This window comes from Nocardia sp. 852002-51101_SCH5132738, from assembly GCF_001665695.1.
GTDB lineage: Bacteria > Actinomycetota > Actinomycetes > Mycobacteriales > Mycobacteriaceae > Nocardia > Nocardia nova.
This window is the reverse complement of the sequence record NZ_LZML01000004.1, coordinates 115,343-172,788: the sequence shown is the minus strand read 5'-3', so window position 1 is coordinate 172,788 and position 57,446 is coordinate 115,343. Positions and strand designations below refer to the sequence as shown.

The 57,446-nt window shown below is 69.1% G+C and carries 50 protein-coding genes and 2 pseudogenes (2 of these 52 running past the window's edge); 23 read left to right on the top strand and 29 right to left on the bottom strand.

Annotated features, from left to right (window positions below):
• Positions 1–380 carry the 3' portion of a VOC family protein gene (locus A5789_RS00920; protein ID WP_064902061.1) on the top strand. Its footprint begins 46 nt before the window's first position, so only the last 380 of its 426 coding nucleotides appear in the window; the start codon falls outside the window, past its left edge; its stop codon occupies positions 378–380.
• A gap of 48 nt (positions 381–428) precedes the next feature.
• On the opposite strand, the gene A5789_RS00915 is transcribed toward A5789_RS00920, so the two are convergent.
• Together A5789_RS00915 and A5789_RS00910 are read right to left on the bottom strand one after the other, a co-directional pair.
• Positions 429–854: a tautomerase family protein gene (locus A5789_RS00915; protein ID WP_063019032.1), complete on the bottom strand. Its 426-nt coding sequence runs from the start codon at positions 852–854 to the stop codon at positions 429–431.
• 38 nt (positions 855–892) lie between these two features.
• Positions 893–1,594, bottom strand: coding sequence for an SDR family oxidoreductase (locus tag A5789_RS00910; RefSeq protein ID WP_064902045.1), 702 nt, complete (start codon positions 1,592–1,594; stop codon positions 893–895).
• A gap of 119 nt (positions 1,595–1,713) precedes the next feature.
• On the opposite strand from A5789_RS00910, the gene A5789_RS00905 reads away from it, so the two are divergent.
• Positions 1,714–2,217 carry a helix-turn-helix domain-containing protein gene (locus A5789_RS00905; RefSeq protein WP_063019044.1) on the top strand — a complete coding sequence of 168 codons (504 nt, stop codon included), beginning with the start codon at positions 1,714–1,716 and terminating at the stop codon, positions 2,215–2,217.
• Here the strand turns inward: A5789_RS00905 and A5789_RS00900 are convergent.
• Complete coding sequence (locus tag A5789_RS00900; protein WP_227462694.1) at positions 2,184–3,449, bottom strand: S1C family serine protease; 1,266 nt, start codon at positions 3,447–3,449, stop codon at positions 2,184–2,186. The two genes, A5789_RS00905 and A5789_RS00900, sit on opposite strands and share 34 nt — an antisense overlap.
• Before the next feature lie 214 nt (positions 3,450–3,663).
• Between A5789_RS00900 and A5789_RS00895 the strand changes: the two genes are divergently transcribed.
• Positions 3,664–5,373, top strand: a complete 1,710-nt coding sequence (locus A5789_RS00895) for a molybdopterin-dependent oxidoreductase (RefSeq protein WP_064902046.1) — start codon at positions 3,664–3,666, stop codon at positions 5,371–5,373.
• Between the two features lie 156 nt (positions 5,374–5,529).
• Here A5789_RS00895 and A5789_RS00890 read toward each other — a convergent pair whose 3' ends face one another.
• The 8 genes from A5789_RS00890 to A5789_RS00855 form a co-directional block, all read right to left on the bottom strand.
• On the bottom strand, positions 5,530–7,020 hold the full coding sequence (locus A5789_RS00890) for a DHA2 family efflux MFS transporter permease subunit (RefSeq protein WP_064902047.1): 1,491 nt from the start codon (positions 7,018–7,020) through the stop codon (positions 5,530–5,532).
• A 93-nt stretch (positions 7,021–7,113) separates the two neighbouring features.
• The gene (locus A5789_RS37570) at positions 7,114–7,338 is read right to left on the bottom strand and encodes a hypothetical protein (protein ID WP_227462693.1); all 225 of its coding nucleotides are present in this window, start codon (positions 7,336–7,338) and stop codon (positions 7,114–7,116) included.
• Positions 7,332–7,811: a PadR family transcriptional regulator gene (locus tag A5789_RS00880; protein ID WP_064902049.1), complete on the bottom strand. Its 480-nt coding sequence runs from the start codon at positions 7,809–7,811 to the stop codon at positions 7,332–7,334. The genes A5789_RS37570 and A5789_RS00880 overlap by 7 nt, the downstream gene beginning before the upstream one ends.
• Before the next feature lie 250 nt (positions 7,812–8,061).
• Positions 8,062–11,919, bottom strand: a complete 3,858-nt coding sequence (locus tag A5789_RS00875) for a multifunctional oxoglutarate decarboxylase/oxoglutarate dehydrogenase thiamine pyrophosphate-binding subunit/dihydrolipoyllysine-residue succinyltransferase subunit (RefSeq protein WP_197516525.1) — start codon at positions 11,917–11,919, stop codon at positions 8,062–8,064.
• A gap of 150 nt (positions 11,920–12,069) precedes the next feature.
• Entirely contained in the window at positions 12,070–15,813 is a 3,744-nt protein-coding gene (locus A5789_RS00870; RefSeq protein ID WP_064901723.1) for an ABC transporter ATP-binding protein, read from the bottom strand.
• An 84-nt stretch (positions 15,814–15,897) separates the two neighbouring features.
• On the bottom strand, positions 15,898–16,692 hold the full coding sequence (locus tag A5789_RS00865; protein WP_082940376.1) for a hypothetical protein: 795 nt from the start codon (positions 16,690–16,692) through the stop codon (positions 15,898–15,900).
• The gene (locus A5789_RS00860; RefSeq protein ID WP_030514945.1) at positions 16,689–17,618 is read right to left on the bottom strand and encodes an ABC transporter ATP-binding protein; all 930 of its coding nucleotides are present in this window, start codon (positions 17,616–17,618) and stop codon (positions 16,689–16,691) included. Before A5789_RS00860 ends, A5789_RS00865 begins: the two co-directional genes overlap by 4 nt.
• Complete coding sequence (locus tag A5789_RS00855; protein ID WP_063019543.1) at positions 17,615–18,361, bottom strand: hypothetical protein; 747 nt, start codon at positions 18,359–18,361, stop codon at positions 17,615–17,617. Before A5789_RS00855 ends, A5789_RS00860 begins: the two co-directional genes overlap by 4 nt.
• Positions 18,362–18,523: 162 nt before the next feature.
• Between A5789_RS00855 and A5789_RS00850 the strand changes: the two genes are divergently transcribed.
• Entirely contained in the window at positions 18,524–19,459 is a 936-nt protein-coding gene (locus A5789_RS00850; protein ID WP_082940385.1) for an AraC family transcriptional regulator, read from the top strand.
• The gene (locus A5789_RS00845; protein ID WP_063019541.1) at positions 19,380–19,808 is read left to right on the top strand and encodes a VOC family protein; all 429 of its coding nucleotides are present in this window, start codon (positions 19,380–19,382) and stop codon (positions 19,806–19,808) included. Before A5789_RS00850 ends, A5789_RS00845 begins: the two co-directional genes overlap by 80 nt.
• A gap of 59 nt (positions 19,809–19,867) precedes the next feature.
• Here A5789_RS00845 and A5789_RS00840 read toward each other — a convergent pair whose 3' ends face one another.
• Positions 19,868–20,905 (bottom strand): glutathione S-transferase family protein, encoded by a 1,038-nt coding sequence (locus A5789_RS00840; RefSeq protein WP_369817460.1) that lies wholly within the window; start codon positions 20,903–20,905, stop codon positions 19,868–19,870.
• 65 nt (positions 20,906–20,970) lie between these two features.
• Between A5789_RS00840 and A5789_RS00835 the strand changes: the two genes are divergently transcribed.
• Both A5789_RS00835 and A5789_RS00830 read left to right on the top strand, forming a co-directional pair.
• The gene (locus tag A5789_RS00835) at positions 20,971–21,765 is read left to right on the top strand and encodes an enoyl-CoA hydratase/isomerase family protein (protein ID WP_063019539.1); all 795 of its coding nucleotides are present in this window, start codon (positions 20,971–20,973) and stop codon (positions 21,763–21,765) included.
• A gap of 94 nt (positions 21,766–21,859) precedes the next feature.
• Positions 21,860–23,116 (top strand): class I adenylate-forming enzyme family protein, encoded by a 1,257-nt coding sequence (locus A5789_RS00830; protein WP_064901721.1) that lies wholly within the window; start codon positions 21,860–21,862, stop codon positions 23,114–23,116.
• Between the two features lie 24 nt (positions 23,117–23,140).
• Here A5789_RS00830 and A5789_RS00825 read toward each other — a convergent pair whose 3' ends face one another.
• Positions 23,141–23,932, bottom strand: coding sequence for a tyrosine-protein phosphatase (locus A5789_RS00825; protein WP_064901720.1), 792 nt, complete (start codon positions 23,930–23,932; stop codon positions 23,141–23,143).
• Positions 23,933–24,304: 372 nt separating this feature from the next.
• Here A5789_RS00825 and A5789_RS00820 point away from each other — a divergent pair, with 372 nt between their 5' ends.
• Complete coding sequence (locus A5789_RS00820; RefSeq protein ID WP_227462692.1) at positions 24,305–24,781, top strand: TetR family transcriptional regulator; 477 nt, start codon at positions 24,305–24,307, stop codon at positions 24,779–24,781.
• A 53-nt stretch (positions 24,782–24,834) separates the two neighbouring features.
• Positions 24,835–26,013: an amino acid deaminase/aldolase gene (locus A5789_RS00815; RefSeq protein WP_063016957.1), complete on the top strand. Its 1,179-nt coding sequence runs from the start codon at positions 24,835–24,837 to the stop codon at positions 26,011–26,013.
• On the opposite strand, the gene A5789_RS00810 is transcribed toward A5789_RS00815, so the two are convergent.
• Positions 26,010–29,348, bottom strand: a complete 3,339-nt coding sequence (locus tag A5789_RS00810; RefSeq protein WP_227462691.1) for a bifunctional RecB family nuclease/DEAD/DEAH box helicase — start codon at positions 29,346–29,348, stop codon at positions 26,010–26,012. The genes A5789_RS00815 and A5789_RS00810 overlap by 4 nt on opposite strands.
• A 204-nt stretch (positions 29,349–29,552) precedes the next feature.
• On the opposite strand from A5789_RS00810, the gene A5789_RS00805 reads away from it, so the two are divergent.
• The 5 genes and pseudogenes from A5789_RS00805 to A5789_RS35185 all read left to right on the top strand — a co-directional run.
• Positions 29,553–30,197, top strand: a complete 645-nt coding sequence (locus A5789_RS00805; RefSeq protein ID WP_063016933.1) for an alpha/beta hydrolase — start codon at positions 29,553–29,555, stop codon at positions 30,195–30,197.
• A 15-nt stretch (positions 30,198–30,212) separates the two neighbouring features.
• Positions 30,213–30,647 (top strand): hypothetical protein, encoded by a 435-nt coding sequence (locus A5789_RS00800; RefSeq protein ID WP_063016931.1) that lies wholly within the window; start codon positions 30,213–30,215, stop codon positions 30,645–30,647.
• Entirely contained in the window at positions 30,640–32,010 is a 1,371-nt protein-coding gene (locus A5789_RS00795) for a WXG100 family type VII secretion target (RefSeq protein WP_064901718.1), read from the top strand. Before A5789_RS00800 ends, A5789_RS00795 begins: the two co-directional genes overlap by 8 nt.
• Positions 32,011–32,049: 39 nt before the next feature.
• Positions 32,050–32,805, top strand: a complete 756-nt coding sequence (locus A5789_RS00790; RefSeq protein WP_063016928.1) for an ESX secretion-associated protein EspG — start codon at positions 32,050–32,052, stop codon at positions 32,803–32,805.
• A 6-nt stretch (positions 32,806–32,811) separates the two neighbouring features.
• Positions 32,812–33,276: pseudogene (locus tag A5789_RS35185) on the top strand (gamma carbonic anhydrase family protein); the annotation flags it as partial.
• A gap of 12 nt (positions 33,277–33,288) precedes the next feature.
• Here the strand turns inward: A5789_RS35185 and A5789_RS35180 are convergent.
• Positions 33,289–33,906: pseudogene (locus A5789_RS35180) on the bottom strand (phosphoribosyltransferase); the annotation flags it as partial.
• Positions 33,907–33,919: 13 nt separating this feature from the next.
• Positions 33,920–34,711 (bottom strand): carbon-nitrogen hydrolase family protein, encoded by a 792-nt coding sequence (locus A5789_RS00780; RefSeq protein WP_063016956.1) that lies wholly within the window; start codon positions 34,709–34,711, stop codon positions 33,920–33,922.
• A 379-nt stretch (positions 34,712–35,090) separates the two neighbouring features.
• Between A5789_RS00780 and A5789_RS00775 the strand changes: the two genes are divergently transcribed.
• On the top strand, positions 35,091–36,956 hold the full coding sequence (locus A5789_RS00775; RefSeq protein ID WP_082940375.1) for a DEAD/DEAH box helicase: 1,866 nt from the start codon (positions 35,091–35,093) through the stop codon (positions 36,954–36,956).
• Here the strand turns inward: A5789_RS00775 and A5789_RS00770 are convergent.
• Positions 36,953–37,603 (bottom strand): bifunctional 2-polyprenyl-6-hydroxyphenol methylase/3-demethylubiquinol 3-O-methyltransferase UbiG, encoded by a 651-nt coding sequence (locus A5789_RS00770; protein ID WP_064901716.1) that lies wholly within the window; start codon positions 37,601–37,603, stop codon positions 36,953–36,955. The genes A5789_RS00775 and A5789_RS00770 overlap by 4 nt on opposite strands.
• A 384-nt stretch (positions 37,604–37,987) precedes the next feature.
• Between A5789_RS00770 and A5789_RS00765 the strand changes: the two genes are divergently transcribed.
• A complete protein-coding gene (locus A5789_RS00765) occupies positions 37,988–39,160 on the top strand; it encodes an acyl-CoA dehydrogenase family protein (protein WP_030514965.1) in 1,173 nt (390 codons plus the stop codon).
• A 9-nt stretch (positions 39,161–39,169) separates the two neighbouring features.
• Positions 39,170–40,303, top strand: coding sequence for an acyl-CoA dehydrogenase family protein (locus tag A5789_RS00760; protein ID WP_064901715.1), 1,134 nt, complete (start codon positions 39,170–39,172; stop codon positions 40,301–40,303).
• Between the two features lie 75 nt (positions 40,304–40,378).
• Here A5789_RS00760 and A5789_RS00755 read toward each other — a convergent pair whose 3' ends face one another.
• Positions 40,379–40,924, bottom strand: a complete 546-nt coding sequence (locus tag A5789_RS00755) for a hypothetical protein (protein ID WP_063016918.1) — start codon at positions 40,922–40,924, stop codon at positions 40,379–40,381.
• A 284-nt stretch (positions 40,925–41,208) separates the two neighbouring features.
• Here A5789_RS00755 and A5789_RS00750 point away from each other — a divergent pair, with 284 nt between their 5' ends.
• Complete coding sequence (locus tag A5789_RS00750; protein WP_146098635.1) at positions 41,209–41,460, top strand: hypothetical protein; 252 nt, start codon at positions 41,209–41,211, stop codon at positions 41,458–41,460.
• Positions 41,461–41,522: 62 nt separating this feature from the next.
• The gene (locus A5789_RS00745; RefSeq protein ID WP_064901714.1) at positions 41,523–42,347 is read left to right on the top strand and encodes a GNAT family N-acetyltransferase; all 825 of its coding nucleotides are present in this window, start codon (positions 41,523–41,525) and stop codon (positions 42,345–42,347) included.
• Between the two features lie 6 nt (positions 42,348–42,353).
• Here A5789_RS00745 and A5789_RS00740 read toward each other — a convergent pair whose 3' ends face one another.
• Together A5789_RS00740 and A5789_RS00735 are read right to left on the bottom strand one after the other, a co-directional pair.
• Positions 42,354–42,788, bottom strand: a complete 435-nt coding sequence (locus A5789_RS00740) for an SgcJ/EcaC family oxidoreductase (protein ID WP_064901713.1) — start codon at positions 42,786–42,788, stop codon at positions 42,354–42,356.
• 64 nt (positions 42,789–42,852) lie between these two features.
• Positions 42,853–44,421: an FAD-dependent monooxygenase gene (locus A5789_RS00735; RefSeq protein WP_064901712.1), complete on the bottom strand. Its 1,569-nt coding sequence runs from the start codon at positions 44,419–44,421 to the stop codon at positions 42,853–42,855.
• A 48-nt stretch (positions 44,422–44,469) separates the two neighbouring features.
• Here A5789_RS00735 and A5789_RS00730 point away from each other — a divergent pair, with 48 nt between their 5' ends.
• Positions 44,470–45,219, top strand: coding sequence for a TetR/AcrR family transcriptional regulator (locus A5789_RS00730; protein WP_227462690.1), 750 nt, complete (start codon positions 44,470–44,472; stop codon positions 45,217–45,219).
• Between the two features lie 12 nt (positions 45,220–45,231).
• On the opposite strand, the gene A5789_RS00725 is transcribed toward A5789_RS00730, so the two are convergent.
• From A5789_RS00725 to A5789_RS00705, 5 genes are all read right to left on the bottom strand, one after another.
• Entirely contained in the window at positions 45,232–46,173 is a 942-nt protein-coding gene (locus tag A5789_RS00725; RefSeq protein WP_064901711.1) for a hydroxymethylglutaryl-CoA lyase, read from the bottom strand.
• Positions 46,173–46,388: a hypothetical protein gene (locus A5789_RS00720; protein WP_064901710.1), complete on the bottom strand. Its 216-nt coding sequence runs from the start codon at positions 46,386–46,388 to the stop codon at positions 46,173–46,175. The genes A5789_RS00725 and A5789_RS00720 overlap by 1 nt, the downstream gene beginning before the upstream one ends.
• Complete coding sequence (locus tag A5789_RS00715; RefSeq protein ID WP_064901709.1) at positions 46,388–47,596, bottom strand: CaiB/BaiF CoA-transferase family protein; 1,209 nt, start codon at positions 47,594–47,596, stop codon at positions 46,388–46,390. Before A5789_RS00715 ends, A5789_RS00720 begins: the two co-directional genes overlap by 1 nt.
• 33 nt (positions 47,597–47,629) lie before the next feature.
• Positions 47,630–48,559 carry a TauD/TfdA family dioxygenase gene (locus A5789_RS00710; RefSeq protein WP_063016904.1) on the bottom strand — a complete coding sequence of 310 codons (930 nt, stop codon included), beginning with the start codon at positions 48,557–48,559 and terminating at the stop codon, positions 47,630–47,632.
• A 121-nt stretch (positions 48,560–48,680) separates the two neighbouring features.
• Positions 48,681–49,451 (bottom strand): deoxyribonuclease IV, encoded by a 771-nt coding sequence (locus tag A5789_RS00705; RefSeq protein WP_063016902.1) that lies wholly within the window; start codon positions 49,449–49,451, stop codon positions 48,681–48,683.
• Positions 49,452–49,602: 151 nt separating this feature from the next.
• Here A5789_RS00705 and A5789_RS00700 point away from each other — a divergent pair, with 151 nt between their 5' ends.
• Positions 49,603–50,844, top strand: coding sequence for a serine/threonine-protein kinase (locus A5789_RS00700; protein WP_082940374.1), 1,242 nt, complete (start codon positions 49,603–49,605; stop codon positions 50,842–50,844).
• Here A5789_RS00700 and A5789_RS00695 read toward each other — a convergent pair.
• A complete protein-coding gene (locus A5789_RS00695) occupies positions 50,780–51,538 on the bottom strand; it encodes a phosphatase PAP2 family protein (protein WP_064901708.1) in 759 nt (252 codons plus the stop codon). The two genes, A5789_RS00700 and A5789_RS00695, sit on opposite strands and share 65 nt — an antisense overlap.
• Before the next feature lie 127 nt (positions 51,539–51,665).
• On the opposite strand from A5789_RS00695, the gene A5789_RS00690 reads away from it, so the two are divergent.
• Together A5789_RS00690 and A5789_RS00685 are read left to right on the top strand one after the other, a co-directional pair.
• Complete coding sequence (locus tag A5789_RS00690; RefSeq protein ID WP_064901707.1) at positions 51,666–52,430, top strand: ABC transporter ATP-binding protein; 765 nt, start codon at positions 51,666–51,668, stop codon at positions 52,428–52,430.
• A 4-nt stretch (positions 52,431–52,434) separates the two neighbouring features.
• Positions 52,435–54,954 (top strand): ABC transporter permease, encoded by a 2,520-nt coding sequence (locus A5789_RS00685; RefSeq protein ID WP_064901706.1) that lies wholly within the window; start codon positions 52,435–52,437, stop codon positions 54,952–54,954.
• Between the two features lie 55 nt (positions 54,955–55,009).
• Here A5789_RS00685 and A5789_RS00680 read toward each other — a convergent pair whose 3' ends face one another.
• The 3 genes from A5789_RS00680 to A5789_RS00670 all read right to left on the bottom strand — a co-directional run.
• Positions 55,010–55,552, bottom strand: coding sequence for a hypothetical protein (locus A5789_RS00680; protein ID WP_063016952.1), 543 nt, complete (start codon positions 55,550–55,552; stop codon positions 55,010–55,012).
• Between the two features lie 246 nt (positions 55,553–55,798).
• Positions 55,799–56,968 (bottom strand): VWA domain-containing protein, encoded by a 1,170-nt coding sequence (locus A5789_RS00675; protein ID WP_064901705.1) that lies wholly within the window; start codon positions 56,966–56,968, stop codon positions 55,799–55,801.
• Between the two features lie 22 nt (positions 56,969–56,990).
• A protein-coding gene (locus A5789_RS00670; protein ID WP_082940382.1) for a DUF5682 family protein crosses the window boundary here: on the bottom strand, positions 56,991–57,446 show its 3' portion. The gene runs 1,935 nt beyond the window's last position; 456 of the gene's 2,391 nt are visible here — the last part of the coding sequence; the start codon falls outside the window, past its right edge — the gene reads right to left on this strand; it ends in the stop codon at positions 56,991–56,993.

Here is a 57,446-nt window from a genome sequence, read left to right as displayed (position 1 = left end):
AGGCATTCACCTTCTATCAGTCGGTCCTGGGCGGGGAACTGCAGATGGTTCGCTACCGCGACATGGGTGACGGCGGTGGCGGGAACCTGCCCGAAGAGGTGGGCAAGCGAATCGCCAACGCCGCGTTGACCTGGCGGGAGGATCAGCTGCTGATGGGGTCGGACTGTCCGCCCGATCAGCAGATCAACCACGACAACGTGCCGTTCAGCGTCTGCCTGGATATGGACGACGAGGCCGAGGCCGGACGGATCTTCACCGGGCTGTCCGCGGGCGGACAGGTCACCATGCCACTGGGCAAAACCGAGTGGGCGAAGCAGTTCGGTATGGTCACCGACAAATTCTCGGTGCCGTGGATGATCAATCTGTACGGCGGCGAATAGATTTCGACCGCACGCCGTGACCCGCCGGGCGGCGTCGGTTGTGGGGAGCTAGCTGTAGGGAATGGGCTCGTTGGCGCGCGCCCACGCCTTTTCTGCCTCGCTGCCGGCGTCCGGTGGGAACAGTCCGTCGATCATCCACAGATCGCGCGGGGATTCGTAAGTGTGGAATTCCCAGTGCAATCCACGCGCGCCGGTGTAGGGCTCCATGATCGAGTTGAGCCGCTGCGTCGATCGCTTGCGCATCTGCGGGTCGTCCAGATGGCGGGCGAGATGTTCCACGACGATTCGCACCGTGTTGTTCGACGGCTTCCCGCCGACGAAGAAGGACGTCTCCTCGATCTCCTGGAACAGCACGACGACGTAGAACTCCGGCAAGCCGAAGGAGGCGTACAGCGCGGTGATGTCCCGGGCGAAATCCTGTTTGTCGGCGTCGGAATAGGTGTCGGCGGGGTGGTGCACATGCCACAGTGGCATCGGTGGTTCCTTTCGAAAGATGATGTGCGGTAACGGGTTCAGCGGGAGATGGTCAGTGCGAGGCCCTCGACGGGGCCGGACAGTGCCGCCTTCACGCCGCGCGTGACGTCGTCGACCAGCACTTCGGTATCGCCGCGCAGTACGCCGTCGAAGACAGCCTCGGCCACCACGCTCGGCGCGAGCTTGTCGCCGGGAAGGCGCCGCACCATCTCGGTATCGGCGAATCCCAGATGGACGCCGACCACCTGCGTGCGCTGTGCGGCCAGCTCCAGCCGCAGCGAATTGGTCAGCGACCACAGCGCCGCCTTCGACGCACCGTAGGCCGCCGCGCCCGCGGCCCACGACAGCACCGAATGGATATCGATGAGTACGCCGCCGCCGTTGTCCGCCAGAATCGGCGCGAATGCCTGGACTACCCGCAGCGGGCCGAAGACGTTGGTGTCGAACGTGGTGACGATATCGGCCATATCGGCGCTCAGCAGCGGTGCGGGAAGGAGTACGCCGGCATTGTTCACCACGATCTCGACGTCGCGGGCCCGCAATGCCGCGGCGGCGACCGAATCGGCGTCGGTGACGTCCAGGGCGAGCGGCTCGGCGCGGGGGTCGTCGGCGGCCTTCGGGGCGCGGGCGGTGGTGTAGACCTTGGCGGCGCCGCGCCTGAGCAGCTCGTCGGTGAAGGCTCTGCCGAGCCCCCGCTGCCCGCCCGTCACCAGTGCGACCGCGCCTTCGATTCCGGCCATCTCTCGTCCTTTCGGATCGTTCGGGGCGACTGCCCACCCTCTGGATAACGATCTCGTTAGTTAGATGACAGCACAGCTCGCTGGGTAACGCAAGCGTTAGGTAGTATGGTCTCGTGTCGATGATGTTCGAGCCGCGACTGAGCGACCGGGACGCCTGGTCGATCGGTGACCGATGTTCGGCCGGACGGGTGCTCGAGTTGCTCAGCACGCGGACGGTTTTCCTCGTCGTGCGCGAATGTTTCTACGGGACAACCCGATTCGAGGACTTCACGACCCGGATCGGAACGTCGGCGCCGGCGGTGTCGCGTGCGCTCAAACAGCTCGAATCGGCGGGCGTCGTGGAACGGGTGCCGTATCGCGAACCCGGCCGGCGCGAACGCGCGGAATACCGCCTGACCGCGGCCGGTGAGGATCTGCTGCCGATATTCCTGTCGCTGATGCAGTGGGGCGACAAATATCTGCAGGATGGAAAGCCGCCGCTGTCGTTCGTCGACCGGGAATCCGGGGCGGTGGTGGGGGTGCGGGTCACGGCTGAGCCCGTACCGGACACGAAGGCCGACGAGATCGAGATTCGGCTGAACTCGTCGCGTCAGCCCACGGGACCCTGGGCGAGCGACGCCTGACCGGACTCGCTCTGTCCCGAGCGGTCCACCCAGGTGAGTGTGACCGTATCGCCCGGGTGATGCTGATCCATCGTGTTGGTCATGGTGGTCGCCGAATCGATGCCGTGACCGTCCAGCCCGGTGATCACATCGCCCGCGGCCAGGCCCGCGGCCTGTGCCGGACCGCCACTCACGATATTGCGCACCAACGCACCGGAGCCGTTGGCATCGCTCATCGTGATACCGAGGAACGCGGAATCGCCGATGTGCACGCGGTCCGAACTCTTCCCCGCCTGGATCTGCGCGGCGATCGTCTTCGCCTTGTTCATGGGAATCGCGAAGCCCTGACCACCGCTCGCGCCGAGCTGGAAGCCCTGGGACGCGGCGGTATTCACGCCGACCACCTGGCCGGAGCTGTTGATGAGCGGACCGCCGGAATCACCCGGCTGAATGTTCGCGGCCACCTGGATGAGACCGGTCAGCTGCTCGGCGGCGCCGGCCGATTCGTCGCTGGCGGTGATGGAGCGGTCCAGTGCGGTGACGCGTCCGCCCGCCGCGGTCGGGGAGCCGGTGCCGCCCGCGTTGCCGACACCCACGATGGCGTCGCCGACCTTCACCTGGTCCGAATCGCCGAGCGGCGCCGTCTGCAGTCCGGAGGCGCCCTGAAACTTCACCACGGCCAGATCGTCCTGACGGTCGAATCCGATGACGCTGCCGCTGTAGGTGCGGCCGTTGCCGAGATCGGTGGCCGAGATGTCGGTGGCGCCCTCCACGACGTGGTTGTTGGTGAGGATGGTGCCGTCCGATCCGAGCACGATGCCGGTTCCGGCGCCCGCGCCGTTCTGCATCCCGAGTTCGGTGTTGATCACGACGATGCCCGGCACCACCGCGTTCGCCGCCTGTTCCAGCGCCGCGGACTGCGGTTGCGAATCGACCGGCTGCACCACCGAACCCTGGCCGTGGCCGAACGGGGCCGCCTGGCCGGGGCCGTGGGCGTCGATGCGGGAGCCGACCAGAGCGATGGCGAGCGCCACCACCGCGACCAGGGCCGCCAGCATTCCGAAGGTCATGCCGTGCCGTGGCGCGCGTCCTCGCGGCGGATACTGCTGCGGGTAGGGGTACTGCCCCGGGTAGGGCGGCTGACCCGGATACCCGTGCGGACCGTACGCCCCCGATCGTGGTTCGTACGGTCCGGGCTGGTGCGGCCGATTGCCCTCGTTCGGATACACGCTCATCACGTCCTGTTCGGTCATATCCTGTGTGTCGGCTCGGACCCGGGCCCCGACGCATTCGGATCCTCTATCAATTAAGCGCGCGATTCCTGAGAAGGGGCTGGGTGCTTGCCGTGGAACCGCCGACATGGGCCGGATCACGTCCGGCTTCGAGTTCTGACGAATCTGTGACGCTGTGGTCGATGCGCTCGTTCGGGCGGGTTCACCGGGGGGAATCCGCAGTACGCTCGCCGTTATGGCCGGATCGGGACTGCGCGCGGCCTGCGGAATCGTGTCCGCGGGGCTGGCGCTGGGCGTCGCGGAGTTGGTGTCGGTGCCGGTGGGGGCGGGAAGCGCGCCGTTGGCGGCGATCGGGGCGACGGTGGTCGACCACACGCCCGACGGGGTGCGGGAATGGGCGATCGACACCTTCGGCACCGACGACAAAATGATGCTGTATCTGCTGATGGGCGTGGTGGCGCTGATCGTCGCGGCGCTCGTCGGGGTGGTCGAGCGAACCGCGCGGCCGATCGGATCGGTGGTGCTCGGCGTCTTCGGCATCGGGGCGGCGTGGGCTGCGCTCGAACGCCCGGCCGCCAACTGGACTTGGGCGCTGCCGTCGGTCGTGGGGGTGGCGCTGGCAATCGTGTCGCTGCGGTGGTTGATTCGGCGATACGAGGCGTTCGGTGCGCCGGCGATGGTGCGGGGTGGTGGCGGTGCGGTGCCCGATCCGGCGAAAGCCACTGCGGCGCAAGAGGACCGGGCTCACGCGCCAGAGATTCCGATCGAGCGTGGAGCAGCCGAGGCGGGCTCGGGTGGCGGTGCGCCCTTCGAGGGAGAAGACGCCCGCCTGAGTGCGCGCGGAGCCGCCTGGCCGCGCGTGGTGAAACCCGATGTGGCGCGGGTCGATCGACGGCAGGTGATGCGGGGGATCGTCGGGGTGGGAGTACTGGCGGTGGCGGCCGGAATCGCCGGGCGCGTACTTGGGGCGAGCGCCCGCAGTGTGGCGGGGGAACGGGCGGCGGTGCGGTTGCCGCCGCCGAATGTGCCTGTGCCTCCGGTGGATCCGGCCGCGGATCTGCGAGTACCGGGACTGGCGTCGTATCTCACCCCCAATTCCGACTTCTACCGGATCGACACCGCGCTGACCGTTCCGCAGGTCAGCAAGGAGACGTGGTCACTGCGGATCCACGGCATGGTGGACCGCGAAATCCGGCTCGACTACGCCGATCTGGCGCGCCGGCCGTCGGTGGAACGCTTGGTGACGCTGACCTGCGTCTCGAATCCGGTCGGCGGCGATCTGATCGGCAACGCGAGCTGGCTGGGTTATCGGCTCGACGCGTTGATCGCCGAGGCCGGGCCGCATCCGGACGCCGATATGGTGTTGTCGCGCAGTGCCGACGGCTTCACCGCCGGAAGTCCGCTCGCCGCGCTCACCGACGGTCGCGACGCCCTGCTCGCGGTCGGCATGAACGGCGAGCCGTTGCCCGTGGAACACGGATATCCGGCCCGGTTGGTCGTGCCCGGACTCTACGGTTACGTCTCGGCCACCAAGTGGGTCACCGAACTCGAGATCACGAGATTCGATCGCGCCCAGGCCTATTGGACGCGGCGCGGCTGGTCCGAACGCGGGCCCAACAAGACCGGCACCCGTATCGACACCCCGCGCGGTGCCGTCCGGGCCGGGAAGGTGACCATCGCCGGTGTGGCCTGGGCGCAACATCGCGGTATCGACGCCGTCGAGGTCCAGATCGACAACGGCCCGTGGCAACCCGCCCGCCTGGCCGCCGAACCGTCCGTCGACACGTGGCGGCAATGGAGTTACGACTGGGACGCCTCCGCGGGAACGCATACGGTCCGCGCCCGCGCCACCGACGGCACTGGAACGGTTCAGACCGCGGAGGTCGCCGACGTCATCCCGGACGGGGCGAGCGGCTACCCCTCGCGGACGATCCGAGTCGGGTAGACGCGCGACCTCCGCCGGCGCGGCCGAGGGGGAAATGCGGCCCGGCGCCGATCGGCTACGCGCACCGCGCCGAACACGGCGAGGTCCGCGTGGCAGCACTGCCACGCGGACCTCGTATCGCGCTGTCGCGCACCCTGTTCGGCGCGCCGACCGGGCTCAGCCGGGGATGCCTGCCTTCTCCGGCTCGGTACCCGCCTCGGCCTCCTCCTGCTGGTTCTTCGCCGAGTTGCCGACGAACAGGGCCGAAGCCACCACACCGATCAGCAGAATCGCGCCGGGCAGGATCATCGCCTGGCCCAGGGCTGTGCTGAATTTGTCGAGGATCTGCTCGGGGATGTGGCCCATCCCGGTGCCGCCACCCTCGCCGAACTGGCCGCTGCCCAGCCCCTGTGCGGACATGCGGGCCGAGATCAGCGCGCTGATCGCGGCGCTACCGAGCACCGAACCGACCTGACGGGTGGTGTTGTAGACACCCGCACCGGCGCCCGCCTGATGAATCGGCAGGTTGCGGGTGGCGGTGGAGGCCAGCGGAGCCCAGATGCAGGAGTTCGACAGACCGGCGACGGCCGCGACCACCAGGAATACCGCGATGGAGCTGTCCGGCTTCATCAGCGCCGCGAAGCCGAAGACGGTCAGGGCGAACACCAGGAATCCGATGGTGGGCAGGATGCGCGGCGGCATCCGGTCGGAGATCGTGCCGATGAACGGCGCGGTCAGGCCGGTGACGATCGCCATCGGCGCGAAGACCAGCGCGGCCCGGGTCGGGGTGTACTCGCGCACCGCCTCCAGGTAGAAGTACGCCGGCACCATCAGCGAGGTGACCGCGGCGCCCATCGCGGCGATCGCGACGCTCGACATCGAGAAGTTGCGGTCGCGGAACAGGCTCAGCGGCACCAGTGGCTCGTCCTTGTTGCGCGCCTGGTTCACCACGAACAGCCCCAGCACCACCAGGCCCGCGATGATCATCGCCCAGATCCAGGCGTCCCAATCCCGGGTATTGCCCTCCTGGATGCCGAAGACCAGCAGGAACATGCCGATACCGCTGAGCACCACGCCCACGAAATCGAACTTGTGCTGGTGGGTTTCCAGATTCGGAACCAGCCACACCGCCAGCGCGAACGCCACCACGCCGATCGGCACGTTGATGTAGAAGATCCAGTTCCAGCCCTGCCAGTCGACCAGCACGCCGCCGAGGATCGGGCCGACCAGTGTCGCGAGGCCGGCGATGCCGCCCCACAGCCCCATCGCCGCACCGCGCTTGTCCGGCGGGAAGGTGCGGGTGATGACGGCCATGGTCTGCGGCGTCATCAACGCCGCGCCCAGGCCCTGCACCGCGCGGGCCGCGATCAGTATCTCCACATTGGCCGAGACCGCGCACCACAGCGAGGCCAGCGTGAAGACCGCCAGACCGGCCAGGTAGATGTTCTTCGGTCCGAAGCGGTCGCCGAGGCGGCCGGTGACCAGCAGCGGCACCGCGTAGGTGAGCAGATAGGCGCTGGTCACCCAGATGACTTTGTTGATGTCGGTATGCAGATCCTGCATGATCGCCGGATTGGCCACCGCGACGATGGTCATATCCAGCAGGATCATGAAGAATCCGACGACCAGCGCGGTCAGCGCCAGCCACGGATTTCTTTGCGATGTCATAGATTTCGTTCCTGTTCCCGGCACCGATCGACGACGACGACCGATGGGTGGTTCGTATGAAGGTCTCGGGGCCCGCCGCGTACCTGCGCCCGATCAGTGCTCGGCAGCGGTCGCACCACCTTTCCGCAGCTCGGCGAGTACGTCGTCGGTCAGGGCCGCACCCCAGTCGTGACCGAGGTCACCGGTTCTGTTGGGGCAACGGGTTCCGCCCTCGTCGAATTCCAGCCACGGCAGCGAGCCGTCACGTAACTCCTCGGTGAGACCGCGCAGCCACGTGACCTCGTGTTGTGCGACACCTCGCAGATAGTCGATCACCATCCAGTACCGGCGGGGTACCTCGCGGGAGCGCGCCATTCGCGAATGGCGTCGAGTTCGGTGATGTCGTTGTCCAGCCAGCCGATCCGCTCGGTGATCAGGGCGATCACCTCCTCGACCGGAAGATTGTGTGCCTCCGCCAAGCCGATGGGAAAGATCGGATACTCACGAGTCGGCTGCCGGACGATATCGGCGATCCGGGTACGCAGCGCCGCGGTACCCGCTTCGGTGATGCAGTAGGTGGTGCGTTCCGGCCGGTTACCCGAACGCTCGGTACCCTCCGCCTGGACCAGTCCTTGTTCGGCCAGCCGGGTCACCGTGTGATAGAGCGAGCCGGGGCGAATCTTGAGCAGATTGTCCTTCCGGCGCTTGAGCAGCAGTTGGTACATCTCGTACGGATGCATGCGGTCTTCTTCCAGCAGCGCCAGTACCGAGATCGCCAACGGCGTCAACGTGGCACCCGGCTGCTTGGACATCGGTCTCGACTCCCTTCGTCGCTGCCGCCGCACACTACGCGGGCGGACCGACATGTTCCGGCTCAAATATTCCACGCCGGATATACGACGCGGAAGTGGGGCGGCACAAGACTGTTTCACTCATTACGACGATCGAGGACTCCCGAATATGACGCGGCCGGATGTACGGCGCCGCTCGGCCCCGGATACGACGAACGCCGGGCCGGACCGCTCGGCAGAGCGATCCGACCCGGCGTCCGGGCGATACGACCTAGTCGGTGGGGGCGAACGCCTCGTCGACGATCTCCTGCTGCTCCACCGCGTGCACCTTCGACGAACCCGAGGACGGGGCCGACATGGCGCGGCGAGAGATGCGGCGCAGCTTGTTGAACCGGTCCGGCAGGATCTCCGGCAGGTTCAGCCCGAAGAACGGCCAGGCGCCCTGGTTGGCCGGCTCCTCCTGCACCCACGCCAGATCCGTGGCGTTCGGGTAGGTCGCGAGCTTCTCGTTGAGCCGGTAGGACGGGATCGGGTACAGCTGTTCGATGCGCACGATCGCGACATCGTCACGGTTCTTCTTGGCCTTCTCGGCGACCAGCTCGTAGTAGAGCTTGCCGCTGGTCAGCAGGATCCGCTTGACCTTCGACCGGTCGCCGTCGCCGCTCTCGTAGGTCGGCTCCTCGAGCACCGAGCGGAACTTCGCGTCGGTGAAGTCCTCGACGTTGGAGACCACGGCCTTGTTGCGCAGCATCGACTTCGGGGTGAAGACGATCAGCGGGCGGCGGATGCCGTCGAGCGCGTGCCGGCGCAGCAGGTGGAAGTAGTTCGACGGAGTGGAGGGGACCGCCACCGTCATCGAACCCTCGGCGCACAGCTGCAGGAACCGCTCGATGCGGCCGGAGGTGTGGTCGGGACCCTGACCCTCGTGACCGTGCGGCAGCAGCAGCACGACCTCCGACAGCTGACCCCACTTGGCCTCACCGGAGGAGATGAACTCGTCGATGATCGACTGCGCGCCGTTGACGAAGTCGCCGAACTGCGCCTCCCACAGGACCAGCGCGTCCGGGTTGCCCAGCGAGTAGCCGTATTCGAAACCGACGGCCGCGAATTCGCTCAGCGCCGAGTCGTGCACCGCGAACCAGCCCGGATTCTCGCTGCCGATGTTGTGCAGCGGGGTGTACTCCGCACCGGACTTGCGGTCGATGATCACCGAATGCCGCTGGGTGAAGGTGCCGCGCCGGGAGTCCTGACCGGTCAAGCGCACCGCGCGGCCCTCGTCGATCAGCGTGCCGAAGGCGAGCAACTCGGCGAAGGCCCAGTCGATCTTGCCCTCGTAGGCCATCTCCCGGCGGCGCTCCAGCACCGGCTTGACGCGCGGATGCACGTTGAAGCCGTCCGGCACGCCGAGGAAGGCGTCGCCGATGCGCTGCAGCACCGACTTGTCCACGGCGGTGACGACGGTGCCCGGAACGGTCTGCTCCTGCTCGACCGATTCACTCGGCTCCGGCGGGTACTTCTCCAGCTCGCGGACCTCGTTGAACACCCGCTCCAGCTGCCCCTGGTAGTCCCGCAGGGCGTCCTCGGCCTCTTTCATCGAGATGTCACCGCGGCCGATCAGGGCCTCGGTGTAGGACTTGCGGACGCTGCGCTTGGTGTCGATGACGTCGTACATGTACGGCTGGGTCATCGACGGGTCGTCGCCCTCGTTGTGGCCGCGACGGCGGTAGCAGATGAGGTCGATGACCACGTCCTTGTGGAACTTCTCGCGGAAGTCGGTCGCCAGGCGCGCCACCCAGGTGCAGGCCTCGGGATCGTCGCCGTTGACGTGGAAGATCGGCGCGCCGATCGACTTGGCGATATCGGTCGAGTACTCGGTGGAGCGGCTGTTCTCCGGTGCGGTGGTGAAACCGATCTGGTTGTTCACCACGATGTGCACCGTGCCGCCGACGCGGTAGCCGCGCAGGCCCGACATGTTCAGCGTCTCGGCGACCACACCCTGGCCGGCGAAGGCCGCGTCACCGTGCAGCATCAGCGGCACGACCGAGAAGGTGCGAGCCTCCTCGCCCTTGGTGACCAGGTCTTCCTTGGTGAGCAGATCCTGCTTCGCGCGGACCAGACCCTCCAGTACCGGGTCGACGGCCTCGAGGTGCGACGGGTTGGCCGTCAGCGAGACCTCGATGTCGTTGTCGCCGAACATCTGGATGTAGGTGCCGTGCGCGCCGAGGTGGTACTTCACATCGCCCGAGCCGTGGGTGGCGGCCGGGTTCATGTTGCCCTCGAACTCGGTGAAGATCTGCGAGTACGGCTTGCCGACGATATTGGCCAGTACGTTCAGGCGACCGCGGTGCGGCATGCCGATGACGACCTCGTCGAGCCCGTGCTCGGCGCACTGGTCGATGACGGCGTCCATCATCGGGATGGTCGACTCGGCGCCCTCCAGTGAGAAGCGCTTCTGGCCGACGTACTTGGTCTGCAGGAAGGTCTCGAACGCCTCGGCCGCGTTCAGCCGCGACAGGATGTACTTCTGCTGGGCGACGGTCGGCTTCTCGTGCTTCTGCTCGACCCGCTGCTGAATCCATTGCAGCTGTTCGGTTTCCAGGATGTGGGTGTACTCCACACCGACGTGGCGGCAGTACGCGTCGCGCAGCACCGACAGCACGTCGCGCAGCTTCATCCGCTCCTGGCCGTGGAAGCCCGCGACGTTGAATTCACGGTCGAGGTCCCACAGGGTCAGGCCGTGCTGGGTGACGTCGAGGTCGGGATGGCTGCGGAACTTGTCCTTCACCAGCCGCAGCGGATCGGTGTCGGCCATCAGGTGGCCGCGACTGCGATACGCCGCGATCAGCTCCTGGACGCGCACGCTCTTGTCGACACCGCGCTCTTTGATGTCCTTGCGCCAGCGGACCGGCTCGTAGGGCACACCCATGCCGTGGAAGATCTCGTCGAAGAATTCGTCGGAGATCAGCAGGTTGTGGATGGTGCGCAGGAAATCGCCCGACTCCGCGCCCTGGATGATGCGGTGGTCGTAGGTGGAGGTCAGCGTCATCAGCTTGCCGATACCGATCTCGGCGAGCTGCTGGTCGCTCATGCCCTGGAATTCGGCCGGGTACTCCATGGCGCCCGCACCGATGATCGCGCCCTGACCGGGCATCAGCCGCGGCACCGAGTGGTTGGTGCCGATGGTGCCCGGGTTGGTCAGCGAGATGGTGACGCCGGTGAAGTCCTCGGTGGTGAGCTTGCCGTCGCGCGCGCGGCGCACGATGTCCTCGTAGGCGCTGTGAAACTGCGCGAACGACATCGTCTCGGTGTTCTTGATCGCCGCGACGACGAGAGTGCGGCTGCCGTCCTTGCCCGGCAGGTCGATCGCCAGGCCGAGGTTGGTGTGCGCGGGGGTGACCGCGTTCGGCTTACCGTCGACCTCGGCGAAGTGGCGGTTCATGTTCGGGAACGCCTTGACCGCCTGGACGATCGCGTAGCCGAGCAGGTGGGTGAACGAGATCTTGCCGCCGCGGGTGCGGGCGAGGTGGTTGTTGATGACCAGCCGGTTGTCGATCATCAGCTTCGCCGGGATGGCGCGCACGCTGGTTGCGGTCGGGATGGTCAGCGACGACGACATGTTCTTGACGATCGCCGCGGCCGGTCCGCGCAGCACCTTCGACTCGTCGGCGGCCGGTTCGGCCGGGGAGGTCTTGGTGGGAGCGGCGTTGGAGGTCGGCGCCGGGGTGGTGCTGGCCTGTGGCTTGCTGCCGCGGGCCTGCGGCGGCGCGGCGGCGGCCGAGACGGCGGCGGTGGCCTTGGGCGCGGCCGGAGCGGCGGCCGCCGGGGCGGCGGGCGCCGGCGGCGGAGCGGGCGCCGGGGTGGGGGCGGTCTTCGGCGCGGCGTTGTTGACGTTCGCGGGGGCCGGAGCCGGAGTGGCCGGCGCGCTGGGGGCGGCGGTCGGCGCGGAGGCGGCGGGAGTGCTGTTGGCTATCTCACCCGGCGATTCCGGTGTGTAGTCGGCGAGAAACTCGTGCCAGCTCTCATCGACCGACGACGGATCTTGCTTGTACTTCTGGTACATCTCGTCGACGAGCCACTGGTTCTGTCCGAACTGGGATGTTGAGCTGCTCACAGCAGGTGTTCGCCTCATTTCGTTCTTCGCGCTGCGACGTTTGTGACGTGCCCGGCACGGGTCGATCGGCACGATGTGCGCCGATGCGCCCTTTCTGAGGATAGGCCCAGCCGTGACAGCGTGCCCCAGCGCGGCCATGCGTAGGCGCACCGCCGCGCCACTGTCCGGTTAACCACCCCCGGACAGACCCAGCCTCATAGGTGACGACTCGTCCCCGGTCGAGAATATTCCTTCGTCGGAATCGGCTGCCTCCCAGAGTCGGTTATAGATTCCGCGCTCCGCCAGTAACTGCTCGTGCGCGCCGAATTCCACGATCCGGCCGTGCGCGACAACCGCGATCCGATCGGCGCGCGCGGCGGTCGCCAAGCGGTGCGCCACGATCACCGTGGTGCGCCCGCGAGCCAGCGATCTGCTCGCTACCAGCACCTTTTCCTCATTGGCCGGATCCAGCACCGCGGTGGCCTCGTCGAGCAGCAGCAGATCCGGGTCCACCAGCTCCGCGCGGGCCAGCGCGATCAGCTGGCGTTGCCCCGCCGACAGCCCGCGTCCGCCCTCGCCGATCGGCTGGGCCATACCGCGCGGCAGTGTCTCGATCATCTCGAGTGCGCCGACCGCCGCGGCGGCCCGGGCGATGTCGGCCGATGTGGCACAAGGTTTCCCGAATGCAATGTTGCTAGCGACGTCGCCGGTGAACAAGTGAGCTTCCTGAGGGACCACGCCGAGCCGGGCACGGAACCGGTCGAGCCGGTAGTCACGGATATCGATCTCGTCGACGCGAATGGATCCGGAGTGTGCGCCGGCCCCGTCTCCGCCGGGATGCGAACGGGGAAGGTCGTAGAGGCGCGCCAGCAGTTTGACCACCGTCGATTTGCCGGCCCCGGTCTCTCCGACCAGCGCGAGGGTCGAGCCGGCCGGGATGTGCAGCGAAACATCTTCCAGCGCAGGCGTTCTGGCGTCGGGGTAGCGGAAGGTCACGCGGTCGAAGCGCACGTCGCCGCGCAGTCCGTCCTCGATGTCGACCGCATCGGCCGGATCGGGAGCGATCGAGGACGGCGTGTGCAGCAGCGTTTCGATGCGGCGCAACCCCACCCGGGCCTGCTGGTAGCCGTCGAAGACCTGGGAGAGCTGGGTGATGGGCCCGAACAACAGGCTCAGGTAGAGCACGAAGGCCACCAGCGTGCCGGCCGTCGTGGTGCCGTGCGCGACCTCGCGAGCGCCCAGATACACCACCGCCGCCTGCGCCAGATCCGCCCACGCCAGCACGAACGCGAAATACAGCGCGATGGCGCGCTGGGCCCGCAACCGGGCTCGGCGGTATCGATCGGAATAGTCGGTGAACCGGCGGGCGGCCTCGGCCTCGTGGCGGTAGGCCTGGGTCGCGCGCAGGCCCGCGACGTTCTCCTGGAAGTCGGCGTTGACCGTGGCCACCCGTTCCCGCGAGGCCGAATAGGCCGAGGCCGAGACGCGGCGGAAGAACACTGTCGCCACGATCAACGGCGGCAGCGCCACGAACACCACGACGGCCAGCGCGGCGTCGATCACCAGCAGTGCGATCACGATGCCCACGACCGTGACGAGGCTGATCAGGGCGGTGCCCAGCCCGGTTTGGAGGAAGGTCGACAGCGCGTCGATATCGGTCGTCATCCGCGTCATGATCCGGCCGGACAGCTCGCGCTCGTAGTAGTCCAGGCCGAGTCGCTGCAGGTGGGCGTAGCTGCGCACCCGCAGCCCGTACAGCACCCGCTCGCCGCCGCGCGCCGAGAGCCGGGTGTTGAGAGCCTCGGCCATCCAGCTCAGGACCACCAGCACCACCCCGGCGACGGCCGCTACCGCCAGTACGGCGCTGCGATGCTGTCCGACGCCGTCGTCGAGTGCGAATCGGGTGAGCGCCGGGAACGCCACCGAGATGGCCGCGTCCACGGCCAGCAGTGCGACCACGGCCGCCAGCAGCCGGCGCACCGGCCGCAGCAACCGCACCAGCCGGAATTTCGGATCCGGCTGTTCCAGCTCGCGATCGTCGAGCTCCGGTTGTTCGGTCGCCGGAGCCAGGCTCGCCAGCGCGGCCCGCATCTCCGGCGGCGCATCCGGTTCCGAACTCGAATCCTCGGCAGCCGCAACGAGTTCGGTATCCGGGAATCCATCCGGGCCCGGCTCCGCGATACTGCCGCCCGGTCCCGGCAGGCGGATCACCCGATCCGCGTGTGCCAGGGTCGATTCGCGGTGCGCGAGGATCAGCGTGGTGCGGCCGTGGGCGGGGAGGGCGTCGAAGATCGCGGTCTCGGTGACGGCGTCCACCGCGGAGGTGGCGTCGTCGAGGACGAGGATGCGTGGGTCGGCGAGCAGGGCGCGCGCCAGGGCCAGGCGTTGCCGCTGCCCTCCGGAGAGCGTGAGGCCGCGCTCGCCGACGACGGTGTCGTAACCGTCCGGCAGGGCGCGGATGAATTCGTCGGCCGCGGCCATCCGGGCGGCCGCGCGGATCTCCTCGGAACCGGCATCCGGTGCCCCGAGCGCGATATTGGCGGAGATGGTGTCGGAGAACAGGAACGGCTCGTCGAAGACGACGCCGATCGCCTCGCGCAGATCGGCGGCCCGCACCCGCCCGATATCGATCCCGGCGGTCTCCGGATCCTGGTCCGCCCCGAAGAGGCTGATCCGTCCCGACTCGGGCGCGTGGAATCGCGGCAGCAGCAGTGTCAGCGTCGATTTTCCGGAGCCGGCCGGTCCGATCACCGCCACCGTCTCGCCGGGGCGCACGGTGAGATCGAAATCGTGCAGCACCGGGCGTCCCGGGTCGAATCCGAAGGTGAGGCCTCGGATGTGCAGCCCGAGCGGCCCCTCCGGCAGCGGTTGCGGATCGGGCGGGTCGATGGTCTCCGGAGCCTCGTCGATGACCTGATAGACGCGTTCGGCCGCCGCCCGGGTCAGCTGCGCCATGACCAGGACGTTGGCCAGGATCCGGGTGCTCGAAGCCATCATGGTCACGTAGGTCGCGAAGGCCAGGAAGGTGCCGACGCCGATCACCGAACGCAGCGCCAGCGTGCCGCCGAGGGCGATCACGATCACCAGCCCGGCCTGTGGAATCGCCGACACCGTCGGCGCGAACCGGGAATCGATGCGCGCCGCGCGCATCCGGTGCGCGTAGAGCCGCCGCCCGTGCTCCTCCAGAATCCGCACCATCCGCGATTCCTGGCCGAAACCCTTCACCACCCGCACGCCGGTGACGGTTTCCTCGACGTGCTGGGCCAGATCGGCCGCCCGCTGCTGCGCCGACCAGGTGGCCGCGTGCAGCCGCGGCCGCACCAGGTACACCACCAGCGCCAGCACCGGCACGGTCAGCAACGACACCAGGGCCAGCGGCGGCGAGAGCACCAGCATGGCCACCGCGGCGAAGACGAAGATCAGCAGCGAGGCGGCCGAGAGCGGCGCCATCGCGAGCAGCCCCTGCACCAACTGCAGATCGCTGATCGAGCGCGACACCACCTGGCCGGTGCGCAACCGGTCCTGTCGCGGTCCGTCGTAGCGGTGCAGCGCGGTGAGCAGGTCCACCCGCACCTCGTGCTGGACGTCGAGCGCCAGCCGTGCCGCGAGCCAGCGCCGCCCGTAGGTCGCCGCGAAGCGGGCTATGGCCAGGGCGACCAATATCGCGGCGATCGGAGCGAGTGCCCCGACCTCGCCGGCCCGGGCCCGGTCCAACGCGGCCTTCGCGGCCAGGGGTGCCGCGGCCTCCGCGCCGGCTCCCGCGACCACGGCCAGAACGACGCCGGCGAGCACCCGCGGATGACCGGCGCAGGCAGTCCAGAGCCGTCGCAACCAGCCGCCGCGGCCCGCATCGGGCGCGCGGCGGGAGGGTGCCGCCGCGGCCGAGCCGGCGTCGCGGCGGGATCCGGGGTCGAGGGTTTCGGTGTCGTTCATGTCGATTCGACGGTACCGACGCGCCCCGACACCCGGCGTCTCCCGCACCCCGTGCGGGAAATTCCACCCGGATCGGCTGTCGAATCAGATGTCGCGCGTGCGCAGATACCACCAACCGGCCGCCCCGGCGGCGATCGCCCAGACCACCAGCACCACGGCCGAGGCCGCATTCGGCGGCAGGAACGGACTCTCGGGGAACGAACCGACCGCGACCGAGCCGATGGTGGCCGAACCCGGCAGCAGCACCACCACCCCCGCGATGCCCGCGCCCTTGGCGACCAGCCAGATCAGCGGTTCCAGGATGAACAGCCATCCCGCCATCGCGATCACGGCCAGATTGGGTGAACGCACCAGCAATCCCAGGCCCACGCCGATCACGCCCCAGCACACCGCCGCGAGCAGGCCGCCGCCGAACACCCCCACCAGTCGCCAGCCGAATTCGACGGTGTGCCGCCCGAAGGCCAGCAGGCCCAGCGCCGCGCCGATCTCCGCGCACGCCGCGAGAATCAGCGAATAGGCCGCGGCCACACCGGCTTTCGCGCCGAAGAGCACGTTGCGGCCGGGCGTGAACAGCGCGGTGAGTTCCATGCCGCGGTAGCGGTATTCGTCGCCGGCCGCGACCGCGCCGCCGATCGCCGCCGCACCCACCGCCACCGCGATCGCCAGATACAACCCGACTGTCGCGGTCCCGGTGACCAGCGCCTCGCGCGGTTGCGGACCCGACCCGCGCAACGCGGAGGCCGAGGCGACGACGAAGCCCACGGCCGCGAGCACCGGGGGCAGCATCCAGCCGGAGCGCACCGCGGTGATCTTGCGCAGTTCGGCGGTCGCCGCCCGGTTCACCTCGGCGGGAACGGTGGGCAGGGTCGGCAGCATCATCGCGTTCCGTACATGGTCGCAGGGGCGGGGGCGGGATAGGCCGGCGGCGCGGACGATTTGGTGAGGATGGCCAGCACCCGATCCGGGTGGACGGGTTCGGCCACCACCTCGCCGAGATGGACCCGGGCCAGCGCCGCGGCGGCCTCGATCTCGGCGCGAGAAGCCTCGGCGACGGCAAGTCGGCCGTCACTGCGCATCACCGCGTCGGTGAAGCCCTGCGCGGCCAGCGTGGTGGCCAGCGCGATCGGGCTCGACGCCGCGACCACCAGCCGATCCGGATGGTTGCGCCGCAGCCGCCGCGGACTGCCCTGATAGGCCACCGAACCGGCCGAGAGCACGATCACCTGATCGCAGACCGGCACGGCCGCGGCCAGGCTCTGCGAGGTGAACAGGGTGGTGCCACCGCGCCGGGCATGAGCCCGTAGATAGTCGAAAAGCCATGCCCGCTCGGGCGATTCGAGACCTTCGAACGGGTCGTCGAGCACCAGCAGGCGCGGCTGTGCGAGCAGTGCCTGCGCCACCGCGAGCCGCGTGCGCAGGCCGTCGGGAACATCCCGCACCCGCGTGGCGGCGGCCTCGTCGAGGCGCAGCATCGCGAGCAGGGCGTCGACCCGCTCGTCGTCGACACCCGCGGCGGCCGCGTACACCCGCAACTGGGCGCGCACGGTCCGGGCCGGGTGCAGTCCGCGCGGCTGCAGCACCGCGCCGATCCCGCCGCCGTCGAAGGTCTCGGCGACGCCGGAATCGGCTCGCAGCAGTCCGAGCAGAATGTGGATCAGCGTGGATTTTCCGGATCCGGGCGGGCCGACGAGGGCCGCGGTGGTGCCGGCCGGAACCGAGAACCCGACATCGCGTAAGGCGACCACACCCTCGAACTGCTTGTGCAGTCCGCTGATCGAGACGGCGAGCGAGCGGGCCGCGCTCATCGCTGCTCGGCCGTCGAACCGGAGGCGGTGCCGTCCGGATTACCCAGTGCCGGAAGCGGATCGGCGTCGATCACGGTACCGCGTGCGGTACGGCCGGACCACCGCATCGGTGCGGGGCCGAATGCCTTGTGCGCGTTGCCGATCACATTCTTTCCCAGGGCGCGGTTGCCGAATCCGCCGACGGCCGCGCCGATTCCGGCCGGCAGGATCTTGCCGAACATGAGCATGCTGCGCTTGGTGACGAACTGGACGACGAATCGCTTCATCAGCGATTCGTTCATGCCCTTGATGCCCGGGATCCGCTCCGCCAGCAGCGTGCCCCAGTTCTTGGCCGAATGGCCCACGCTCTGCTGCACGATCTCCATACCACTCTCGCCGAGCACCACCGCCAGCACCAGCGCACGCCGGCGTTCCTTGTCCTCGGGGGCGACGCCGTGGACGGCGGCGACGGCCAGGGTGAAGACGGCCGAGGCCTCGAGGAAGAAGGTGGTTTCCGCGCTCATCGCCGCGAGCGAGGTCAGGGTGCCCACCCCGGGCACGGCGGCCGTGGCGCCCACCGCGGTGCCGCTGCCGGTCACGGTCGTGAGATAGATCTTCTCCAGCCGATCGAGGATCTGAGCCGGACTCTCGTCCGGATGTGCCCGGCGGAACCGGTCGACGTACTTCGCGACCGCGGGAGCCTGCACTTGTGCCCCGTTGTCCAGCAGTGACCGCACGGCCTTTTCCACGCCGCTGTCGAACATCGGTAACGCACCCCTCTCGTCCGGTCGGCACAAACTCTAGTGGTGCCGATCCGACGGCCGCGGACGAAGTCGGCGACGGTGGCCGATACGGCCGTCGTCCGTGCAACGAACCGCGCCCGGGTCCGGTTCCACCGCGGCTCCGCGCCGCCTACCGTGGAGAGGGTGAGTGGTGTCTCCGCGGGAGCGCGCCGGTTGCCCGCCCCGTCGTTGCGGCCCTATCTCGGCCGCTACGACGGCTATCTGCTGCGCGGATTCGATCCGGGCGTGCACGTCGGCATGCCGAGTACCTCGATCACGGTGATCCTCACCATCGACGAACCGATCGACGTGCCGGTGTCCTCCCATCCCGACCAGGCCGGAGGCCGCTGGGACGCGCTGGCCGGCGGGCTGACGCTGCGGCCGACACTGATCGCGCACAACGGCTACCAGCACGGAATCCAGCTGGCGGTGACACCGCAGGCCGCGCGGGCGCTGTTCGGCATACCCGCCGGTGAGCTGGGGGAGTGGATCGTCGATCTGTCGGATCTGCTGGGGCCCGAGGCCGAACGGGTGCGGGAGCGGATCGCCGCGATCTCCGACTGGCGGGCGCGGTTCGCCGTGCTGGACGAGGTCTTCTGCGCGCGGGTCGCCGCGATCGATTCGCGCCGGCTCGAGATGGACGCCAATCTCCGCCGGGCCTGGCGGCTGTTGACCGACCCCGCCGGCGCACCCGCGGTCGATCGGGTGGCGCACGAGATCGGCTGGAGCAGAAGGCATCTGGCCGCGCGATTCGCCGGCGAGTTCGGCATCACGCCGAAGGAGGCCGCGCGGCTGACCCGCTTCGAGGTCTCGCATCGCATGGTGCGCCGCCCCGAGGTGAGCATCGCCGAGGTGGCCGCCGCGACCGGCTATTACGACCAGGCCCATATGGCCCGCGAGTGGCGCGAACTGGCCGGTTGCCCGCCGTCGGCGTGGCGTGCGCGCGAGGTGTTCCCATTCGTCCAAGACGACGGGGACCCGGGCGAGAAAGGCTGGGTGCATGACCGAAACAACCGATACCGCAACGACCCGTACCGCGACGACGACCGCCCCGCTGTGGCCGACGTTCATCTACCGTGACGCCCCGGCGGCGATCGACTTCCTGCAGCGTGCCTTCGGCTTCGTAGAAGTCGCCCGCTACGGCACCGCCGACGTGGTCCAGCACGCCGAACTCGGCTGGCCCGGCGGCGGCGGGATCATGCTGGGTTCGCAGCGCGACGATTCCGCGCTCTGCGAGCAGCCGCCGGGGACCGGCTCGGTGTACATCGTCGTCGACGACCCGGACGGACTCTACGAACGCGCCCGCGCCGCCGGTGCGACCATCGTGCGCGGGCTCCGCGACGAGGACTACGGCTCGCGCGGATTCACCTGCCGCGATCCCGAAGGCGTGTTCTGGAGCTTCGGCACCTACGCGGGAACCTCCGCCTGACGAAACGACGCACGAGCGGATCCGGTGCGGAGGCGGGGACAGCCTCCGCCCGGTGACGCTCAGACCCAGTCGGCGGCCGGAACCCGCTCCCCCGGCAGGGGCGGCGGAGGCGGGGTGCCGTCCCCGAAGGGCTTGCCGCCCAGTGCTTCTCGGCCGTGTGGTGTCAGCCAGCCCGACAGTTCCGGCCCCTTCGGCACGATCCCGGTCGGATTGATATCGCTGTGCACGATGTAGTAGTGCCGCTTGATCTGCGTGAAATCGATGGTGTCGCCGAAGCCCGGGGTCTGGAACAGGTCGCGCGCGTAGGCCCACAGCACGGGCTGTTCGGTCAGCTTGTTCCGATTGCATTTGAAATGGCCGTGATACACCGGGTCGAACCGCACCAGCGTGGTGAACAGCCGCACATCGGCCTCGGTGATGGTGTCGCCGACCAGGTAACGCTGTTCGCTCAATCGTTCCGACAACCAGTCCAGCGCGGTGAACAGCCGATCGTAGGCGGCGTCGTAGGCATCCTGGCTGCCGGCGAAGCCGCAGCGGTAGACACCGTTGTTGACCTCGGTGTAGACGCGCCGGTTCACCTGATCGATCTCGGCGCGCAGCGGTTCGGGATACAGCTGCGGCGCGCCCGGCCGGTGGAACTGCGTCCACTCGGTGGAGAAGTCGAGCGTGATCTGCGGGTAGTCGTTGGTGACCACCTGTCCGGTCGGCACGTCCACCACCGCCGGGACCGTGATGCCGCGCGGATACTCCGGGTCGCGCGCGAGGTAGGCGTCGCGCAGGAAGTGGATGCCCAGCACCGGGTCCACCTCGTCCGGATCGAGGTCGAAGGTCCAGCTGCGTTTGTCGTGGGTCGGCCCGCACAACCCCAGCGAGATCACCTGCTCCAGGCCGAGCAGCCGCCGCACGATCAGCGTGCGGTTGGCCCACGGGCAGGCCCGCGCCGCGATCAGCCGATAACGCTGCGGTTCGACGGGATAGCCGTCGCGGCCGTCGGCGGTGATCCGGGTCGTGATGTAGTTCGTATCGCGTTTGAATTCGCCGGGCTCGACATAGGTCGCGGTGTTCGAACCGGCGTGCTCGATCGGCGAGGTATCCACCGGACCAGTCTGGCAGACCGGCGGCCGGGGTACCGGTTACGACTGGTTCTGGATAGATTCGGCCGATGAGCGATTCGAAACCCACCCGGTTGGAGCGGACCGAGACAGAGGCCGGCGCCCAGCTCGCGATCATCACCATCGACCATCCGCCGTTGAACCTGTTCGATTCGGCGCTGCTGGGATCGCTCGCCGCCGATCTCGCCGAGTTGACCGCGAATCCGCCGCGCGCGCTGCTGATCCGCGCCGAGGGCAAGGTCGTCTCCGGTGGGGTCGACGTCCACGAATTCGACGGGCTGAGCGTGGATCAGGGCGCCGAACTGTGGCAGCGCCTGTTCCAGGGCATCATCCACCCGGTCGAGGCCCTGCCGTGCCCGGTCGTCTTCGCCGCCCACGGCCTCACCCTGACCGCTGCCTTCGAGATCTCGCTGGCCTGCGACATCCTGCTGGCCTCGCCGAAGGCCAAGTTCGGGCTGGTGGAGACGGTCGTGGGCCTGACGCCGTCGATGGGCGGCCCGCAGCGGCTGGCCGAGCGCGCCGGTTCCGGCCGGGCGCGGGAGCTGGTCATGACCGGCGACCTGTACGACGCGGCCACCCTCGCCGACTGGGGTGTGGTCAACGCGGTGCACGAGGATGTCGACACCGCGGCCCGGGCGCTGGCCGCCCGCCTCGCCGACGGCCCGACCCGCGCGCACGCGGCCACCAAGCAGATCATCGCGGCATGGCGTTCCGGCGGCGTCGAACATGCCGATTCGGTGACGCCCAAGGTCTCCGGTGAACTGTTCGAAACCGAGGATTTGCGGGGTGCGGTGCGCAGCTTCCTGGAGGTGGGCCCGGGGAAGGCGAGCTACACAGGGCGGTGATCGCCCGGACATCTTTGTCGCCTAACGCCCCGCGATTGTGATCTGCGTCATATAGTCACAGATGCCTGTTGATCGAGGCATCCGGAGGGACTTGATGACGCAGCTTCTGATCGAATATCCGCAGACGCGAAATCCGTGGTGCGGCAACCCTCTTGCTCGCGGTGCCGACGGCGTGCTGCGGTACGGAAATCTCAATCCGGCCCTCACCGAACTGCTCGATGTGCAGGTACACGCGTTTTCGGCCCGGGAGGCGGTCGTCGAAATCGGCGGTCCGCGGCTGACCTACCGGCAGCTGTGGCATGCCGCCTCCCGGATCGCCGGCGGACTTCAGGAACACGGAATCGGTTACGGCGACCGGGTTGCCGTGCGGATGCCGGTGGGCGCGCGTTGGGTCCAGGCCTTCCTCGGCGCCCTGTTGTCCGGTGCGGTGCCGGTGCTGGTGTACGACGGGCTGCCCGATGCCGTGGCCGCCCAGGTGATCGCGGACAGCTGCGCGGATTTCGTCCTCGACGGCGGCGGTGCGGACGCCGGGTACGCCGACTTCCCCGACGGCGCGGCCTTCATCGACGACGGTGCCTCGCTGAGCGAGCTCGCCCTGCTGTGCTACACCAGCGGCGCTGCGAGCCAGGGCCTTTCGGAGGCGCCGGGCGGTCCGCGCGGCGTCGAGTTGACCAACGAGAATCTGCTGTCGGCGGTGCGCTCGGTGGTGGGCGCCTTCGACCTGCCGACCGAAGGATTGCGCAATCTGGTCCTGATGCCGCTGGCGCACGCGAGCGGCTGTGTCGATCAACTGCTGCCGACCTTCGCCGTGGGCGGCACGGTCGTCCTCGCCCCGGATCCGGCGATGATCGCCGAGACGATCGTCGCCGAACGTATCGATATGGTGGCCGCGACGCCCCGCATCTTCGCGGGCCTGCTCCCGGAACTGGCCGGATTGCGGGCGGAGGGCGTGCGCCAGGTGTGCAGTGCGGGACATCGTGCCGAACTGGCCGCGACCGACGCCGGCACCGCCGAAATCGTCGCCGAGGCGCTGCGCGAGGTGTTTCCGCTGGCCCGGCAGTGGTCGGTATGGGGTGCGACCGAAACCAGCGGCATCGGATTGGCCCTGATGGACAGCGGCGTGACGCCGGGCAGCGACGTTCTCGGATTCCCGTTCGGCGGTACCGAATTGGCGCTGTGGGGGCCGCGGGCCGGGGTGGGCAGCGGCGAATTGCTCTGTCGCGGGCCGAATATCACCCCGCGCTACTGGAACGACCCGCAGACCACGCAATCGCGGTTCACGGGCAGTTGGTTCCACACCGGAAATCAGGTCAGCATCGACACCGACGGCCTGGTCCACCGCACCGGATAGCCGGTGCCGGCCGACAGGACTGGATCACTCCAGCATGCGGGTGTGCAGGGCGGCCCGCAATTGCGGTGTGATGCCGATGGCCTCGAGATAGGCGTCGAGGGTGCCGTAGTGGCGGTGCATGGCCTCGGTGCCGGCGGCGAGGTATTCGATGCTCACGCCCAGCAGGGCGGGCGGCAGCGACTCGCCGGAATTGCGCGCCACGTCGGCGGCCAGCGATTCGACGGCCTCGTTGCTGAGCAGATAATCGGCCAGGACGTCGTCCTCGGTGACGCCGACGGCCCGCAGCAGGGTGGCGACCGCCCAGCCGGTGCGGTCCTTACCGGCCGCGCAGTGCACCAGCACCGCGCCGTCGCCGCGGGCCAGCGACCGGGCCATGGCGGTGATCGCGAGTCCCGCCTCCGGCATCGAGGGGAATTCGGCGTAGACCTCGAGCAGGTCGAGGTGGCGGCCGGTCGTCGCGGCGTCGTCGCGCGCGGCGGCCTCGTGCGGCGGCTGCGCCGTCGCCTCCGGAGCCTCGTGCGGGGCCCGGGCGGCGCCGACCCCGGAGTGGAACGGTGTCACCTCCAGCCGCACGCCGTCGGGAAGGACGTCGACGCCCATCCGGTCGGCCTCGCCGGGCCCGCGCAGATCGTGCACGGTGGCGACGCCGAGCCGGCGCAGGATGTCGTGTCCGCGTTCGTCGAGCCGGCACAGCTGAGCCGACCGGAGCAGAACTCCGCTGCGAATCTTGGTCCCGCTCGCCGTGCGCAGGCCGCCGACGTCGCGGTAGTTGAAGGTGCCGGGAATGTGGAGATGATCGGGGCGCACCGTTGTCACGACTCCAGGTTATCGGCGGGTTCGACACGGTGGGCGGCGATGGCTCAGCTGTGTGCTCGCCCACATCGATATAACGATTCCCGGCCCGAGGCCGTAGAGTTCTGAGCGTTTGCGCCCGCGCGGCAGCCGCCCTGACCGTGGCGGATCCACCGCCGAACCCCACCGCGGGATGTGTCGGGGTGGTAACAAAACAATCTTTCAGTACGGAATGACCCGTTGAACCTGGTCACGATCCCCGAAAACCCTCTAACATTGACGGATGTTGAACGGGCCGCCCGGGGTAGACCTCGGAAGAGATCACCGCGGATCTGATGCCCGTTGAGCGAGCCGCGCAGGCGAGGTGCGCGAGTTCTTTCGCCGAGGGAGTCGTCGTTGAGCGCTAGTGGAGAGATGATTCGGGTCCGGCCGCGGCCGATCGTGCAGGAGGCCATCGACGCCGCGTCGGCCGCCTGCGACTGCACGGGCACGCGCGCGTTGCGGGTGGTTCTGCATGCCGGCGTGAGTGCGATGTGGTCGGCCATCCGGGCCACCCCGCAACGGCAGGTGCACACGCTGGATCTCACGATCAGTTCCTTACGCCGCCGCTGGGAGGGCGAGGCCGACTGCCCCGGTCTCTCGGCGACGGAGTGGCTGCGCGACCTGGACGCCGAGGTCGGTGCGGCGCTGTACGCGTGTGCCGAGCGTTCCGATACCCAGTGGATCGAGCCGGTGGCGGCGATATCGGCGTATGTGCTGGCCGTGATCCAGGGCGCCGTGCTGCGCTGGCTCGCCGACGGTGACGACGAGACCACACTCGTGGTGCTGGACGATCTGGTCGCCACGCTGATCACCAAGGCGGTCGATCGGTAACGACGCGCCGGGTTCTCCTGGACGTTTGACCAGTTTCGTGATTGGCTGATGTGGTGACAGACGCGTCGCCCATCGCCGACCTGCACGCCGCCACCGCGGACCTCGATCCGCCCCTGGCCGCGCTGGACCTGAGCGCCCTGCGCGCCAACGCCGCAGATTTGGTGCGCCGGGCCCGCGGCGTGCCGATCCGGGTGGCCAGCAAATCGGTGCGCTGCCGCGCGGTCCTCGAGGAAGTGCTCGGATCGCAGCTCACCGGCCACGGCGGATTCGCCGGCATCATGTCCTATTCGTTGCGTGAGGCACTGTGGCTGGCCGGACACGGGGCACGCGACATTCTGCTCGGCTATCCGAGCGTCGATCGCGCCGCGCTGGCCGAATTGGCCGCCGACGCCACCCTGCTCGACTCGATCACGCTGATGATCGACGACGTCGCCCAGCTGGATCTGATCCGCGCCGCGGTCGGTGGCGCCGGAATCAGCCCGCGGGTGTGCCTGGACGTCGACGCCTCGTTGCGGATCGGCCCGCTGCACCTGGGAGTGCGCCGATCGCCGATCCGGACTCCGGAGCAGGCCGAGCGGCTGGCCCGGGTCGCTCGCGAGCGCGGCTTCCGGGTGGTGGGTGTGATGACCTACGAGGCCCAGATCGCCGGCCTGCCCGACACCAATCCCGCGGTGCGGCTGGTCAAACGGCTCTCCGCGGCCGAAATCGGCACTCGCCGTACGCATGTGCTCGACGCCGTGCGTTCGGTGGCCGGTGAGCTCGAGATCGTCAACAGCGGCGGCAGCGGGTCCATCGAGGTGAGTGTGGCGGCACCCGAGGTCACCGAGGTGACGGCCGGATCCGGTCTCTATGTGCCTACGCTGTTCGACGGATATCGCGCGTTCACGCCTCGTCCCGCGCTGTATTTCGCGCTGCCGGTGCTGCGCCGCCCGGCTGCCGAGATCGCCACCGTCTTCGCCGGCGGCTATATCGCCTCCGGTCCGGCCGGTGCCTCACGAGTGCCGAAGCCGGTGTGGCCCAAGGGGTTACGGTTGATCGGCACCGAGGGTGCGGGCGAGGTGCAGACGCCGTTCACGGGCGCAGCGGACCTGGCCGTCGGGGATCGAGTGTGGATGCGCCACGCCAAGGCCGGTGAGCTCTGCGAACGCTTCGACGCCATCCACATCGTAGATGCCGACGACCGGCGCACCACGGTGCCGACGTATCGGGGCGAGGGCCGCAACTTCGGCTAGCCGCGCCCGGTCAGTTCGAGGTAGGCGGCCAGATCGGGCAGCTGTTCGGGGGTTTCGGGCAGATAGTCGGTGAGCAGCGGCGACGCCACGACGATCGCCGACCACATCGCCCGGGAGACAGCGGTGGTCAGCCAATGCCGCGAGAGCAGATCGTCCATTCCGTGTGGTGCGTCGGCGGGGGCCGAGGTTGTCATCGAGATCAGCACGACCGCCGCCTCCCGGCCGCGGAAGCGATCGGCGGTGCCGACCACCACGTCCTCGATCCGGGCCCGCGACAACAGCATTCGAATGCGTGCCACCTGCGCGTGATAGGGCGTGACCACCAGAATGTCGTGCGGATGCAGCCGCCGCGTGAGTACGCCCTGGCGCCAGGTGCGGCCAAGCAGGGACCGGACCTGACGGACGATCTCGCGGGCCTCCTCCGCGGATTCGGTGCTGTTGCCGTGATGTTCGACCGGCACCGCTCGCACACCCGGCGCGACGCCCTCGAGTTCGCGGGCGAGGGTGACCGTCTCGTTGGAGCGCAGCCGGCGGCCGTAGCGCAGCGACGACACCGGCCCGCACACCTGGGGATGCATCCGCCAGGTGCGCTCAAGGAAATAGCCGAAAGCCGTGGGCACCGTGGGGTTGTCGCCGACGATGCGACCCAGGGCCGATTCGTGGACGCGCTCGGGATGCAGGCCGGTACCCGGCAGCGGAGCGGGATCGCCGATCAGCAGCAGATTGCGCGCCGACGCGCCGACCGCGATCGCCTGCGCCAGCGGGAAATACCCGGCGTCGGCGATCACCAGGAGGTCCAGACTCTGCGGCGCCACCTGGTCGGGATCGGTGAAATCGCCGGTCAGTCCGCCGATCACACAACCGTTCACCGCGTTGTCGAGGAAGCGCGGATAGCGGTCGGCGGCGATTCCCAGCCATTCCGGAGCCACGGTGTGCACATCCGATTTGGCGACCAGTTCGGGCAGTACGCCCACGCGGACCACGGCGTCGAGCAGCACCTCGGCGGCCGAATGCGTTTGCGCCACCACCCCGACGCGCCACTTGTAGCGGGTCACCAGCCGCTCGATCACCCGCGCCGCGGTGTCGAGTTTGCCGGTGCCCGAGGGCCCCTGCACCGCGAGATACGAGTGGTCGAGATCGAGCACCGCCGCGGTGATCGCGGCCGCGTAGTCGCCGAAGACCTGCGGCAGCGCGGTCGCGCCGTGCAGCCGGGGCCGCCGCCGGCACAGCAGATCGAAGGCCGCCGTCAGCGGGACGTCCGGCAGGCTGACCAGCAGATCGTGCGCCACGGCGTTCAGCGCCTGTTCCAGATTGTCGTCGCGGCCCGGCGGATCGGGCACGATGGCGACCGGCAGTTCGTCGTAGGGTGCGCATCCCGGCGGTAGCAGCTCCTCCACCCGCACCACATCGTCGAAGTTGTCGTCGAGGGCGAAGCCGAGGACCGTCGCCGCCGCGGTGGCGCGCCGGCCGGGGGTGGCCGGCAGGTCGGGGACGGGCGAATCGTAGAGCGTGCGTACCGCGGTGCCCGGAGGCGGCGGACGTCCGGTGCCGAGCCTGCCGGTCAGCTTCAGGTAGCGCCGCATCGGCCGGTCGTCGGTGTGCTGCCATTTCGTGTCGACGCTGGCCCAGTCCGCGACGAGAACCCCCGGGGTATCGGCCCATTCACCGATCGGCCGATGCAGGCGGTCCTCGTGCGCCCAGTGCAGCGGCTGACGCTCGCGCCGGTGATAACCCAGGACCGCGGCCATCATCGCGGCGGCTTGCTGTCCGGCACTGCGAGTGTCGTCGTAGTCGAAGGCGAATTCGCGCAGCGCCGCCTCCACCGCGGCCGGTTGTTCGGCGAGGGTGCGGCGGGGGACCGGGCAGGGCTGGATGTCGTGCTCGGCGGCGAGTTCGCACAGTCGCTCGCGCAGCCGCAGCGTTGCCGCACAGGAGGATTCGAGATCGGCGCGAACCGGTTCCGCCTCGGGGTCGAGCAGGCCGAGTACTTCCGGCAGATCATAGGACCGGGCGCCGATCAGCAGCGCGGAACGCACGATCGGATACAGGTCCAGCAGCGCGCCGAGCAGCTCGTCGGCGGTCTCCTCGTCGGCGCCGCAGCGTGCGCACAGGTCGGCAAGCAGCGTCCGGATCGGCGAACAGAAGTGGTAGATCCGCAGGTCGGGATGGTGCTGCTGGCGGTCGGCCAGAAATTCCAGCAGCGCCACCGGATCGTGCGTGGTGAAGGCGTGGAACAGGAACACGCCCTCGCCACCGTCCGCACCACGCGCGGCGACTCCGACGCCGACGGCCGATCCGGCGACCGAGACGAAGACGTCGCCGGTGTCGGGCCGGGCCAGCTCGCCGAACGCGGCGGCATCGGTGACCGCATAGGCCGGGCGCCCGGAACGCTCGCGGCGCAACTGCAGCTCGGCCTGCCGCCGCAGCGTCGAAAACGTCTGTACCGCAACGCCGGTCACCGACGAATCCGCGGCGGCGAGGCGATCGACCGTGGTGATGCCTGCATCGCGCAGCTGCGCACGCACCGACGGTCGCATCCCGGCCACCAGCAGCAGATCACGCCCGGCCACCAGTTCGGCGGTGCAGCTCGCGCATTGCCCGCAGGCGAGGTAGCGGCGGTCTCCCCACTGCACGGGCAGCAGTTCGTCCTGTTTGGCGGCGAGGATCGTGGCGAGCCGAATCCGTCGCGCCGCGTACACGGTTTCGGCCGGACCGAGCTCGTAGATCCGTTCCGCGCCCGCGGCATCCCGGATCCGGACCCACGGATCGACGTCGAATCCGTTGGCGCGCACCATGCGCGCACACGCCGCGGCCTCCATGAGCGCCGCGACATCGGACGACATCGAACGGACGTACAGGATGAAGGAGGAATGCGGAGTAGGCGCGGCGTCGCGGTCCGGGGCGTCGGCGGCCGCTGTCGCGGATTCGCCGGTCGCGCCGACGTCGGGCAGTGCCGCGGCCGCCGATCGCCGGGGCCGAACCGGCGTGAGGTCGTCGCGGCGGACGAGGACGGCGCATCCGGCCGCGAAGGATCCGTCGAAGAAGGTGGCCCCGAATATCGCCGGCGCGTCGGTGCCGAGTGCGGCGACGGTCTGCTCATGTGCGCGGCGCAATTCCGTGGCCGTGGCGGCCGGCGAATCGATGCCGATCACGGCCGCGCCGAGAGCCGCGTACACATCGTCGAACACGTCGTCCGACAGTGTGTCCGAACCCAGCGGAAAGCTCACCGGATCGGTCGGATTCGGCGAAACGACAAGGCCCAGTTCGGTATCGAGCGCGCGCAGCAGCGCGAATTCGCAGCGCGCTGCCCTCACCAGGTCATCGGTGCTGCACACGACACGATCACCGAACAGAATCAATCGCGGCCCTCCTGAGTCCGGACACCCGCACGCGGCCGACGCACCGCTCGCGTGCCGAGTCGCGCAACAGCGTAATCTTTCGAGGTCGTACGGCGTGGCGTGAGGGGGGCGTGTCGGATATCGGTCTCACTTCGCCGGGCCGGGCCCGCTCACCGGCGACCCGCCCGTGACAATGGGGTGATGCCGTACTTCCAGGGTGCCCGCGGTCGACTGCACTATCGGCGGTGGCCGGTGGAGCGGCCGGTGGCGGTGGTGGCGTTCCTGCCCGGAACCGGCCAGCACAGCGGGCATTACCATCGGTTCGGTCGTGCCCTGGGTGCGCGCGAGATCGAGCTCTGGTGTCTGGACACCGCGGGTCAGGGGCTGAGCGAAGGCGACCCGGCGGCGCCGGGAACGCTCCCCGAACTGGCGGCCGACACCGCCGCGCTGGTGCGGGCGATGCGCGCCGAGCAGCCCGATCCGCCGCTGTTCCTGGCGGGCCACTCGCTGGGCGCGGCGACCTGTCTCGCGTCGATGTCGCTGCCGGAGATGGCCGGGTGCGCGGGCATGGTGCTGACCGGCACCCCGAAACGGGCCGCCGAATCGCCCGCCGCCCTGCCACCCGGACTACCGATCCTGGCGCTGCACGGTGTGGACGACCGTCGCGCACCGATCGACTCCGCGCGCGAATGGTCGGCCCGGCACCGGTCGGTGGGGTTGCACGAGTACACCGATGCCGGGCACGATTTGCTGCACGAGCCGGTGCACGCGGCAGTCACCGCCGATATCGCGGAGTGGATTCGCGAGGTCGCGGACCGTCGTTACCGCGCCGCGGAAGTGGGTTGAGAAAGGGGGACCGCGATGCAGTCACAAGAGGCCGGGGATCTGCGCAACGATGTCGGTGCGCTGGCCCAGGCGGTCGACGACGGAGAGCTGTGGATCGACGGCGTACTGGTGGGCGACGGCACCCACGAACGCTGCGCGCGTCGATACGAGTCACTGGCCGAGCAGGTCGAGCAGCAGATCCGCATCCTCGGCGCGGCCGCGTCGCTGCCCGGATTCGGCGGCTTCGAGTCGGGGCAGTCGCTGCGCCGCGGTTTCGAGAGCAAGGCCGCCGACGCGGTCGATCGGTTACGCGAATATGCCGATGCCGCACGGCAATTGGCGCAGACGCTGCGTGCCGCCGCGGCCGCCTATGCCCAGCACGATGCCGATGCCGCCGCGGCGATCGGGAAGACCGCACCACCCGCGGTCGTGGTACAGCCGTCGCAGCCGGTGGGGGTCGGACATGCATAGGGTCAGCGGCAACGGAACACCGCCGGCGCAGGGGCATACCGACCCGGATTACGCCCCGACGGTCGAGGTGTTCGACAACCTCACCCATCGCGAAATCCAGTGTGGGGTCCAGGAATTGAATCCCGAGATCCTCACCGCCGGCCGCCAGGCCTGGCAGAGTTCGGCGGCCGGGATGGCCGATGCCGTCCAGTCCGCGCATACCGAAATCCGCGGCGCCATCGCCGACGGCTGGCGCGGTGGTGCCGCGCAACTGGCCGCCGACGCGGTGACCGCCTTCGAACGGCTGGGCCAGCAGCTGTCCGATGTGATGGCGGTTGTCGGACAACGACTCGCGCAGGCCAACGACGCAGCCGAGACATTGCGCGCCTCGGTATCGCAACAGGTGACCGCACATCCGGATCTGGAAGCGGGACTGCTGGATCCGAAACAGGCGGCCGCCAACGTCGTCGTGCAGAAGAGCGCCGAGAACGTGCGGCAGGACGCCGTGCGGGTGATGGATTCGGTCTATGCCGGTGTCTTCCTGCGCACCGGCGACAGCGTGCCGGCGTTTCCCGACGGCGGCATGTACCCGAATCCCGCTGTCGTGCCACCGGGTGACGAGGCGACCGCACCGGGTGGCGGCAGTGCGGATCTGGTCGGCCGGGTGACGGGCTCTCGGGTGACGCCGACCGTGGACGGACCGCAGGGGCCGGAAGCGGCTCCGGGGGATCGGCCGAGCGAACCGGGCGGCGACCGGCCCGACGGCGACCGGCCCGGCGGTGACCAGCCGGCCGCCGATCGGCCCGCGGCCGTGGCGCCCGCCGCGGTCGCACCGACGCTCGTAGAGCCCGCGACACCGATCACGACTCCGGTGAACACCACGCTTCCCGCCGCCGCGGTCTCCGAGGTGCCGGTGGTAGCGACCACGAATCATGGTGTCGCGCAGTCGAAACCGTCCGTTGCCGCGCAGCCCGCGGCCGGGGCACCGCTCGCTCCCGGTGTGGTCCCCGCGGCCGCCGTGGGTCCCGCCGGGGCGGCCACCGGCCCGGCGTCGACGGCGCAGAATTCCGATTCGACCAAGCGCGACGACCACGACCAGGACCGCAACCCCGGCGCCGACTCGATGTCCGGCATGGGCGCGGGCATCGTGGGCGGCCTGGCCGGGGGCGCGTTCGCCGCGGGCGATGCCGTGCGACAGGGACCGTCGACCCCGGTGGCGGCGAAGCCGATCCGCCGTGTCGACGAGGACGAGGACGAGGACTACTACTCCGAATTCGACGACGAGCCGACCTTCCTCGAACCGGCCGAGCCGGGCGGCGAACTGGTCGGGCACCTCGACCCGACCACCCCACCCGTGCTGGGCGAATGGTCCGAGGATGACTGACCGCGGGGTCACGGCCGGAGCCGAGGCGGTCCGGCGGCGGTGAAATGGACGCTGACGCCCGATCAATTCGCGATGGCGTGGCAACGGATCGACGGTGACCGGATCCCGTATCCGCTCGCCGTGCGATTGTCCGCCCGCGACAGTGCCGAACGGGCCGCGCAGCTCCCGGAGCTGACCGAATGGTGCGACCGCACCGTGGACCCCGATCTGGAGGCGGCGCTGCGACTGCTCGCCCGGCCCACCGTATGCGTCGAGGTGTTCGGCGAACACGGCGCGGGGGAGGCTCGGCCCGTCCGGGTGCTGGGCGCGGCCGCCGGTCACATCACCGTGGTCGCGGCCCAGCGCCACGGCAGCGCGCCCGATCGCGGCGGCGACGTGCGGCTGTTCGTCGGGAATTCGGGCACCCTCGCGGCCCGGGTGGTCTCGCTGCTGCCGGAATGCCCGGCCGGGGCCGAACCGCGCCGCACCGCACCGCTGGACCGGGTGCGCGAGGACAGTCGCGATCTGGTGACCGTGCCGGTCGCCGGTCCCTCCACCACGGCGCGGATGCGGCGGTTGCTCAAGCAGCCCCGCGACGGCATCGGTCAGATCGTGGTCTCCGCGCGTCGCGCCGACGACAGCATGCGCCCGCTCGGCGTGCTGTGCTGGATCGACGTCACCGGCGACGGCCGTTACGCGGTCCGCACCCGCGCGGAGGTCGATATCGTCGGCGTCACCGCGGAAACCTTTGCCGCGCAATTGCGCCCGATGGTCGCGGCCGCGGAACGAGTGGTCGCCGACGACAACGAATGGTGAGAACGCATGCCCTGCTACGAATTCGAAGGTAAACGCCCCCAGGTGGATCCGACCGCGTTCATCGCGCCGACCGCCACCCTGATCGGCGATGTGCGCGTGGAGGCGAACGCTTCGGTCTGGTACGGCGCCGTGCTGCGCGCCGACCTCGCGCCGATCATCGTCCGCGAGCGGGCGAATGTGCAGGACAACACCGTGATTCACACCCCGCCCGACGTGCCCGTGGAGGTGGGGCCCGGCGCCACGATCGCGCACAGCGTGGTCCTGCACGGCGCGAGCGTCGGAGCCGAGGCGATCGTCGGCAACGGCAGCACGGTGCTCGATATGGCCACGATCGGCGCCGGTTCGATGATCGCCGCGCACTCGCTGGTCCAGCCCGGAACCGAAATCCCCGAGGGAGTCCTGGCGGCGGGAGCGCCGGCCGAGGTCAAACGTCCCCTCGCCGGCACCCAGGCCGAGAACTGGGTCGGGCTGGTGCGCCGTGCGCAACAGGTCCAGCATTTCCTCGTCGTCGAGTTGATGGAAATCGCGATAGGCCCCGCCGACCCCGCCGAGGGAACGCGGAATCAGCGGGCACACCGTCTCCCGGGCCAGGCCGCGCAGCCGCTCGATCGCCTCGATCGAGGACACCGGCACCGCCACCGTGATCCAGCGGGGCCGGTGCGATTGCGCCACGCGGCACGCCGCGGCGACCGTCGCGCCCGTGGCCATCCCGTCGTCGACGATCACCACCGCGCGATCGTGAATCGGCACTCGCGGCACCTGCACGCGCACCATCCGCTGCCGGCGGGACAATTCCGCGCGCTCGGCCTCCTCCACGGCGGCGATCTGTTCGGATCGCACGCCGGTCTGCCGCACCACGTCGTCGTTGAGAACCCGGACCCCGTCCTCGCCGATCGCCCCCATCGCCAGTTCGGGTTGCCACGGCACGCCGAGTTTCCGGACGAGCAGCACATCCAGATCTCCGCCGATGACCTCGCGCACGGCGGCCGCGACCGGCACCCCGCCGCGCGGCAGTCCCAGCACGAGAGGATGCCACGCCCGCAGGTGCGACAGCGATTCACCCAGCGTGCGACCGGCCGACCGACGATCCGGATAGATCATGGTGCCGTCCAGTCTATGGCTCGACGGTGAATCGGCGCAGGCTCAGGCTGGGGTTGGTGGTGCGGATCTGGCGCAGGTGATCGAGGTCGACGCGGCTGGTGGCGATCCCGGGGGCATCACCGAGTTCGGCCAGCGGATTGCCGGAAGGGTCGACGATCATCGACGCGCCCGCACCGCGCGGGGCGCAGTGGTCGGCGGCGGCCACGTAGACCGTGTTCTCGATCGCGCGAGCGCGGAGCAGCGTGGTCCACTGATCGAGTTTGCCCGGTCCCGGAATCCATTGCGCGGGAAGGAGCAACACCTGCGCGCCCGCGGCCGCCACCCGGCGGCAGCCCTCCGGAAAGCGCAGGTCGAAGCAGGTCTGCAGACCGAAGGTCACGCCGTCGACGGTGAAGGTGGCGGGATCCTCGATCGGGCCGGGGGCGACCACCTCCGATTCGCGGAATCCGAACGCGTCGTAGAGATGCACCTTGCGGTAGATCGCCGCGAACTCGGCATCGGGACCGGCCGCGATCAGCGTGTTGTAGATCCGGTCGGTGATCTGCCCGCCCGGCGCCTCGACGACGCCGGCGACCACGTGCACGCCGAATTCCGCGGCGAGCCCGCGCAATTCGCTCGCCCACGGGCCCGTGATCGGTTCGGCCGCCGCCACTACCCGTTCGTCCAGCCGCTTCACGGCGAACATCGAATACTCCGGAGCGACAACCACTTTCGCGCCGTGTTCGGCAGCGGCGCGAACATGGTCGCGCAGCGCGGCGAGATTGGCGGCCTTGTCGGTATAGGGCCCGAACTGGACGACCGCGATGTCGACCGCTTGCGCCGGAGCCGGGGTGGGCGCCGGTCGGGCGGCGGGCCGGGGTTCGAGTTCACCGGCCACCGCGGGCGCGGGCCGCCCCGCCTCCGCGGTCGTCGAGTAGGTGATCACGATCGGGACAGGGCTGCCGATCGGTTCGGCGGTGTGCGCCCGGGTCGTTCCGGGTGCGTCGGCGGTGTCGGATTCGTCACTCACGCGCGCTCCGGCGCCGCCCGGAGAATTCGGCTCGGCGGGCGCAGATGCGGTGGGCCGCAGGGGTTCGGCGGGCTCCGGAACGGCGCGCGAGGGCGGCGGCTGCGGTTGCATAGGTCTCACCGTATTGGCCCGATGGTCCGGGCGGCCACCGCAAGGCATTAAACTGCTGGTCAATATGAACAACTCATCGGTCGACAGCGTGCCCGGCGGCGGGGACGACAGGCCCGAAGGCGCAGACGCGCGCAACCACGAAGGGCCCGCGGACGCCGCCACCGGGTCTCGCGACGGTAGCGGAGCGGACGTCACGGCCGGCGCGACCGAACCGTCGTTCGCCGATCTCGGCATCGACGATCGGCTGCTCGCGGCGATCGTCGATGTCGGCTACGAGTCCCCCTCCCCGATCCAGGCGGCCACCATTCCGCCGCTGCTCGCGGGCGCCGATGTCGTCGGCCTGGCCCAGACCGGCACCGGTAAGACGGCGGCCTTCGCCATCCCGATTCTGATGGGCCTGGAGAAGCGGCCGAAGCCGCCGCAGGCGCTGGTGCTCGCACCGACCCGTGAACTGGCGATCCAGGTGGCCGAGGCGTTCGGCCGTTACTCGTCGCATCTGCCGGGAATCCACGTGCTGCCGATCTACGGCGGTCAGAACTACGCGGTCCAGTTGCAGGGTCTGCGCCGCGGCGCGCAGGTCGTCGTCGGCACGCCGGGCCGGGTCATCGACCACCTCGAGCGTGGCACCCTCGACCTCACCGAGCTGCGGTATCTCGTGCTCGACGAGGCCGACGAGATGCTGAAGATGGGTTTTCAGGAGGACGTCGAACGCATTCTGCGCGACACTCCCGCGGAGAAGCAGGTGGCGCTGTTCTCGGCCACCATGCCGTCGGTGATCCGCAAGATCTCCAAGCAGTACCTCAAGGATCCGGTCGAGATCACGGTCAAGTCCAAGACCTCGACCAACACCAACATCTCGCAGCGCTGGGTGCACGTATCGCATCACCGCAAACTCGACGCGCTGACCAGGATTCTCGAGGTCGAGCCGTTCGAGGCGATGATCCTCTTCGTGCGCACCAAGCAGGCCACCGAAGAACTGGCCGAGAAACTGCGCGCGCGCGGCTACTCGGCCGCCGCGATCAACGGCGACATCGCGCAGAACCAGCGCGAACGCACCATCGGCCAGCTGAAGTCCGGCGCCCTCGACATCCTGGTCGCCACCGATGTGGCCGCGCGCGGACTCGATGTCGACCGCATCTCGCATGTGGTCAACTACGACATCCCGCACGACACCGAGTCCTATGTGCATCGCATCGGCCGCACCGGCCGGGCCGGACGCACCGGTGAGGCGCTGCTGTTCGTCGCGCCGCGCGAACGCCGCCTGCTGGATGCGATCGAGCGCGCCACCCGCCAGCCGCTGACCGAGATGCAGTTGCCCAGCGTCGACGACGTGAACGCTCAGCGCGTGGTCAAATTCCACGACGCGATCACCGAGAATCTGGCGTCGTCGAATCTCGCGCTGTTCCGCAAGCTGATCGAGGACTACGAGGCCGAGCACAACATCCCGCTCGCCGACATCGCCGCCGCCCTGGCGGTGGGCGGCCACGACGGCGACAACTTCTTCATGGAGGCCGAGGCTGAGCCGATCCGCCCGCCGCGTCGCGAACGTGCCCCCCGAGAGGATCGCGAGCGCCGCCCGGAGGGCGGGCCGCAGCACCACCGGGCCACCGGCGCGGAGATGGCCACCTACCGCATCGCGGTCGGCAAACGGCACCGGGTGGTGCCCGGCGCGATCGTCGGCGCCATCGCCAACGAGGGCGGTCTGCGTCGTAGCGACTTCGGCCACATCAGCATCCGCCCCGACCACAGCCTCGTGGAACTTCCCGCGGATCTGTCGTCGGAAACTCTGGATGCGTTGCGCCGCACCAGGATCAGCGGTGTCCTGATCCAGTTGCAGCTGGACCAGGGCGCGCCGTCCCATCGCTCCCTGAGCCGCGGCCCGCGCCGCGAAGGTCCGCGCAAATACGACCGCCGCAAGCCGCGCAGCTAGTTAGGGGCCGCCGCGGCGCGCGAGAGGCGCCAGACATTGTCGACCCGGGTGCCGGAACGGCCGTCCGGGGAGGTCAGTGCGCGTTCGACCGGCTCGCAGGTGCGAACGGTCCATTCGTCGCCGAGGTGCAGGGCGTGCAGGACACCGTCGAGGGTGGGGAAGACGGCCTCGAACGGGTACTCGTCGGGCGTCATCCAGGTGGGCCATCCGGCGTGCATGACGATCAGCAGGGTGCCGCCGGGCGCCACCGCGTCGGCCGCGCGGCGGAGCACGCCGTCCTGGTCCAGGGCCACCGGTGACTGCAGGAACTGGGCGTTGATCAGGTCGTAGCTGCCGTCCGGGAAGCTGCGCCCGAGTTCGTGTCGCTGCCACGAGATGCGATCGCCCAGGCCGGCCTGCTCGGCGTGGGCCGCGGCGCGCTCCAGCGCGGTCTGCGAGATGTCCACGCCGGTCACCTGCCAGCCCTGACCGGCCAGCCAGACCGCGTCGGCGCCTTCGCCGCAGCCCAGATCCAATGCGCGGCCGGGCCGCAGGTCCGTGGTCTCGCGCACCAGCAAGGGATTCGGATTACCGCTCCAGACCCGGTCGTTGTCGCGATACCGCTGCTCCCAGAACACCGCGGCCTCGGTGGGTGATGTGGCGGACATGAGACTCCTCGTCGCTCGGGGCGCCCCTGTCGGCGCCTGCTCCCAGGATCACCAATGGTCCGGAGTGGCGGCAAGAAAACTTGCTGAAACGGCAAACCGGCCCCGGATGCCGGGTGCCGCGGCGTCGACGGGCGGGCGCGTTTCCCGTCGTGGGGAATTCGGCGGAATGCATGCGAATTATCATTAACTTATTCCACTCGCGGGGAATTGCGCAGCGTACGGGCATTTCGCCGCAACCTAAAGGTTCCTTCGTACCGGCGGGGGAACCGGACCGCTCGGGATCGCGGCATCGTGCGCGATTCGTCGTTTATGATCCCGTCGACGACCGGTTCGATTCGAGGCGTAGATTCGATTCGGACCTACGAAATACGGTGGGAGATGCCCATGAAACTTGCCCTGTCACCCGACGAGGTGGCCTTCCGGGACGAACTACGCACGTTCTTTCGGACCGAGATACCGGCCGAGATCCGGGACAAGGTCGAAAACGGCCGGGAACTCTCCCGCGAGGACATCGTCACCGCCCACAAACTCCTGCACGCCAAGGGCATCGCGGTGCCGAAGTGGCCGGTGGAGTGGGGCGGCCAGGACTGGACCTCGATGCAGCGCCACATCTGGGAAGACGAGATGCAGCTGGCCTGCGTGCCCGAGCCGCTGACCTTCAACGCGAACATGATCGGCCCGGTCATCGCACAATTCGGCTCCGAAGAACTCAAGCAGCGCTTCCTGCCGCCGACCGCCGCCCTCGATATCTGGTGGTGCCAGGGCTTCTCCGAGCCCGACGCCGGATCCGATCTCGCGTCGCTGCGCACCACCGCGGTGCGTGACGGTGATTCCTACATCGTCAACGGCCAGAAGATCTGGACCACGCTGGCTCAGTACGCCGACTGGATCTTCTGCCTGGTGCGCACCGATCCGAATGCGCCGAAGAAGCAGGCCGGTATTTCGATGCTGCTCTTCGATATGAAATCGCCCGGTGTCACCGTGCGGCCGATCAAATTGATCGACGGCCGGCACGAGGTCAACGAGGTCTTCTTCGAAAACGTGCGGGTGCCCGCCGATCAACTGGTCGGTGAGGAGAATGCGGGCTGGACGTACGCGAAATTCCTGCTCGGCAACGAGCGCACGGGTATCGCCGGCGTGGGCCGCACCAAGGTGGTTATCGCCACCGCGAAAAAGCATGCGGCACAGATCGCGACGGGTTCCGGCACCCTGCTGGAGGATCCGGTTTTCGCCACGCGTGTCGCCGAGTTGGAGAACGAACTGCTGGCGCTCGAACTGACGCTGTTGCGGGTGGTGGCCAATTCCGCCGAGGGCAAACCGAATCCGGTGTCGTCGGTGCTGAAGTTGCGCGGTACCGAATTGCAGCAGGCGGCCACCGAGCTGATGCTCGATGTGGCGGGCCCGGACGCGGTGCCGGTCGGCGCCGACGACATCGCCGCGCCGGATTGGGCGCAGCGCACCGGCCCCACCTATCTGAACTACCGCAAGACCAGCATCTACGGAGGCTCGAACGAGGTGCAGCGCACCATCATCGCCTCCACCATCCTCGGATTGTGAGGCGCTGCCATGGATTTCGAATTGACCGATGAACAGGTCATGCTGGGTGAGACGGTGCGTGATCTGCTGGCCCGTGCCTACGACCCGGAGAGCCGGCTGAAGGTGCTCGACACCGAACTCGGCTGGAGTCGCGACGTGTGGTCGCAGCTGGCCGAATTGGGTGTCCTCGGACTGTCTTTCAGCGAGGAGGACGGCGGAGTCGGCGCGGGCCCCGTGGAGACGATGGTCGTCATGGAGGAGGTCGGCCGCCGTCTCGCCCCGGAACCGCTGCTGGACGCGGTCCTGCTGCCCGGTGGCCTGATCGCTTCCCTCGGCACCGCCGAGCAGCGGCAGCGGATTCTGCCCGAGGTGGCCGGCGGTTCCCGGCTGCTGGCCTTCGCGCACGAGGAGGCCGGTTCGCGCTGGCCGGATCTCACGGTGGCGACCACGGCCACCGCAGACGGCGACGGCTACCGCCTCTCCGGTGTGAAAAGCCGGGTGCCGCACGGTGATTGCGCCGACGAGTTGGTCGTCACCGCGCTCGGATCCGACGGCGTGCTGCGGTTGTTCCTGGTGGCCGCCGATGCCGAGGGGGTGACCCGCACCTCCTACCGCACGTTCGACGAACGCCGGGGTGCGCAGATCGAATTCGCCTCGGCCCCGGCCGAACTGCTCGGCGCGGCCGAGGCCGGCGACGCCACGGAGGCCGTCGCCACCGCCATCGCGACCGCCCAGGCGAGCCTGTGCGCGGAGTCGATCGGCGCGATGGGCGAGGCATTGCGTCTGACCACCGAATATCTGAAGACGCGCAAGCAGTTCGGGGTCACGCTCTCGAAGTTCCAGACCCTGACCCAGCGCGCCGCCGACATGTACGTCGCGATGGAACTGGCTCGCAGCATGAGCTTCTACGCGACCGCCTCGCTGGCCGAGGGCACGGTCGATCCGATCGCGCTGTCGCGGGCCCGCCTCCAGGTCGGCCGCGGCGCCCGCCACATCGGGCAGGAAGCGGTGCAGATGCACGGCGGAATCGGTATCACCACCGAATATCCGGTCAGCCACTACGTCGCCCGGCTCACCGCCGTGGACCAGACCTTCGGTGGCCGCCGCGAACATCTGGGTGTGCTGAGCAGCCGGGTCGGCGACTACGGCCTGGCCGAACTCTGATCCGTACGCCGGTTCACCGGTGAGGGTGGCGGTCGTCGCGAATCCGCGCGGCCGCCACCCTTTTCGCTGTGCGGATCAGTTGCCGGCGTCCTCGGTGGTCGGCGCGAGATAGGGATCGGCCGTCGGTGCGGATTCCTCGACCGTGCGCGGTGTGTGATGGGGCCGCGTGGTCGTCGTGGTGTCGGAATCGGCGGACGGTTCGCCGGCGGACGGTTCCGTGGTCGGAGGGGGAGTCTGCGTAGTCGTGGTGGTGGTCGGCACTGGCGGTGCGAACGCGGTGTAGCTCGGATCGGCCTCGGTCGTGGTGCTGGTCGCCGTGGCGGAGGTGGTGCGCCGGGCCGGGGTATTCGCCGCGACACGCCAGGAGGGAGAGGGCGGAATGATCACCGCGGGGGCGGTGGTGGTGCCGCTGCGCGTGATGGGGGTGGTGGCCACCTGCAGATCCGCGGCGAGCGGCGGCGGGGCGACATAGACGTCCTTGTGACCGATTCCGCAGGCTCCGATCAACACCAAACCCAGCGATACCGCACCGGCGGCCATTGCGGGACCCGCGACCTTCATGTTCAGGCGGCCCGGGGTCTCCTCATCGGCGCGATCCCCCGTGCTCGCCCTGTCGTCCATGGATGTGGTGCTCCCTCAAACTGTTTCCGAGTGGACTCACAGTAACCGAGAGCCGCACCCGGGGCCAGGCATGCCGGTCGGTCCGCAAAATACCGGACGGTAACGTGAAAAGCCAATACTTCACATAACGAAGTAGTTACGTTCAGCGTGTCGCGGGCACGTGTCGCGTGGAGATTCGGTGTCGGGCACGTACCGTGTGAGCGAAGTTACATGTGAGACGCGTGTTATTTACCGGGTGAAACGGACGTTTCGACAGTCTCGGTGGGCGTCATCGAGGAGTAGTGATGGGAGCTTATTCGACATCCCCCACGCGCGCGGTGTCGCAGGGTGATTCGGCTGCCGCCGAATCCGGGCGCAGCGCCTGGTCGATCACATCCCGCATCGCGGCCTGGTTGATCTTCCTCGGCGGATTGGTCGGCGCGGTGCTCGGCATCGCGGGTCTTCGTGTCGAAATCACCGTTGCCGGACTGATTCTGGCCTGCACGGCCGGTCTGGTCCTGCTGAAACTCCGCGCCGACGGGCAACAATCGGCCTGAGGATCCCCGCCGTCGCGGAAAATCGGTGGGCCGGCTGATCCGACGGGCCTACCGTTGGCGGCATGAGGATCGAGCTGACCACGGACCCGTTCGAACTCCGTGCCCGCGCAGGCGACTGCCTGGCGCGAGACCCGCTGCGGCACACGGTCATTGCCACGATGCTCCGCAACTGCGCCGCCGGGGCGATAACGGTCGATCCGGTCTTCGCCATGGTCTGCGAGGGCGACACGGTGCTGGGGGTCGCCATGAATACGCCCGGGTACGGCGCGTACCTGGGTGACATTCCCGCCACGGCGGCGACGGGGCTGGCCGCGGCCCTGTTCGATCGCGACCCCGCCGTCGCGGCCGTCGAGGGAGATCCGCACTCCGCGTCGGAATTCGCCGTGCACTGGCAACGCCTGTCCGGCATCGCGTTTCGGCCGCAGTGGACGACGCGACTGTATCGCCTCGGGGAGTTGCGCATCCCTGCTGTTCCGGGACGTGTCCGCCGCGCCGGCGAATTCGATACCGATGTGTGTGTGCGCCTGGCCGAACGCATGCGCCGCGAGGAGGATATCGGCCCGGATCCGCGTGCCGTGCCCGATCGGATCGCCGCGGGGCAGTGGTGGCTGTGGGAGGACGAGGGTGCGGCGGTCTCCGTGGTCGCGCATCAGCGGCGCGCATACGGCTGGACCCGGATCGGGCCGGTCTACACCCCTCCCGAATTCCGCCGCCGCGGGTACGCTGCCGCCGCCACCGCGCAGGTGTCGAAAGTGCTGCGCGACAGCGGCTCCCAGGTATGTCTGTTCGCCGATCTCGCCAATCCGACCTCCAACAAGATCTATCAGGAGATCGGCTACCTCCCGGTCGGCGATTTCCCGAGGTTCGTCTTCGGCGCTTCCGGGTGACGGCGGCTACGCCGTGCGTCCCAGTGCCGATTTCTCCGGCTGGAACGGGGTGTTCTGGGCGGCCGCGAGCCACCATCGCCCGTCCCGTTCCACCAGCACGTACATGGCCGTCTCGGAGAAGCCGTCGGGATCGACTGCCTGCCTGCGGATCTGGGCCACCACCACGCCCGGCGCCGGCGTGGTCGCGGCGACCACCTCGAAGGTCGAGGGCGGCGCCACCTGTCCGGCCATCAGGCGGTGGTGAATCGGATTGAGCTGGTCGTAACCGACGACGGTGGCGCCGAACGGGCTGCCCCACAGCACATCCGCGGCGAAGGAGTGGTCGTAGAGATCGGCGTCGCCGGTCTCGCCCGCGCGCTGCAATTCCGCGGCGAAATGCGCGGACACCCGCTGTGCCGTGGTGCGCGCGGCGGGGTCGTCGAGAGTCGGGCGCTGTGTCATGGCTGTCTCCTGTGTCGTGTTCGCTTCGGTTACAGCCAACCTAGAAGCTGAAGTTAACTTCAGGTCAAGCGTCCGTGTGGATGGCGCTCGCGCGGCCGCCGCGCTCGGGTTCGTGATCGGTGCGGTCCATGATTCGGGCCCAGGCCGACCGGAAGGCCGCGGCGGGATCGGCCGGTGCGACCGGAACCCGCCACGCGATCACCTGGTCCGGGCGGACCAGCAGCGCGCCCGTCGGCGTCAATCCGGTGGTGGCGCACCACGACCGGTCCATGCGGACGATCTCGACAGGCTGCGCGTCGAACTCCCGGTCCGGCGCCTCCGGACCGACCAGCAGCGTGAACGCCGTGCCGATCAGATCGAGCGTGGAGCGGCCGTCGGCGAGGTAGCGGTGGGGCAGCCGGGTACCGGGCTGCCCGGTCAGATCCAGATGGTCCATGGTGTGCGTGCTGCCGTCGTCGACGAACGCGCCGGCGGGATATCGAGTGCCGAGGATCAGGGCGATCGGGGCGGCGAGCGGCGTGCCGTCGGTGGATTCGCGAGTCATGGTGCGCAGGTCGGCGGTTCGGATGCTCGATTGATCGGCGATGTACCGGCCGACGGGGCGGCGCTCGAGGTCGTAACTGTCGAGCAGGTGTGCCGGCGCCGCGCCGCGCAGGACCAACGCCAGTTTCCAGGCCAGGTTGTGGCCGTCCTGGATGCCGGTGTTGGCGCCCGCGGCCGCGTACGGCGGCATCACATGCGCCGCGTCGCCGGCCAGGAACACCCGGCCCGATCGGAATGTATCGGCGATGAACATTCCCGGCTCCCACGGCAATACGCTCAACACCTCCACATCGATATCGGGGACCCCGATGGCCTCTCGCAGCAGTGCGGGCCACCGGCCGGCGGGGTGGTCGACCTCCGCCGAACTGGTGAAGATCCATCGGTGTGCGCCGTCCACCGAGGCGAAAGCGCCGGGGACGCGGTCGTTCTCGATCTGGCAGAGGTTGAATTCGCGGCCCCGCACCCACTCCGTCAGATCCGCGCGGAAGTACACGTTCACGGCGCGGCCGAGGGTGCCGCGGCCGTGGCGGCCGATCTTCAGTCGCTCGCGGATCGGACTGTGCGCACCGTCCGCCGCGACGAGGTACGACGCTCGCAGGGTGTCGACGCGATCCGGAGCCGTGCGCAGGGTCGCGGTGAGACCCGCGGCGTCCTCGGTGACGTCGACGCATTCGACACCGAAGCGGATATCGCAACCGCGTGCCTCGGCCAGTTCGCGCAGAGTGGGCTCCAGCAGATCCTGTGCGCACAGACACGCCGCGGCGGGTGTGATCGCGTCCCAGTCCGGCAGCCCGCCGGGGAAGGTGAACGGTAACCGTTCGGCGCGGGCCATTGTCGGCCCCGCCGCCATCGCCTGATGTGCCGAGAGTCCACGGGCGGCGTCTTCGACGGCCGCGGCGATGCCGATCCGGCGGAACAGCTCCATCGTCCGGATATTGATCCGGCGTGCCTTCGGCTGGGCCGAGGTGGTGGCCCGGCGCTCGACCAGCACGGACGGTACGCCCTGATGGCGCAGGAACAAGGCCGCGGTCAGGCCGGTCAATCCGCCGCCGACGATGAGGACCGGATCAGAGTGTACGTCGTACATCATGTGTACGTTGTACACCGGTGGTTGAATTCCGGCAAGGAGGTGTGCACGGTGACCGAGGAAGTGCCGGGACCGCTCATCTGGTCCCTGCCGGAACCGCCCGGCCGGCCGACGACGAATCTGAGCCGGGCCGAGATTCTGCGCGCGGGAATGGCGATCGCCGATGCCGAGGGCGCGCGGGCGCTGACGATGCGCCGGGTGGCCCAGGCGGTGGGCGCGTCCACGCCGATGTCGCTGTATCGGTACGTGGGCAGCAAGGATGGGCTGGTCGATCTGATGATCGACGCCGTCTACGGCGAGGTGCCGCTCGCCGACGCTCCGGCTCCGGCGGCGCATTCGGACTGGCGAGGCGCGTTGGAACGCCTCGCGCTGGATACCTGGATTGTCATCCAGCGCCACCTCTGGTTCGGCGAACTCGTCCACACCCGCCCCCCGCTGGGGCCGAATGCGCTGCGCTACTTCGATTTCCGTTTCGCGATGCTCGAACCGCTCGGTCTGTCCGCCGACGACCTCTCACTGCTGACCGGTGCGGTGGACGGCCATCTGTTCGGCGCCGCCCTGCAGGTGGCCGAGGAGCGGCGCATGCGGACCCGCGTCGGACTCGCCACCGACCAGCAGCTCGCCGAGGCGGCGAAGCCCCTGGTGGAACCCCTGCTCGCGGACAGTCGCTATCCCGCCTTCACGCGCTGGTTCCACGGCCGCACCGGCGCCGGTCCCGCCGACCCCGTGGCGTGGACACTCGGGTGCCTGCTCGACGGCATCACCGCGCGTATGGGCCTGGACTATCGGGCCGGCCGATAAGGCCCGGCACGCCTAATCCGGGCGCGGCACAACCCATTCGAAGGCACGAGCCTCCGAGCGAGCGCCTTCGGCGGTGCGGGAGCGGTTGGGCTCGCCCAGGTCGGTCAGCAGACGTTCGGTGAGGCCCACCATGGTCGCCAGCGCGGCGGGGGTGAACCAGTCCGGGCGGGTGGCGAACAGAATGTCCTCGCTGGCGGTGTTGCCGCTCGCGCCCGGCGCGAAGGGGCAGCCGCCCAGACCGCCCAGGGAACCGTCCACCGCAGCGGCGCCGGCGGCCAGGGCCGCCAGCGAGTTGGCGACGCCCATACCCCAGGTGTCGTGGCCGTGGAAGAGGATGCGGCGCTGCGGAGTTCCCGTTCGCACGGCGGCGATCAGGGCATGCACCTGCGCCGGATAGGCCTGGCCGAGCGTATCGGCGATCACGATATCGGCGGCGCCGTCGGTGCGGGGATCGGCGGCGATCGCGAGGACTCGCTCGGGATCCACCGGCCCGTCGAACGGACAGGTGAAAGACGTTGCCAGACAGAGTTGAATGGACCCGCCGACCTCCTCGGTCAGCCGGATCGCCTCGGGCATCGCGGCCACGCTGTCCTCGGCCGTGCGGCCGATATTGGCCTTGTTGTGCGCATCCGATACCGACAGGCAGTACTGGAAGTTCCGCACGCCCGCCTCGGCGGCACGCGCGACCTGCCGCGGCGTGGCCACCCACACCCAGCAGCGTTGCAGCTCTTCGGGAGTCAGCGCGGCCACGACCTCCGTGCTGTTGGCCATCGGCGGCACCAGATCCGGGCGTGCCATCGAACCGATCTCGAGTTCCGGCACGCCCAGCGCGAGCAGGGTGCGGGCGATCTCCACCTTGTGTTCGGTCGGCAGCACCTTGCCGGTCAGCTGAAGTCCGTCCCGCAGGGTCACATCCCGCAACGTGCCCGCAGTGGTGGAAGGAAAGTCGCTCATCACGCCTCCTGTGTCTTGCGGGACACCCGCACCCGGTCGGCGAGATGAGCCGCTGCGCGATTGTCGCTCATCACGCCTGCGGTGTTCATGCGGGACATCCGCGCCCGGTCGGCGAGATGAGCCGCTGCGCCATTGTCGCTCATCACGCCTGCGGTGTTCATGCGGGACACCCGCACCCGGTCGGCGGGACGAGCCGCTGCGCGATTGTCGCTCATCACGCCTCCAGGCCGTCGATATCGGCGTCCGACATTCCCAGCAGTTCCGAGAGGACCTCTCGGGTGTGTTCGCCCAGATCGGGGCCCACCGTGCGGATCGGCAGCGAACGTTCGCCGATCACCGGGACGATGCCGGTGAAGGCGACCTGTTTCGGTTCGGCGGCGCCGACGTCGACCGGGAAATGCTGAATCATGTTGCGCGCCCGGTACTGTTCGTCGGCGACGATATCGGCCGCAGTGTAGATCGGGCCGCACGGGATGGCCGCCTGCTCGAGGATCGCCAGCGCCTCGTCGCGGGTGTGGCGCACACTCCATTCGCCGATCGCGGCGTCGAGGCGGTCGCGGTGGCGCCAGCGGCCGGCGTTGTCCTGCAATTCCGGATCCTCGGCGAGATCGGGGCGCTCGATCACCTGCATATAGCGCCGGAAGATCGCGTCGCCGTTTCCGCCGATGATGATGCTGGTGCCGTCGGCGCACGGGTAGGCGTTACTCGGCGCGATCCCTTCCATCCGACCGCCGACGCGCTGGCGGTTGATGCCGTAGGCCTCGTAGTCGGGAACCAGCGACTCCATCACGGAGAGAATCGACTCGTTCAGTGCGACGTCGATGATGCGCTGCGGCAACGGGATTCGCTCCTCGGCACCCTTGCGCTGGAACAGTGCCAGCACCGTGCCGAAGGCGGCGTAGATCCCCGCGATGGAATCCCCGATCGAGACGCCCACCCGCACCGGCGGTCGATCCGGGTCGCCGACCAGTTCGCGCAGCCCGCCGATCGCCTCGGCGACCGCGGCGAAACCCGGCCGCTGGGAGAGCGGTCCGGTCTGCCCGTAGGCGGAGATGCGGGTGATGACCAGGTCGGGATTCGCCTCGTCGAGCACCTCCGGCCCCAGCCCCCACTTCTCCAGCATGCCGGGCCGGAAATTCTCCAGCAGCACATCGCAGTGCCGGATGAGATCCAGCACGATCGCCCGTCCCGCCTCGGTGCGCAGATCGAGGGTGATCGACTTCTTGTTGCGGTTCACCGTGCGATACAACATCGAGGTGTCGCCGCCGTAGAGGCGCCAATTGCGCAGCTCGTCACCGGTTTTCGGGCGCTCGACCTTGATCACCTCGGCGCCGAAGTCGCCGAGAATGCGCCCCGCGGTCGGCGCCGCGATGTAGTTGCCCAGTTCCAGTACCCGAACGCCGGCCAGCGGTCGAATCTCCATGTACCGATTCAACCACCGGCCGGCGCCGGCGGATCAGGCCGCCTCGGCCAGATCCTCGATGATCGAGTAGTGGTCGGCGTTACCGGCGATGCTGAGGCTGGTCCGGCCGTCCACGCCGACCGGAATATCTCCGGCCAGCGTGATGCGGGTCAGCTTGCGGTGCTCGGCGCCGTCGTAGTCGTCGATCGCATAATGCTGAGTGGCACGGTTGTCCCAGATCGCCACGTCGCCGAGCGACCAGTTCCATCGGGTGGTGTGCTCGAGCCGGGTCACGCGATCCTGCAGCAGGCGGAACAGAGCGTGTGACTCGTTGCTGGACAGACCGACGAACTGCTTGACGAAATGTCCGAGCAGCAGCGCACGCTCACCGGTCTCGGGGTGTACCCGGACTACCGGATGCTCGGTCTCGTAGTAGGTCGACTGGAATTCCTCCCGGTAGGCCTGCGCGTTCGGGTCCGGCTGCTCCTCGTGGCTCGCCGCGTAGTCGTACTTGTTGGTGTGCACGGCGCGCAGCTCCTCGGCCAGGCGCTTCAGCGGCTCCGGCAGCGAGGCGTAGGCGGCTACGGTCGAGGCCCACGTGGTCGAGCCGCCGTAGCTGGGCAGGGTGACCGCGCGCAGAATCGAGGCCTTCGGGATCCGGTCGACGAAGGTGACGTCGCTGTGCCAGCTGTTGGCTCGGCCGTGGTGGGAATCGATCGCCAGGCTCTTCACGCCTTTGGAGGTGACCGTCGGGTGCGGCGTGGTCGGACTGCCGAGCAGCTGAGCGAATTCGTGCTGACCGTCTTCGGTGAGATGGTGCTGATCCCGGAAGAAGATCACCTTGTGCTCGTTGAGGGCCGCGCGGATGGCCGCGACCGTCTCCGGAGCCAGATCCCCGCCGAGCCGGACGCCGTCGATCCGGGCGCCGATGTGGGTTCCGAGTTTCACCACGGACACGGACTCTGCTGCGTGATCGCTTGACATGGAGGGCCTTTCGCTCGGAACGTGCTGTGTTCCGAGCACACCATCGGGGCCCGCGCGCGACCAGGTTTACGGTCAGCGCGATCACAAAGGCGGCGCCGGCGCTGCGCCCGGCCGACCTTGCTCAGCCGAGGTGTTCGCGCAGGTAGGCGAGGTCCTCGGCGACGCCCTCGGCCGGTGTTTCCAGCACCACGGGTGCGTCGGCGGTCCGGCACACCTCGGCGAGCAATTGCGGATCGATGGTGCCGTCGGCGAAGTTGGCGTGCCGGTCGGCGCCGGAGTTGAAGTCGTCGCGCGAGGAGTTCAGATGCACCAGATCGATGCGGCCGGTGATCGCGCGGATCCGATCGACCACGCCGACCAACTCCTCACCACCCGCCCAGGCGTGGCAGGTGTCGAGGCAGAAGCCCGCGCCGAAGTCGCCGACCGCATCCCACAGCCGGGCGATCGAATCGAAATGACGTGCCATGGCGTGATTACCGCCGGCGGTGTTCTCGATGAGGATCGGCACCGCGAACCCGCCTTTGTCCTGCTGGCGCTCGAACAGCTTGCGCCAGTTGACGATTCCGGCCTCGATCTCGGCATCCGAACGCACGTGCCCGCCGTGCACGACCAGGCCGAACGCGCCCAGATCGGCGGCGGCCTGCGCCTGCTGCGCGACCGCGTTGCGCGAGGGCATGCGCAACCTGTTGTTCGTACTGGCCACGTTGATCTGATAGGAGGAATGCACCACCACGTCGATGGGGCTGGATTTGATCTCCTCCGTGCGCGGATGCGGCTGCGGTTTGTCCCAGCCCTGCGGATCCACGACGAACATCTGGATGACGTCGGCACCCAATCGCTCGCCGAAGCCGATCGGATCACTGTCTTGACGGACGTGTGCTCCAATACGCATGGCAGAGAGCGTATCGGTAGGCACCGACAGCCCGCAGCGACAGGCGGTGACCCGTTGTTCACGCGGGCCGGCGGCCCCGTCGATCGAGAATGCCGGTTCCGGTGGACTGCTATGGTTTCGGGGATTCCGGCACGGGAAGTGGGAGCGGGGCATGCTGGCCAACGGTGATGTGTTCGCGGGCTACGTCATCGAACGACTGTTGGGCCGCGGCGGTATGGGGCAGGTCTATCTGGCCAAACACCCGCGGTTGCCGCGGATGACCGCGCTGAAGTTGCTCAACCGCGAGATGGTCGCCGATCCGGAGATCCGGGCCCGCTTCGAGCGCGAGGCCGATCTGGTCGCCCAACTCGATCATCCCAAGGTCGTCACGGTCTACGATCGCGGCCTCGAGGACGGTCAGCTCTGGATCTCGATGCAGTACATCGACGGTATCGACGCCGCGAGTGTGGACCCGAAGAAGCTGCCACCCGAGCGGGCCGTGCAGATCATCGCCGAGGTGGCCGAGGCGCTGGACTACGCGCACGGCAACGGGGTCATGCACCGGGATGTGAAGCCCGGCAACATGTTGCTGGCCCGTTCCACCGGAGGCAAGGGCGAGCGGGTGTATCTCACCGACTTCGGCATCGCCCGCCTGCGCGACGACGGCGGTCACCTCACCCAGACCGGAACCTTCACCGCGACCCTGGCCTATGCCTCACCCGAACAGCTCACCGGCGCGCCGCTGGACGGCAGTTCGGACCAGTACTCGCTGGCGTGCAGCCTGTTCTGGCTGTTCACCGGCCGGGGACCGTTCAACGCGCCGAATCCGGCGGCGGTGATCCGCGGCCACCTGCAGGGGCCGCCGCCCGCGCTGAGCAGTGTGCGACCCGGCCTGCCCGCGAGCCTGGACGCGGTCCTGCTGAAGGCGATGCAGAAGCGTGCGGGCGACCGATTCGGCAGCTGTGCGGAGTTCGCCGCCGCCGCCCGCCAGGCGTTGTCCCCGGCCAGTGCGCCGCGGATGCCGACGGTCGGGCGCCCCTACACCGGTCCGCCGATGCCGACGACGGGCCGGCCGGGCACCGGGCCGGGACAGCCGGTCGTGCATCGGCCGGCGACCGGTCCGTCGATGCCGCACGCGGCCCGGCCCCAACCGATGCCGCACCACGGGCCCGTGCCGCAGCCGTATCCCGCCACCGCCGCGCGTCCGGCGAATCAGCCGCAGCCGTACGGAGCCTCCGGGCAGTACAACCAGTACAACCAGCCGTACGGACAGCGGCCGTCGGCGCCGATGCAGCCGATGCGACCCGTCCCGGCGCAGAACACATCGAATACCGGGCTCATCATCGGCATCATCGTCGGCGCGGTGGTGCTGCTGCTTGTGGTTCTGGTTCTGCTGGCTGCGCTCTCGAGTTGACCCGCGCCCGCCACCACAGGTAGGGGCCGAGGCACATCGCGAGCCAGATCAGCCCGATCGACCAACCGGCCAGCACGTCGGTGGTCCAGTGCACGCCGAGATAAATCCTGGTCAGGCCGATCATCACCGCGAACAGTGCCGCGACCGCGACCGCTGCGACGCGGGCCATCCGGCCGCACGGCGAGAGCACGACCATGGCGGCCAGCACCCCGACCACCGCGGTACTCCCCAAGGTGTGACCGGACGGGAACGAGGGACTGGTCTCGGTGACCAGCTGATCGATCGCGGGCGGCCGGTGCCGCCCGATGGCCGACTTCAGCACGGCACCGATCACCGCTGTCCCGACGCCCACCGCGGCCGTGGTCAGCAGCCGCGCCCACTGCCGCCGCACGCCGAACCAGGCGCAGGCCACGATGGTCAGGGCCGTCATCGCGGCGACGCCGCCGAAATCGGTGAGTGTCCGCATCACCGGGTTCAGCCAACCGATGCGATGGTCGATCACCCAGTCGGTGACGGGTTCGTCGATGCGGGTGATGCCGCCACCGTCGATCGCGTCGTGGGTGAGTTGCGCGGCGAGGCCGAGGACCACCGCCGGCAGAAGCAATCGGGCGGCCGAAATCCAGCGCAGAAGGCCGTACTGCGCCAGCGCGATCCCACCGACGAGCATCAGCAGGACCGGGGTGAGTGCAGCCATGCGCACGAGGATAGGTGCGCGGAAGCTCGGCGCTGCGGGATCCCCGGCGGGGCCCGGGAAATGCGCCCCAGGTATTGGGGGGAAATCCTGATGGCGCCCGCACGCCGGTTTGGCCAGACTGGAGACCATGACTGCCGATGCCCTGGGCACCGAACCCGCCGCGGCGACCACGCTCGCGGCCCGCGCCACCGACCTGACGAAACTGTACGGATCCGGAGACACCCAGGTCCGCGCCCTCGACGGGGTTTCGGCCGATTTCGCCCAGCGGGAGTTCACCGCGATCATGGGCCCGTCCGGCTCCGGAAAATCGACGTTGATGCATTGCCTGGCCGGACTGGACAGCGCCACCTCCGGCACGGTGTGCATCGGCGACACCGCGCTGACCGGTCTGTCGGACAAGCAGATGACGCGCCTGCGCCGCGACCGCATCGGCTTCGTCTTCCAGGCGTTCAACCTGGTGCCGACGCTGACCGCGCTGGAGAACATCACCCTGCCGCTGGATATCGCGGGCCGCAAGCCCGATCAGGAGTGGCTGGACACCGTGATCCAACGTCTCGGTCTGGGGGACCGCCTCGACCACCGGCCGAGTGAGTTGTCGGGCGGGCAGCAGCAGCGTGTCGCGTGTGCGCGGGCGCTGGTCGGCCGGCCCGACATCATCTTCGGCGACGAGCCGACCGGCAACCTCGATTCGCGGTCCTCCGGTGAGGTGCTGTCGATTCTGCGGGCGGCGGTCGACGAATTCGGCCAGACGGTCGTGATCGTCACGCACGAACCCCATGCCGCCTCCTACGCCGACCGCGTGATCTTCCTCGCCGACGGGCGCATCGTCGACGAATTGCGGGATCCGACAGCGGAGTCGGTGCTCGACCGCATGAAATCCCTGGAGGCATAGCGCCATGGCTGGATCGCCGATGCGCAAGGTGGCCTTGCGTAATCTGGCCGCGCACAAGGTGCGGCTGGCGCTGACATTGCTCTCGGTCGTGCTCGGAACCGCCTTCGTCGCAGGCTCTTTCGTCTTCACCGACACCCTGCAGCGCACCTTCGACGGCATCTTCGCCGACCAGGCCAAGGGCGTCGACGTACGGGTGGAGCCGAAACACAGCCAGTCGCTGGGTGTTCCGAACGACCTGGTCGCCAAGGTTGCCGCGACCGACGGCGTGCGCGCGGTGGCGCCGGCGGTGCAGGGACCGATCGTTCTGCTGAAGGACGGGCATGCGGTGCAGACGGGCGGCGCGCCGAGCTGGGGCCGGTCCTATCTGCCGCCGGACAAGGCGATCGCCGACCCGGAGCATTTCGTCGACGGAGTGGCGCCGGTGACACCGGGGCAGATCGCGATCAATTCCGGTGGGGCGGACCGGGCCGGATTGCACGTGGGTGACAAGGCCAAGGTGCTGATTCCTTCCCGCGGCACCATCGATATGACCGTCAGCGGCATCTACACCGTGTCCTCGGACACCGGCGGATTCATCGGGCTGCTGTTCGACGACGCGCAGGCCCGGGAACTGTTCACCGACGGAGCGCATGTCGCCTACGTGGATGTGGCCGCGGTGCCCGGGGTGTCCCCGGATACATTGCGCGACCGGATTGCGAAGGTGGCGCCCGATTACAAGGTCATGAACGGCGATCAGGTGCGCGCCGATCTGAAGGCCCAGGTCGGCAACGCGCTGAAATTCGTCAACTACTTCCTGCTCGCCTTCGGCGCGATCGCGCTGCTGGTCGGCACCTTCATCATCTACAACACCTTCTCGATGATCGTGGCACAGCGATTGCGGGAGCTGGCGCTGTTGCGAGCGGTCGGGGCCGGGCGGCGTCAGGTCGGCTTGTCGGTGGTGGCGGAGGCCTTCGTCATCGGCCTGATCGGCAGTCTGCTCGGACTGGCCGGCGGCATCGGGCTGGCGTTCGGGCTGTCCGCGCTGCTCAACGCCTTCGACCTCGGACTGCCCACCGGAACCATGCAGGTCTTGCCGCGGACCGTGCTGACGGCGATCGGCATCGGCCTGGTGGTGACGGTGGCCAGCGCCTACGCACCCGCTCGGCGGGCGGCCAAGATTCCGCCGGTGGAGGCGATGCGCGAGGAGTTCGCCTCGGTCGGTGAATCGCTGCGCGTGCGCACGCTGATCGGTGCGGTCCTGGCGGTGATCGGTGTGGTGCTGGTGGTGCTCGGGGCCCGCAACACCGGCGGCAATGCCGCGGCCACGGTCGGAGTCGGCGCGGCCGCTTTGATTTTCGCGGTCCTGTTCGCCTCACCGGCATTGTCGCGACCGGTGGTCGGAGCGCTGAGCCTGCTGGTACGTCCGTTCGGCTCAATCGGCGCGATGGCGCGCAACAACGCGATGCGCAACCCACGCCGCACCGCCGCCACGGCGTTCGCGCTCACCTTGGGGCTGATGCTGGTCTCGGCGATCGGCATGCTCGGCGCCTCGGCGAAGGCCAGTGTCGGCGAACTCGTCGACAAGGGTGTGAACGCCGACTACGTCCTGGCCGGGCCGCAGATGATCGGTGTGCCGCTGGGCGCCGCGGAGGCGGCGCGCTCGGTCCCCGGGGTTTCCGACGTGGTGGCCTTCCGCGGGGTCGCGCTGCGGGTGGGCGACGACCAGGTCACCGGCACCTCGCCGGACGCGCCGATGGGGCAGGTCCTGCGCTACGACATCCGCCACGGCACCGACAACCTCACCGGCGACTCCCTGCTGGTGTCGGAAACCGAAGCGGGCAAACGCAATTGGCATGCGGGTGACCGCGTCGAGGTCACCAGTGTGGACAACAAGAAGTTCTCGGTGACCGTCGCCGGCATCTATGCCGACAGCCAGCTGCTCGGCCCCCTGGTGGTGGCGCCGGACCTCTACAACCAGGTGATGCCGGTGGCGTTCCGCACCGACCTGATCGTGCTGGTCAAGGCCGCGCCGGGCGCCGACGTCGCCGCGATGCGGGGCAACCTGGAGAAGGCGACCGCGTCCTACGTGGTGGTGCAGGTGCAGGACCGCGAGGAATTCAAAGGCGCACAGGGCAAACAGATCAACACCATGCTCGCCATCCTCTACGGGCTGCTGGCATTGGCGGTGGTGATCGCGATTCTCGGCATCGTGAATACGCTCGCCCTCTCGGTCGTCGAGCGGCGGCGCGAGATCGGCATGCTCCGTGCGGTCGGCATGCAGCGCCCACAGGTCCGGCGCACGATCTATCTCGAATCCATGCTGATCGCGGTCTTCGGTGCCGTGGTCGGGGTGGTCCTCGGGCTGGGACTCGGCGTCGGATTCCTGCGCACGCTGTCGGATCTGGGGTTGAGCACGATCACCGTGCCGTGGGGCCAGATCGTGGGCATGTTGATCGGCTCGGCCGTGGTCGGTGTGCTGGCGGCGCTGTGGCCGGCCGTGCGCGCCGCGCGCACACCACCGCTGGCGGCGATCGCCGATCTGTGACGGTGAGGGTACGGCCGCTGAGCGCCTGCGCTCAGCGGCCGTACCCGGATCACGCTCAGACGCAGTACTGGCAGACGCCGCCGGCAGGCAGCTGGATGAAGCACTGCGAGCAGACCGCCGGCCGCGGCTCGGAAGTCTTCTCCTCCTGTGCCATCACGGTTCTGGTCGCGCTGCGACCGCGACGGCGCGCGTCCACCTTCGGCGTTAGCGGCGGAACGCCGACCTCGGCGGGCATCTCCGCGCCGTAGTGCTGATAGCACTGCCAGCGGGCGTAGGCCGCATGCAGTTCGAGATCGTCGGGAATCGGCAGACCGGCGAGTTCGAGCACGTACTTGTAATCGTCGCCGACGGTGTGGTTCTGGCGTACGCACAGCGCGGTCAGCGGCGGCTCACCGGCGCCGTGGCAGCGCCGCGCGACCTTCCGCAGAATCGCGGCCATCCAGGTGCGTGTCGGCGCCTCGGTATGCACCCCGGACACGTCCTGAATCCGTTCGGCCAACTCGTTCACAGTGATGAAATGCCCGTATCCGGTCGCGGTTTCGGCCAGTTCGGCATGTGCGGCCAATGCCCAGGCCACCGCCGCCTCGCGAAATGACACCGCAGTGCCGTCACCTACCCGCCATGCTCCTGCCGTCGTGGCCACGGAATTCTTCAACACCGGTCCAAGTTATCGCGTCGATTTCCGCGCCGGCGCGCGGCCCGCCGAACTGCGCGGCCCGTACGGAGGAAATCGGCCGTACCCCGCCGAGAACAGCAGGTAGTCGCCGCGCGACTGTGCTGCCGGTGAGAGTTGCGGTCCGGCAAGACCTTTCGGTGGCGCCGGACACGGGCGCCGGTCGGGTGATCATCGGCGGCTCGCGTTGGATCGGGCCCAGGTCGCCACGTCGCCGCGGTCGAGGGCCACTGACAGCAGGTCGGGAAAGCGGTCGGGAGTGCACGCGAAGGCGGGCACTCCGAGCGCGGCGAGCGCGGCGGCGTTGTCGTGGTCGTAGGCCGGGGCGCCCTCGTCGGAGAGCGCGAGCAGTACCAGGACCTGGACGCCCGCCTCCTTCATCGCCGAGATCCGCCGCAACATCTCGTCGCGAATTCCACCCTCGTACAGGTCGGAGATCAGGACGAACAGCGTGTCGGCCGGACGGGTGACGAGTTGCCCGCAGTAGGCGATGGCCCGGTTGATATCGGTTCCGCCGCCGAGCTGTGTGCCGAACAGCACATCCACCGGATCCGACAGTTGCTCGGTGAGATCCACCACGGCCGTGTCGAAGACCACCAGTGAGGTCTTCAGCGAGCGCATGGAGGCGAGTACCGCACCGAAGACGGAGGCATAGACGACGCTGGCCGCCATGGACCCCGATTGGTCGATCGCGAGCACCACCTCCCGCCGAACAGCCTGCGCCTTGCGCCCGTATCCGACCAGTTGCTGCGGCACCACCGTGCGGTGTTCGGGCAGATAGTGGGCGAGGTTGCGGCGAATCGTCCGATCCCAGTCGATATCGCGCAGCCGTGGCCGCGACACCCGCGCCGCGCGGTTCAGCGCACCGGACACCGCGGCCACGGTGCGCGCGGCGAGCCGGCGTTCGATGTCGCGCACCACCTTCTCGACCACGACTCGTGCTGTGGCGCGGGTGGTTTCGGGCATCATGCGGTTCAGGCTGAGCAGGGTGCCGACGAGCTGGACGTCGGGTTCGACCGCCTCGAGCAGTTCGGGCTCGAGCAGCAGTTGCGTGAGTTGCAGCCGGTCGATGGCGTCGCGTTGCATGACCTCGACCACCGTCGACGGAAAGTAGGTGCGGATATCGCCCAGCCAGCGGGCGACCTTCGGCGCCGAACCACCCAGGCCGGCGGCGCGCTTGTCCGACGGCGCGTGCTCGTCGCCGTTGTAGAGCGCCGACAGCGCCCGGTCCATCGCCGCGTCCTCGGCGGTACCGAGCCCGCCCAGCCCCGCCTCGGCGGGAGCGCCGAGGACCAGTCGCCAGCGCCGGGCCTGCACCTCATCCGATTCGATATGGGTCATCGTCGGCTCCTCTCGGCTCGAATCATCGTGCGCCCGCCAGAATTTCGGTCGCCGCGTGCAGGGCCAGCACGCCGCGGGCGGCGTCCGGCCCGGAGTGGTCGCGCTGCGGCGCGGCCGCGGGCGTGCCCTCCCGGACGGCTCGGGCGATGGCCTGTCGTTCTCCCGCCTCGAAAGCGCCGAAGGTGCGCCGCAGCAGCGGCAGGGTCGCGACGAATTGCTCCTCGTCCAGCTCGCGCAGCCAGGAGTCGATGCGCCGCAACAGGTCTCGGTCGTGGACGAGCAGCAGGCCACGCCCGCCCAGGAAGCCGTCGATCCACGCCGCCTTCTCGGCCGGGCTGTGGCCGATCGACAGGGCCGCCGACAGCCGACGCGCGGCCTCGGCGTCGGCGATGATTTCCGCATCGCAGAGCAATCGAACCGCCCGGCCCACCAGCGCCCCGTGCACATCGTCGCGGTCGGCCACCAGGCCCAGTGCCGC

Coding starts and splice junctions, on each gene's coding strand:
- A5789_RS00775 (WP_082940375.1), top strand. CDS start 35,091: ATGAACAACTCATCGGTCGACAGCGTGCCCGGCGGCGGGGACGACAGG.
- A5789_RS00695 (WP_064901708.1), bottom strand. CDS start 51,538: ATGGCTGCACTCACCCCGGTCCTGCTGATGCTCGTCGGTGGGATCGCG.
- A5789_RS00755 (WP_063016918.1), bottom strand. CDS start 40,924: ATGGACGACAGGGCGAGCACGGGGGATCGCGCCGATGAGGAGACCCCG.
- A5789_RS00855 (WP_063019543.1), bottom strand. CDS start 18,361: ATGTTCGACAGCGGCGTGGAAAAGGCCGTGCGGTCACTGCTGGACAAC.
- A5789_RS37570 (WP_227462693.1), bottom strand. CDS start 7,338: ATGGTGATCGACTATCTGCGAGGTGTCGCACAACACGAGGTCACGTGG.
- A5789_RS00735 (WP_064901712.1), bottom strand. CDS start 44,421: ATGATGTACGACGTACACTCTGATCCGGTCCTCATCGTCGGCGGCGGA.
- A5789_RS00900 (WP_227462694.1), bottom strand. CDS start 3,449: ATGACCGAACAGGACGTGATGAGCGTGTATCCGAACGAGGGCAATCGG.
- A5789_RS00890 (WP_064902047.1), bottom strand. CDS start 7,020: ATGACATCGCAAAGAAATCCGTGGCTGGCGCTGACCGCGCTGGTCGTC.
- A5789_RS00845 (WP_063019541.1), top strand. CDS start 19,380: ATGACCGAAACAACCGATACCGCAACGACCCGTACCGCGACGACGACC.
- A5789_RS00875 (WP_197516525.1), bottom strand. CDS start 11,919: ATGAGGCGAACACCTGCTGTGAGCAGCTCAACATCCCAGTTCGGACAG.
- A5789_RS00765 (WP_030514965.1), top strand. CDS start 37,988: ATGAAACTTGCCCTGTCACCCGACGAGGTGGCCTTCCGGGACGAACTA.
- A5789_RS00705 (WP_063016902.1), bottom strand. CDS start 49,451: ATGCGTATTGGAGCACACGTCCGTCAAGACAGTGATCCGATCGGCTTC.
- A5789_RS00795 (WP_064901718.1), top strand. CDS start 30,640: ATGCATAGGGTCAGCGGCAACGGAACACCGCCGGCGCAGGGGCATACC.
- A5789_RS00700 (WP_082940374.1), top strand. CDS start 49,603: ATGCTGGCCAACGGTGATGTGTTCGCGGGCTACGTCATCGAACGACTG.
- A5789_RS00750 (WP_146098635.1), top strand. CDS start 41,209: ATGGGAGCTTATTCGACATCCCCCACGCGCGCGGTGTCGCAGGGTGAT.
- A5789_RS00720 (WP_064901710.1), bottom strand. CDS start 46,388: ATGAGCGACAATCGCGCAGCGGCTCGTCCCGCCGACCGGGTGCGGGTG.
- A5789_RS00760 (WP_064901715.1), top strand. CDS start 39,170: ATGGATTTCGAATTGACCGATGAACAGGTCATGCTGGGTGAGACGGTG.
- A5789_RS00725 (WP_064901711.1), bottom strand. CDS start 46,173: ATGAGCGACTTTCCTTCCACCACTGCGGGCACGTTGCGGGATGTGACC.
- A5789_RS00830 (WP_064901721.1), top strand. CDS start 21,860: ATGACGCAGCTTCTGATCGAATATCCGCAGACGCGAAATCCGTGGTGC.
- A5789_RS00910 (WP_064902045.1), bottom strand. CDS start 1,594: ATGGCCGGAATCGAAGGCGCGGTCGCACTGGTGACGGGCGGGCAGCGG.
- A5789_RS00710 (WP_063016904.1), bottom strand. CDS start 48,559: ATGTCAAGCGATCACGCAGCAGAGTCCGTGTCCGTGGTGAAACTCGGA.
- A5789_RS00800 (WP_063016931.1), top strand. CDS start 30,213: ATGCAGTCACAAGAGGCCGGGGATCTGCGCAACGATGTCGGTGCGCTG.
- A5789_RS00870 (WP_064901723.1), bottom strand. CDS start 15,813: ATGAACGACACCGAAACCCTCGACCCCGGATCCCGCCGCGACGCCGGC.
- A5789_RS00770 (WP_064901716.1), bottom strand. CDS start 37,603: ATGTCCGCCACATCACCCACCGAGGCCGCGGTGTTCTGGGAGCAGCGG.
- A5789_RS00860 (WP_030514945.1), bottom strand. CDS start 17,618: ATGAGCGCGGCCCGCTCGCTCGCCGTCTCGATCAGCGGACTGCACAAG.
- A5789_RS00715 (WP_064901709.1), bottom strand. CDS start 47,596: ATGGAGATTCGACCGCTGGCCGGCGTTCGGGTACTGGAACTGGGCAAC.
- A5789_RS00915 (WP_063019032.1), bottom strand. CDS start 854: ATGCCACTGTGGCATGTGCACCACCCCGCCGACACCTATTCCGACGCC.
- A5789_RS00740 (WP_064901713.1), bottom strand. CDS start 42,788: ATGACACAGCGCCCGACTCTCGACGACCCCGCCGCGCGCACCACGGCA.
- A5789_RS00690 (WP_064901707.1), top strand. CDS start 51,666: ATGACTGCCGATGCCCTGGGCACCGAACCCGCCGCGGCGACCACGCTC.
- A5789_RS00745 (WP_064901714.1), top strand. CDS start 41,523: ATGAGGATCGAGCTGACCACGGACCCGTTCGAACTCCGTGCCCGCGCA.
- A5789_RS00880 (WP_064902049.1), bottom strand. CDS start 7,811: ATGTCCAAGCAGCCGGGTGCCACGTTGACGCCGTTGGCGATCTCGGTA.
- A5789_RS00675 (WP_064901705.1), bottom strand. CDS start 56,968: ATGACCCATATCGAATCGGATGAGGTGCAGGCCCGGCGCTGGCGACTG.
- A5789_RS00895 (WP_064902046.1), top strand. CDS start 3,664: ATGGCCGGATCGGGACTGCGCGCGGCCTGCGGAATCGTGTCCGCGGGG.
- A5789_RS00905 (WP_063019044.1), top strand. CDS start 1,714: ATGATGTTCGAGCCGCGACTGAGCGACCGGGACGCCTGGTCGATCGGT.
- A5789_RS00835 (WP_063019539.1), top strand. CDS start 20,971: ATGAGCGATTCGAAACCCACCCGGTTGGAGCGGACCGAGACAGAGGCC.
- A5789_RS00805 (WP_063016933.1), top strand. CDS start 29,553: ATGCCGTACTTCCAGGGTGCCCGCGGTCGACTGCACTATCGGCGGTGG.
- A5789_RS00865 (WP_082940376.1), bottom strand. CDS start 16,692: ATGATGCTGCCGACCCTGCCCACCGTTCCCGCCGAGGTGAACCGGGCG.
- A5789_RS00685 (WP_064901706.1), top strand. CDS start 52,435: ATGGCTGGATCGCCGATGCGCAAGGTGGCCTTGCGTAATCTGGCCGCG.